The organism is Caballeronia sp. LZ003 (genome assembly GCF_031451465.1).
Classification (GTDB): Bacteria; Pseudomonadota; Gammaproteobacteria; order Burkholderiales; family Burkholderiaceae; genus Caballeronia.
In genome coordinates this window covers 1,863,098-1,919,788 of record NZ_JARUXJ010000001.1, presented here as the reverse complement: position 1 = coordinate 1,919,788, position 56,691 = coordinate 1,863,098, and the positions used below count along the sequence as shown (strand labels likewise).

General features: G+C 61.9%; 54 protein-coding genes and 5 tRNA genes (2 of these 59 only partly in view). 37 read left to right on the top strand and 22 right to left on the bottom strand.

Annotation, left to right across the window (positions count from 1 at the left end):
- On the bottom strand, positions 1-535 hold the 5' portion of the coding sequence (locus QCE79_RS08510; protein WP_250492496.1) for a patatin-like phospholipase family protein. Its footprint begins 416 nt before the window's first position; the window shows 535 of its 951 coding nt (coding positions 1-535); it begins with the start codon at positions 533-535; its stop codon lies off the left edge, out of view.
- A gap of 271 nt (positions 536-806) precedes the next feature.
- Here QCE79_RS08510 and gltX point away from each other — a divergent pair, with 271 nt between their 5' ends.
- The 7 genes from gltX (at position 807) to QCE79_RS08475 (ending at position 3,733) form a co-directional block, all read left to right on the top strand.
- Positions 807-2,216 carry a glutamate--tRNA ligase gene (gltX, locus tag QCE79_RS08505; protein WP_250492495.1) on the top strand — a complete coding sequence of 470 codons (1,410 nt, stop codon included), beginning with the start codon at positions 807-809 and terminating at the stop codon, positions 2,214-2,216.
- A gap of 148 nt (positions 2,217-2,364) precedes the next feature.
- Positions 2,365-2,440 (top strand) — tRNA-Ala (locus QCE79_RS08500).
- Between the two features lie 176 nt (positions 2,441-2,616).
- Positions 2,617-2,692: transfer RNA gene (locus QCE79_RS08495), tRNA-Glu, on the top strand.
- Between the two features lie 47 nt (positions 2,693-2,739).
- Positions 2,740-2,816, top strand: a tRNA-Asp gene (locus QCE79_RS08490).
- 86 nt (positions 2,817-2,902) lie between these two features.
- A tRNA-Glu gene (locus QCE79_RS08485) sits at positions 2,903-2,978 on the top strand.
- Between the two features lie 46 nt (positions 2,979-3,024).
- Positions 3,025-3,101: transfer RNA gene (locus QCE79_RS08480), tRNA-Asp, on the top strand.
- 149 nt (positions 3,102-3,250) lie between these two features.
- Positions 3,251-3,733 (top strand): GNAT family N-acetyltransferase, encoded by a 483-nt coding sequence (locus tag QCE79_RS08475; protein ID WP_244825416.1) that lies wholly within the window; start codon positions 3,251-3,253, stop codon positions 3,731-3,733.
- On the opposite strand, the gene QCE79_RS08470 is transcribed toward QCE79_RS08475, so the two are convergent.
- On the bottom strand, positions 3,730-4,572 hold the full coding sequence (locus QCE79_RS08470; protein WP_309843358.1) for a helix-turn-helix transcriptional regulator: 843 nt from the start codon (positions 4,570-4,572) through the stop codon (positions 3,730-3,732). The two genes, QCE79_RS08475 and QCE79_RS08470, sit on opposite strands and share 4 nt — an antisense overlap.
- Before the next feature lie 103 nt (positions 4,573-4,675).
- Here QCE79_RS08470 and QCE79_RS08465 point away from each other — a divergent pair, with 103 nt between their 5' ends.
- The gene (locus QCE79_RS08465) at positions 4,676-5,080 is read left to right on the top strand and encodes a gamma-glutamylcyclotransferase family protein (RefSeq protein ID WP_309843356.1); all 405 of its coding nucleotides are present in this window, start codon (positions 4,676-4,678) and stop codon (positions 5,078-5,080) included.
- Between the two features lie 72 nt (positions 5,081-5,152).
- On the opposite strand, the gene QCE79_RS08460 is transcribed toward QCE79_RS08465, so the two are convergent.
- Positions 5,153-5,401: a hypothetical protein gene (locus tag QCE79_RS08460; RefSeq protein ID WP_250465054.1), complete on the bottom strand. Its 249-nt coding sequence runs from the start codon at positions 5,399-5,401 to the stop codon at positions 5,153-5,155.
- A gap of 296 nt (positions 5,402-5,697) precedes the next feature.
- A complete protein-coding gene (locus QCE79_RS08455) occupies positions 5,698-6,285 on the bottom strand; it encodes a YdcF family protein (protein WP_250492491.1) in 588 nt (195 codons plus the stop codon).
- A 408-nt stretch (positions 6,286-6,693) separates the two neighbouring features.
- On the opposite strand from QCE79_RS08455, the gene QCE79_RS08450 reads away from it, so the two are divergent.
- Positions 6,694-7,005: a hypothetical protein gene (locus QCE79_RS08450; protein WP_244825411.1), complete on the top strand. Its 312-nt coding sequence runs from the start codon at positions 6,694-6,696 to the stop codon at positions 7,003-7,005.
- 182 nt (positions 7,006-7,187) lie between these two features.
- Here the strand turns inward: QCE79_RS08450 and QCE79_RS08445 are convergent, their stop codons facing one another.
- Positions 7,188-7,442 carry a hypothetical protein gene (locus tag QCE79_RS08445; protein WP_250465050.1) on the bottom strand — a complete coding sequence of 85 codons (255 nt, stop codon included), beginning with the start codon at positions 7,440-7,442 and terminating at the stop codon, positions 7,188-7,190.
- Positions 7,443-7,750: 308 nt separating this feature from the next.
- Entirely contained in the window at positions 7,751-8,152 is a 402-nt protein-coding gene (locus tag QCE79_RS08440; RefSeq protein WP_050454634.1) for a transposase, read from the bottom strand.
- Positions 8,153-8,549: 397 nt separating this feature from the next.
- Here QCE79_RS08440 and QCE79_RS08435 point away from each other — a divergent pair, with 397 nt between their 5' ends.
- From QCE79_RS08435 to rluB, 4 genes are all read left to right on the top strand, one after another.
- On the top strand, positions 8,550-9,467 hold the full coding sequence (locus QCE79_RS08435) for a LysR substrate-binding domain-containing protein (RefSeq protein WP_309843345.1): 918 nt from the start codon (positions 8,550-8,552) through the stop codon (positions 9,465-9,467).
- A 66-nt stretch (positions 9,468-9,533) separates the two neighbouring features.
- Positions 9,534-10,772 (top strand): pyridoxal phosphate-dependent aminotransferase, encoded by a 1,239-nt coding sequence (locus tag QCE79_RS08430; RefSeq protein ID WP_244825409.1) that lies wholly within the window; start codon positions 9,534-9,536, stop codon positions 10,770-10,772.
- Between the two features lie 372 nt (positions 10,773-11,144).
- On the top strand, positions 11,145-12,128 hold the full coding sequence (gene scpB / locus QCE79_RS08425) for an SMC-Scp complex subunit ScpB (RefSeq protein WP_309843343.1): 984 nt from the start codon (positions 11,145-11,147) through the stop codon (positions 12,126-12,128).
- Positions 12,129-12,257: 129 nt separating this feature from the next.
- Complete coding sequence (rluB, locus tag QCE79_RS08420) at positions 12,258-14,159, top strand: 23S rRNA pseudouridine(2605) synthase RluB (RefSeq protein WP_309843341.1); 1,902 nt, start codon at positions 12,258-12,260, stop codon at positions 14,157-14,159.
- Positions 14,160-14,176: 17 nt separating this feature from the next.
- Here rluB and QCE79_RS08415 read toward each other — a convergent pair whose 3' ends face one another.
- Positions 14,177-14,404 (bottom strand): hypothetical protein, encoded by a 228-nt coding sequence (locus QCE79_RS08415; protein ID WP_250492486.1) that lies wholly within the window; start codon positions 14,402-14,404, stop codon positions 14,177-14,179.
- A 111-nt stretch (positions 14,405-14,515) separates the two neighbouring features.
- Between QCE79_RS08415 and rimP the strand changes: the two genes are divergently transcribed.
- The 5 genes from rimP (at position 14,516) to truB (ending at position 20,960) form a co-directional block, all read left to right on the top strand.
- Positions 14,516-14,974, top strand: a complete 459-nt coding sequence (gene rimP, locus QCE79_RS08410) for a ribosome maturation factor RimP (RefSeq protein WP_309845257.1) — start codon at positions 14,516-14,518, stop codon at positions 14,972-14,974.
- Positions 14,971-16,446, top strand: a complete 1,476-nt coding sequence (nusA, locus tag QCE79_RS08405; RefSeq protein ID WP_244825405.1) for a transcription termination factor NusA — start codon at positions 14,971-14,973, stop codon at positions 16,444-16,446. Before rimP ends, nusA begins: the two co-directional genes overlap by 4 nt.
- Before the next feature lie 93 nt (positions 16,447-16,539).
- Positions 16,540-19,530, top strand: coding sequence for a translation initiation factor IF-2 (gene infB, locus QCE79_RS08400; protein ID WP_244825404.1), 2,991 nt, complete (start codon positions 16,540-16,542; stop codon positions 19,528-19,530).
- Between the two features lie 107 nt (positions 19,531-19,637).
- Positions 19,638-20,015, top strand: coding sequence for a 30S ribosome-binding factor RbfA (gene rbfA, locus QCE79_RS08395; RefSeq protein ID WP_244825403.1), 378 nt, complete (start codon positions 19,638-19,640; stop codon positions 20,013-20,015).
- A 3-nt stretch (positions 20,016-20,018) separates the two neighbouring features.
- On the top strand, positions 20,019-20,960 hold the full coding sequence (truB, locus tag QCE79_RS08390) for a tRNA pseudouridine(55) synthase TruB (RefSeq protein ID WP_250525930.1): 942 nt from the start codon (positions 20,019-20,021) through the stop codon (positions 20,958-20,960).
- A gap of 98 nt (positions 20,961-21,058) precedes the next feature.
- On the opposite strand, the gene QCE79_RS08385 is transcribed toward truB, so the two are convergent.
- The 4 genes from QCE79_RS08385 to QCE79_RS08370 form a co-directional block, all read right to left on the bottom strand.
- Positions 21,059-22,618: a DHA2 family efflux MFS transporter permease subunit gene (locus tag QCE79_RS08385; protein WP_244825401.1), complete on the bottom strand. Its 1,560-nt coding sequence runs from the start codon at positions 22,616-22,618 to the stop codon at positions 21,059-21,061.
- A gap of 19 nt (positions 22,619-22,637) precedes the next feature.
- Positions 22,638-23,900, bottom strand: coding sequence for an HlyD family secretion protein (locus QCE79_RS08380; protein WP_244825400.1), 1,263 nt, complete (start codon positions 23,898-23,900; stop codon positions 22,638-22,640).
- A gap of 58 nt (positions 23,901-23,958) precedes the next feature.
- Positions 23,959-25,494 carry an efflux transporter outer membrane subunit gene (locus QCE79_RS08375; RefSeq protein WP_309843332.1) on the bottom strand — a complete coding sequence of 512 codons (1,536 nt, stop codon included), beginning with the start codon at positions 25,492-25,494 and terminating at the stop codon, positions 23,959-23,961.
- Positions 25,495-25,569: 75 nt separating this feature from the next.
- On the bottom strand, positions 25,570-26,085 hold the full coding sequence (locus tag QCE79_RS08370) for a MarR family winged helix-turn-helix transcriptional regulator (protein ID WP_250509106.1): 516 nt from the start codon (positions 26,083-26,085) through the stop codon (positions 25,570-25,572).
- A 522-nt stretch (positions 26,086-26,607) separates the two neighbouring features.
- Between QCE79_RS08370 and typA the strand changes: the two genes are divergently transcribed.
- The 6 genes from typA (at position 26,608) to QCE79_RS08340 (ending at position 36,250) form a co-directional block, all read left to right on the top strand.
- Positions 26,608-28,434 carry a translational GTPase TypA gene (typA, locus tag QCE79_RS08365; protein WP_244825397.1) on the top strand — a complete coding sequence of 609 codons (1,827 nt, stop codon included), beginning with the start codon at positions 26,608-26,610 and terminating at the stop codon, positions 28,432-28,434.
- Positions 28,435-28,776: 342 nt separating this feature from the next.
- Positions 28,777-31,638, top strand: a complete 2,862-nt coding sequence (locus QCE79_RS08360; RefSeq protein ID WP_309843327.1) for a 2-oxoglutarate dehydrogenase E1 component — start codon at positions 28,777-28,779, stop codon at positions 31,636-31,638.
- Between the two features lie 130 nt (positions 31,639-31,768).
- Positions 31,769-33,094: a 2-oxoglutarate dehydrogenase complex dihydrolipoyllysine-residue succinyltransferase gene (odhB, locus tag QCE79_RS08355; protein ID WP_250492481.1), complete on the top strand. Its 1,326-nt coding sequence runs from the start codon at positions 31,769-31,771 to the stop codon at positions 33,092-33,094.
- A gap of 93 nt (positions 33,095-33,187) precedes the next feature.
- Entirely contained in the window at positions 33,188-34,618 is a 1,431-nt protein-coding gene (gene lpdA, locus QCE79_RS08350; RefSeq protein ID WP_244825394.1) for a dihydrolipoyl dehydrogenase, read from the top strand.
- A 124-nt stretch (positions 34,619-34,742) separates the two neighbouring features.
- The gene (gene zapE, locus QCE79_RS08345) at positions 34,743-35,840 is read left to right on the top strand and encodes a cell division protein ZapE (protein ID WP_244825393.1); all 1,098 of its coding nucleotides are present in this window, start codon (positions 34,743-34,745) and stop codon (positions 35,838-35,840) included.
- Between the two features lie 137 nt (positions 35,841-35,977).
- The gene (locus QCE79_RS08340; protein ID WP_309843321.1) at positions 35,978-36,250 is read left to right on the top strand and encodes a transposase; all 273 of its coding nucleotides are present in this window, start codon (positions 35,978-35,980) and stop codon (positions 36,248-36,250) included.
- Between the two features lie 72 nt (positions 36,251-36,322).
- Here the strand turns inward: QCE79_RS08340 and QCE79_RS08335 are convergent, their stop codons facing one another.
- On the bottom strand, positions 36,323-37,495 hold the full coding sequence (locus QCE79_RS08335) for a TIGR02391 family protein (protein WP_309843320.1): 1,173 nt from the start codon (positions 37,493-37,495) through the stop codon (positions 36,323-36,325).
- A 141-nt stretch (positions 37,496-37,636) separates the two neighbouring features.
- On the bottom strand, positions 37,637-38,275 hold the full coding sequence (locus QCE79_RS08330; protein ID WP_309843318.1) for a DUF4145 domain-containing protein: 639 nt from the start codon (positions 38,273-38,275) through the stop codon (positions 37,637-37,639).
- A gap of 333 nt (positions 38,276-38,608) precedes the next feature.
- Between QCE79_RS08330 and QCE79_RS08325 the strand changes: the two genes are divergently transcribed.
- The 11 genes from QCE79_RS08325 to QCE79_RS08275 all read left to right on the top strand — a co-directional run bounded on the left by QCE79_RS08325 (position 38,609) and on the right by QCE79_RS08275 (position 46,751).
- On the top strand, positions 38,609-39,199 hold the full coding sequence (locus QCE79_RS08325; protein WP_309843317.1) for a recombinase family protein: 591 nt from the start codon (positions 38,609-38,611) through the stop codon (positions 39,197-39,199).
- A 108-nt stretch (positions 39,200-39,307) separates the two neighbouring features.
- Entirely contained in the window at positions 39,308-39,898 is a 591-nt protein-coding gene (locus QCE79_RS08320) for a hypothetical protein (RefSeq protein WP_309843315.1), read from the top strand.
- Positions 39,899-40,531: 633 nt separating this feature from the next.
- A complete protein-coding gene (locus tag QCE79_RS08315) occupies positions 40,532-40,993 on the top strand; it encodes a hypothetical protein (RefSeq protein WP_309843313.1) in 462 nt (153 codons plus the stop codon).
- 188 nt (positions 40,994-41,181) lie between these two features.
- Positions 41,182-41,352 (top strand): hypothetical protein, encoded by a 171-nt coding sequence (locus QCE79_RS08310; protein WP_309843310.1) that lies wholly within the window; start codon positions 41,182-41,184, stop codon positions 41,350-41,352.
- An 18-nt stretch (positions 41,353-41,370) separates the two neighbouring features.
- Positions 41,371-41,571: a hypothetical protein gene (locus QCE79_RS08305; RefSeq protein WP_309843307.1), complete on the top strand. Its 201-nt coding sequence runs from the start codon at positions 41,371-41,373 to the stop codon at positions 41,569-41,571.
- A gap of 53 nt (positions 41,572-41,624) precedes the next feature.
- A complete protein-coding gene (locus QCE79_RS08300) occupies positions 41,625-42,047 on the top strand; it encodes a hypothetical protein (RefSeq protein WP_309843304.1) in 423 nt (140 codons plus the stop codon).
- Positions 42,048-42,064: 17 nt separating this feature from the next.
- On the top strand, positions 42,065-42,373 hold the full coding sequence (locus QCE79_RS08295) for a hypothetical protein (protein WP_309843301.1): 309 nt from the start codon (positions 42,065-42,067) through the stop codon (positions 42,371-42,373).
- Between the two features lie 235 nt (positions 42,374-42,608).
- A complete protein-coding gene (locus tag QCE79_RS08290) occupies positions 42,609-43,091 on the top strand; it encodes a hypothetical protein (protein ID WP_309843297.1) in 483 nt (160 codons plus the stop codon).
- Entirely contained in the window at positions 43,084-43,380 is a 297-nt protein-coding gene (locus QCE79_RS08285; protein ID WP_309843295.1) for a hypothetical protein, read from the top strand. Before QCE79_RS08290 ends, QCE79_RS08285 begins: the two co-directional genes overlap by 8 nt.
- Positions 43,380-43,595, top strand: coding sequence for a hypothetical protein (locus QCE79_RS08280; RefSeq protein ID WP_309843293.1), 216 nt, complete (start codon positions 43,380-43,382; stop codon positions 43,593-43,595). Before QCE79_RS08285 ends, QCE79_RS08280 begins: the two co-directional genes overlap by 1 nt.
- Positions 43,596-44,429: 834 nt before the next feature.
- Positions 44,430-46,751: a hypothetical protein gene (locus tag QCE79_RS08275; RefSeq protein ID WP_309843291.1), complete on the top strand. Its 2,322-nt coding sequence runs from the start codon at positions 44,430-44,432 to the stop codon at positions 46,749-46,751.
- Positions 46,752-46,804: 53 nt separating this feature from the next.
- Here QCE79_RS08275 and QCE79_RS08270 read toward each other — a convergent pair whose 3' ends face one another.
- A complete protein-coding gene (locus tag QCE79_RS08270) occupies positions 46,805-47,887 on the bottom strand; it encodes a site-specific integrase (protein WP_309843287.1) in 1,083 nt (360 codons plus the stop codon).
- A gap of 75 nt (positions 47,888-47,962) precedes the next feature.
- On the opposite strand from QCE79_RS08270, the gene QCE79_RS08265 reads away from it, so the two are divergent.
- Positions 47,963-48,424 carry a hypothetical protein gene (locus QCE79_RS08265; RefSeq protein WP_309843286.1) on the top strand — a complete coding sequence of 154 codons (462 nt, stop codon included), beginning with the start codon at positions 47,963-47,965 and terminating at the stop codon, positions 48,422-48,424.
- A gap of 248 nt (positions 48,425-48,672) precedes the next feature.
- Here the strand turns inward: QCE79_RS08265 and QCE79_RS08260 are convergent, their stop codons facing one another.
- Positions 48,673-49,695: a site-specific integrase gene (locus QCE79_RS08260; protein ID WP_309843284.1), complete on the bottom strand. Its 1,023-nt coding sequence runs from the start codon at positions 49,693-49,695 to the stop codon at positions 48,673-48,675.
- 49 nt (positions 49,696-49,744) lie between these two features.
- Between QCE79_RS08260 and QCE79_RS08255 the strand changes: the two genes are divergently transcribed.
- Complete coding sequence (locus QCE79_RS08255) at positions 49,745-49,948, top strand: hypothetical protein (RefSeq protein ID WP_309843281.1); 204 nt, start codon at positions 49,745-49,747, stop codon at positions 49,946-49,948.
- 90 nt (positions 49,949-50,038) lie between these two features.
- Here QCE79_RS08255 and QCE79_RS08250 read toward each other — a convergent pair whose 3' ends face one another.
- From QCE79_RS08250 to QCE79_RS08220, 7 genes are all read right to left on the bottom strand, one after another.
- On the bottom strand, positions 50,039-50,488 hold the full coding sequence (locus QCE79_RS08250) for a DUF2147 domain-containing protein (RefSeq protein ID WP_309843278.1): 450 nt from the start codon (positions 50,486-50,488) through the stop codon (positions 50,039-50,041).
- A 111-nt stretch (positions 50,489-50,599) separates the two neighbouring features.
- The gene (gene surE, locus QCE79_RS08245) at positions 50,600-51,388 is read right to left on the bottom strand and encodes a 5'/3'-nucleotidase SurE (protein ID WP_309843277.1); all 789 of its coding nucleotides are present in this window, start codon (positions 51,386-51,388) and stop codon (positions 50,600-50,602) included.
- Between the two features lie 108 nt (positions 51,389-51,496).
- Entirely contained in the window at positions 51,497-51,742 is a 246-nt protein-coding gene (locus tag QCE79_RS08240; protein WP_244825389.1) for a hypothetical protein, read from the bottom strand.
- 191 nt (positions 51,743-51,933) lie between these two features.
- Positions 51,934-52,842: a DUF1571 domain-containing protein gene (locus QCE79_RS08235; protein WP_309843276.1), complete on the bottom strand. Its 909-nt coding sequence runs from the start codon at positions 52,840-52,842 to the stop codon at positions 51,934-51,936.
- Between the two features lie 25 nt (positions 52,843-52,867).
- A complete protein-coding gene (locus QCE79_RS08230) occupies positions 52,868-54,613 on the bottom strand; it encodes an AMP-binding protein (RefSeq protein ID WP_309843274.1) in 1,746 nt (581 codons plus the stop codon).
- Positions 54,614-54,758: 145 nt separating this feature from the next.
- Positions 54,759-56,066: an acetyl-CoA C-acetyltransferase gene (locus tag QCE79_RS08225; RefSeq protein ID WP_309843273.1), complete on the bottom strand. Its 1,308-nt coding sequence runs from the start codon at positions 56,064-56,066 to the stop codon at positions 54,759-54,761.
- Positions 56,063-56,691, bottom strand: the 3' portion of a protein-coding gene (locus QCE79_RS08220; protein ID WP_309843272.1) for a MaoC/PaaZ C-terminal domain-containing protein. The gene runs 268 nt beyond the window's last position; only the last 629 of its 897 coding nucleotides appear in the window; its start codon lies beyond the right edge, outside the window; its stop codon occupies positions 56,063-56,065. Before QCE79_RS08220 ends, QCE79_RS08225 begins: the two co-directional genes overlap by 4 nt.

The following is a 56,691-nucleotide window of genomic DNA, read 5'->3' as shown; positions in this document are numbered from 1 at the left end:
CGCGCTGAAAGAGGATCGGCTGACCATTCCGAAGGTCGGTCGCGACGATGCCAAGCGGCTTCGCCATCTTCTCGATCGGACGATTGTCGAGCGTCTTGTTGAGGTAGTTCTGCAGCGCCACGCCTTGCAAGATGCCGCGCGTGCGAAAAGGCATGGCCCAGTCGCTGATCGAGGCTTCGTCCATGGTGAGCGCGAGCTTGTTGATGGCGATGCCGTTCATGCCCGACGCATACAGTGCCGCGATGACCGAGCCCGCGCTCGTGCCCGCCACGAGATCGACCGGCACGTTGCGCGCTTCGAGCGCCTTGATCACGCCGATATGCGCGAAGCCGCGCGCCGCGCCGCCACCGAGCGCAAGCCCGATGCGAACGGGCGCTTGCCGCTGGATATCCGTTTTGGGCGGCGGCGTGCTCGTGGTCGTGGTCGACGTGGCGTTGCCGCCCGTGGCGGTCGTGCACGCGGTCACGACGGATGACAGCGCCGCGAGCGAAAACGCGCGGCGCGAAAGCGAAAGACGGGATGACGATGGCTTCAAGTTGAACTCCGGGCGCGGCTTGCTGCTTTGAACGTGCCTTGGCCGGTATCGGCAAAAAGGCGCGGACATCATAAAACAAAGGCGCACGGACCGGCACAAAGCAGGCCGCGAGTATAATTCCGGTTCACTTTGACGAAGCGCCGGCCGCGTGATCCAGCCGCACGAACGCTTCCGAATCAGCCGTCATTGGACACTTCTCGTCTGCTTTGAGGCGCGTAGAGCGCGCATCGGCTTCGAGCGAGACAGACGCCATCCATCGAGTAAAACCGCAATGACCACCCAAGTCCGTACCCGCTTCGCACCGAGCCCGACCGGTTTCATCCATCTCGGCAACATCCGCTCCGCGCTCTATCCCTGGGCGTTCGCGCGCAAGATGAAGGGCACCTTCGTGCTGCGCATCGAGGACACCGATGTCGAGCGCTCCACCGAAGCCTCGGTCGATGCGATTCTCGAAGGCATGGCCTGGCTCGGCCTCGATTTCGACGAAGGTCCGTTCTATCAGATGCAGCGCATGGAGCGTTATCGCGAAGTGGTCGCGCAGATGCTGGAGAAGGGGCTCGCGTATCACTGCTATATGTCGACCGAGGAGCTCGATGCCCTGCGCGAGCGTCAGCGCGCTGCGGGCGAAAAGCCGCGTTACGACGGCACGTGGCGTCCCGAGCCGGGCAAGGAGTTGCCGCCGGTTCCCGAAGGCGTGGAGCCGGTGGTGCGCTTTCGCAATCCGCTGACGGGCGTGGTCGCGTGGGACGACGCCGTGAAGGGCACGGTCGAGATCTCGAACGAAGAACTCGACGATCTCGTCATCGCGCGTCCCGACGGTACGCCGACCTACAACTTCTGCGTGGTCGTCGACGACCTCGACATGCAGATCACGCACGTCATTCGCGGCGACGATCACGTGAACAACACGCCGCGTCAGATCAACATCCTGCGCGCGCTCGGCGGTGAAGTGCCGGTTTACGCGCATTTGCCGACGGTGCTGAACGAGCAGGGCGAGAAGATGAGCAAGCGTCATGGCGCCATGGCCGTGACCGGTTATCGCGACAACGGGTATCTGCCCGAGGCGGTCGTGAACTATCTCGCACGCCTCGGCTGGTCGCATGGCGATGCGGAAATCTTCTCGCGCGAACAGTTCGTCGAATGGTTCGACCTAGAGCATCTGGGCAAGTCGCCGGCGCAATACGACCACGACAAGCTCAACTGGCTCAACGCGCATTACATCAAGGAAGCGGACAACGGTCGCCTCGCGGAACTCACGCGGCCGTTCTTGCGCGAGGCGGGTATCGAAGCGAGCGCGATCGAGAACGGCGCGCCGCTGGAGCTGGCAATCGGGCTTTTGAAGGACCGCGCATCGACGGTGAAGGAAATCGCCGATAACGCCGTGATGTTCTATCGCGAGCCCACGATCGATCCCGAAGCGCGCAAGCAGCACGTCACCGATGCAGTGCGGCCGGCCATCGCCGATTTGCGCGCGGCGCTCGCCGAAGCGGAGTGGAGCAAGGAAGCGATCGCCGCGGCCGTGAAGGCTACGCTTGCCGCGCACAAGCTCAAGATGCCGCAACTCGCGATGCCGGTTCGCTTGCTGGTTGCAGGCACGACGCACACGCCGTCCCTCGACGCCGTACTCGCGCTCTTCGGCCGCGAAGCCGTTTTGCGTCGGCTGGAACTGGCCGCAAGCTGACTGAAGACGCAAGGCCGCGCGCGATGAATGCCAGCGATGCATGCATTGCGCGCAAATGCATGAAGAGAGGTAAAAAATTTCGCTACGAGCGTCAAAGGGTATTTACAACTTCAAAAATGGCCTATAGAATCTCGTTTCTGTTCTGCAAGGGGGTATAGCTCAGCTGGGAGAGCGCTTGCATGGCATGCAAGAGGTCAGCGGTTCGATCCCGCTTACCTCCACCAAGAATGGTTTTGCAGGGCAGGTGGTATTGTTTGTATGGTTTCCAGCGTTTCGGAAGTCGCAAAAAATACTTCACAAGTAACATCAGGTTGTATAGAATTTCGGTCTTCGCTGCTTGCGGCAAGTTGTTAAGCCCAGAGCGAATGATTAAGTAGCAAAGACAGATACACAAGTTTCTGTCCCCTTCGTCTAGAGGCCTAGGACATCACCCTTTCACGGTGAGTACAGGGGTTCGAATCCCCTAGGGGACGCCAGCACATCGGCGGCTGCTAGTAAGAAGCGCTGCCTGGAAGTAAGCGCTGGAGCGGTAGTTCAGTTGGTTAGAATACCGGCCTGTCACGCCGGGGGTCGCGGGTTCGAGTCCCGTCCGCTCCGCCAACGCATTGCAAGCAGGAAGACTCCGGCTGATAAGCCGGATTTTTTTTCGCTGCGCTGTGTCGATAGTTTAGTTTTAGTAGGTTGAAGTCCCCTTCGTCTAGAGGCCTAGGACATCACCCTTTCACGGTGAGTACAGGGGTTCGAATCCCCTAGGGGACGCCAGAACATCGGCGGCTGCTGTAAAAGCGCTGCAATCGGTGAACGAGTTGGAGCGGTAGTTCAGTTGGTTAGAATACCGGCCTGTCACGCCGGGGGTCGCGGGTTCGAGTCCCGTCCGCTCCGCCAGCTAGTTGAGAAAATCCAGCCTTCGGGCTGGATTTTTTTTGGGCTCGTTTTTTCGCTTGCGTCAGGTCCCGCGCACCGAATCCTGCGCAAACATCGATTTGTCGATTGCCAGCAGGCGCGCACTGTCATAGTGTTTAGGGCACCTCCTCGTGCCCGTCCCGCGTGCGATGCTCGACCCGACCGAAGACCTCTCTCTGTTCCAGTTGCGCCAGGCGTCGATGGCGGATTTCGCTTTCGCCGAAGCGCTCACGCACGACAACATGGTCGGCTACTATCGTCGTCACAATCTCGTGTGGCGGGGCGACCTGTTTCTGTCGAGCTGGCGCGAGTCGGAGAACTTCATCCTGCAGGCGGACGGCGTGCCTATTGGTGTCATGCGCGTGACGGAGGAAGACGACTCGCTGCATATTCGTGACGTGCAGATCGCGCAGGGCTTTCGCGGACGCGGCGCAGGCACCTTCCTGCTGAACACGGCGCATCGCTGGGCGCGTGCGCGAGGGCTCGCCGAGTGCCAGTTGCGCGTATTCGTCGACAACCCCGCCGCGCGCCTGTACGTGCGTCTGGGCTATCGTCCGGCGGGACCGCGACTCGCCTTGCTCGGTTCGATCCGGCACATGGTGCGCCGCGTTTAGGCGTCGTCCATCGGGCGTTCGTCGTGGCCCGTTCCCGCATCACGCGAAAAAAACGCGCGAGGACTTTGCCCGAAAGCGCGGCGAAACATCGCCGAAAACGCGCTCTGACTTTGATAACCCAATTCCCGTGCGACTTGCGCTAGCGGTCGTCCCTGGCTCAGAAGCGGAATGGCGCGTGCGAGCACGGCCTGCTGGCGCCATTGCGAAAAGCTCACGCCGAGCTCGCGCCTGAAGAGCCGCGCGATGGTGCGCGTGCTCGCCCCGGCTTCCGACGACCATCGTTCGAGATCCGAATGCGACGGGTCGCTCAGCACGGCGTCGCAGAGCGCGCGCAGGCGCTTGTCATTGGGCATCGGCACGGAAAGCGGAAGTGGCTGCGAGCGGATGATTTCATCGAGCGCAAGCGTGCCGAGCAGCCGCTCACGCTGGCGGGAAATCGCGTCTTCGTCGAGTGCGGCGATCACCTCGCGCAGCAGCGGCGACACTTCCACCACGCGGCACGCGCCGAGGCCAGGCGGCACGACGCTGGCGTCGACGTAAAGGGTGCGTAGATACGCGTCCTCGACGATCACGACTTCATGCGTCACGTTCGGCGGCACCCAGATCGCACGGGAAGGCGGCACCATCCACGTCGAATCGGCGGTTGCCACGCGCAGCACGCCGCGTGACGTGTACGCAACCTGCGCCCACGGATGTGTATGCAGCGCGATTCGCACGCCATACGGCACGGGCCGCGAGCGCACGCGGATCGGATGATCGCGGGTCGGCGAATGTTCGACCGGAATGTCGAGGTGCTCGACATTCTCGCTGGATGGATTCGTGTCGACGAACGTAGTCATGGATCGCCTTTCGGGCGGAAGCTTGGACGGCCCGCCGGCAGCGCATTTTCGCGGGGCATAATGCGCGGATCGTTCAACGCCACGAATGGAGCGGCATTCTCCGATGCAATACGTCTTTGTGTACGGCACCCTGCGCGCGGGCGAAGCCAATGATATCAATCGCGCCACAGAGCGCCATGATCTGGCGACACCGGAGTATCTGGGCGCGGCGCACGTGCGCGGTCATCTTTTCGATTTCGGCGCTTATCCCGGACTAGTGCTCGATGGCGATACCGGTGCGCCGATTCGTGGCGATATCTATCGAATCGAAGAATCGCTTGTGCCTGTGCTCGATGAAATCGAAGAGGTGTATCCCGGTGTGGAAGGACTGTTTCGCTCGCACCGGATGCATGTCGAAGTGGAACTGGATGGCACGAGAACGCGCATCGATTGCCTGATGTACCCCGTCTCGGCGCAATCAGTTGCAGGACTACCGAAGATATCAAGCGGCGATTGGCTCGTTCGCTGATTACGCTGCGCCCGAGGTGCTCACGCACCAGAGCGCAGCGCGACAGAACTAGCCGTGCGGCCGGAAGCGAACTTACTGGCTCGAACCGGTCGTCGACTTGCCGTGCGACTTCTTGTGATGACTACCCGACTTATGCATGGGCTGCGAATGCATGCCTTGCATACTGTCTTGCTGCGACGATTGCAGAGCTTGTGCGCGCGATTCGACGTCCGCGATCTTCGCGGGATCGGTGCTCATCGTCACGCCTTGCTCGCTTTGAGCATAGGCCACCGATGCAATCGCGCTCAACGACAACAGAACAGCCACGGACACTTTCTTCATTTTTAACCTCCTGGTGACAGTTGAATCCGGGAATCGCCTGTCCGATCCGGGTATTGCCGCATAGTTCGGAGCAAAATCCAGTCCCGCATCGCACTGAGGTGCTTCGCTACCCGAACGTCTTCGGCAATGCGCTTCGGACCGTACCCATCGTAGACCCCGATTCGGGCAACGACGTGTCGAACCACGATTCCTGGCCGGCCCTCGAAAAGCCGGTGCGCGATCTTACAGGTGCGGCTCGTTGCTAGCTAGTCCTGACTAAACCTCGCGCAATCGATTCACGCATTCGGCCAGCGCCTTTAATAAAGACGCAGCCAGCGATACACCTCGAAGCGCGCCATGCCCACGAGTTCGTGCGCCGCAAGCTCGCTGTTCTCGAAGCTGCGGAAGCGGGGCAGAAGTGTGACGGAGTTATGTCGCACATCTGAAACGTAGGCCTGCGGACGATAACCGAATGCGTCGAACGCGGCCAGCGAGCGTCGCATGTGGTACGCCGACGTAATGACGATCAAATCGCTGTCATGTGCATCACCCAGAATGGCGGCGACATTACGCGCGTTCTGATAAGTGTTGAGGCTTTGATTTTCGCGGATTAGATCGCCGGGCGCGACGCCCTGCGCAAGCACGTAAGGCGCGTAATTGTCCGCTTCGGCCTGACCGTGGTTTTGCGGGTCGCCGCCGCTCAGGATCAATCGACACGACGCACCGGACGCACGGCACTCCCGGTACAACTTCGCCGCCGCCGCAATGCGCGGGATCGAATCCGCTTTCGGGATGAGCCCCGTGCCTTCCCTGTCCGTTCCGCCGCCCATCAGAACGATGTCGGTCTTGGGTGCGAAGTCCGGCGTGATCGTCTGATCAAAGCCCTGTTGCGCCAGATTGAGCAAAGGCCCGGCGAACCATCCGCTACCGCACGCCCACGCCAAAATGACGGTGAGAACGGCAATCTGGACGCGGCGGCGTCGCCAAAGCGCAAATAATGCAAAAAAAAGCAGCAATAAAGTAAATAGAACCAATTTGATTGGGGTAACGTATTGGTTTGAGGACAATTCGTTCCGTCATCGCGGACTTCGGGAACGCATCGGCGGGTGTCGCAGTAAAGCGCGTGATTAGCGCGCTCTCAACGGGGGCTTGTAATAGAAAGCAGCACCTAACGCAAGCGGCGGCCAAACATTCGCCAGCAAGCTGATCATGCTTGGCAACGCGAAATTCGGCGCGCCGCGTTTAGTCGACGTCGCGGACCGTCTTGCGACCGTCACGAGCGTCGTCATGGCTGCACAGGAAGACAGAACGAGATGACCACGTATTCTAACGAAGCCGTACTCGAAGCACTTCGCCGAGCGCAGTATCGTCAGGTTCCCTGGGCAAAACGTCCCAAAGGTTTCGACCTTCTGCGCGCCCTCGGGCTGCTCGAACTCACGAGACAGCGCACCGTTGCGCCAGCGCCGGGCTTTCATGCACCCGTGGATATCGCTGTTGTAACCGAGCGCGGGAAAAACGAATTCAACCGGCTTTGCCGCGACGAACGTTCGATCGACTGGGACTTGAGACGCAGCGAACCTTATTCGTTCGGCGGCCAGGAAGTCGTAGTCGAGGCGAGAGCCTGAACGGCGAGTGCTTGGAGCTGAGACTGATCGGCTGACGAGCCGAGGGATCGTCGTCGTCAGTCTTGTCCGCCGGGCATCTTCTCGGGCGTCCGGTCTTTCCGTGGCTTCACACCGGCGCGGACGAAAAAAATCCCGTTTCGCACGGCAATGGTCCAGCACTTTGTTACGCAAACGCGCGTCCGTCAATGATGCCGTCCCTGGCTCTCCCTTTCGGAATCGGGACGCGCGCGCACATTGCTCGCGATATCGCCGCGCAGATCGCCACGCGGAGCGGGCGGCGTCACATCGCGCGTCCGGGCAATATCCTGCGGTGCACTCATGGCCGCTCTCGTATTCAGATGCAAATCCGACCCCGGCGGCGGCCGGGCTTGCCCAGATGCCGCTGCGCTCGTCAGCGCGCCGAGCGCACCGCAAGCGAGCAGTATCGATACCTTCATGGCGAGTCCCCTCAAACCCGAACAGGGCCTGTTAGTCCACTCACCAAACTATGCTTTGCGCAGCCAACACGCTGTAAGCAATGGTAAAGAGTTGTTTCTCCGCCGTTTGAACTGAGCCTCGCCAGTTTTTTTGGCGAGCCATACTATGACCGGCGAGAAAGGCCGGCACGCAAAGAAGGGCGTGCGCGGCAAACATTGGCGGAAGGTGATGCCTCGCGGGCCGAACGCCCGCGTGCAGGGAATGAAGCGAAACTGAGCCGAAACAGGGAATGTATGGAAATCAGCCTGCTTCGAGCGGAACAGATAGATCAGGCCATCTTGGCCGGGGCGCGCCACGATTCCGGGTTGGTCCAGAATGCACCGCGCAGGCGATCGCGGCTCGGCGGCGCGGGCGGCTTGGCTGCGCTCGAACCAATGCGTCCGCGCAGCGAGACTTCGCGGCCATTGCTCGACAAACGCTTCACGATTTCGGCAAGCGTGCCGTCCGCCTGCCATTCGTCGAAACGGCGGCGGCAAGTAGGGGGCGAAGGATAACGCCCGGGCAGCTTCGACCAGCCTTCACCCGTCGAGAGCACCCACAGCACGGCGTTGACCACCGAACGCGCTTCGACGCGCGGACGGCCGCGCCGCTCACTACGCGCCGGCTCGGAACAGAACAAAGCCTCAACCAGCGCCCACTCGTTATCTCTCAAATCGTCGAACAGCACCATATCTCACCTCAGCGAAGCTAACCCCGGTGCGCTGCCCCGCGCCGCGCACTCTGGTCGGAATCCGATGAACGAATTACCAGGAGAGAGTCGGAACGGTGCGGCAGACGATTGTTTCTGAATGCCACGTCGCCCGACCTCTGTGCGCAATGAAATGCGAGAACCGTGCCATGCGCGTCGCAAAATCCGGGAAACCCGCATGGCAGTAGGCTGACGCAACGCCAGCATGGCCCGTATCAGACCCGAAACGAGCCGGATAAGAAATCGGGACAATCACCAATCCTGTGCAGAGAGCCCATCCAGCGTGCGTTTTCGCAATTATGCTGCACCGCAGCGAAACTACGTTCGGAGGAATTGTCGTGGTTGCCGCCGCTATAATCCGTATGAAACGGGCTTATTGATGAATGGCGGGAATGAACGGATCGCTGAACGTGACGCTGCGCCAGTTATCGAGGTGTCGCGGTTGCGTAGTTTCAGCCGCGCAGGCGATGAAATCGGCCTGACGCAGTCGGCGGTCAGCCGATGCGTGCGCGAGCTAGAAGGGGAAATCGGGCTGAAGCTCATCGACCGGACGACACGCGAAGTGCAGTTGACGGATGTTGGCGTCAATCTTGTCGGCACGGTGTCCCGCCTGATTGCCGACCTCGACTCCGCGCTCCACGAAGTGCGCGAATTGGGGCAACAAAAGCGCGGCCGGGTGATCGTTGCGGCGAGCCCGACAGTCGCGTGCCGGCTGATGCCGCGCGTGATTGCGTCGTGTCTGCGAGAATTTCCGCTCGTCACATTGATTCTGCGAGACGATGTCCAATCCGACGTGCTCCGCCAGGTCAAGTCGGGCGAAGCGGATTTCGGCGTCGTGATCGGGCCTTTGGCCGACGACGCCCTTCACGGCCAGCCCGTGATGACCGATTCGTTTTGTCTTGTCGCACGCCGCGATCACCCGCTCGCGCACGAGTCTGCGGCGCCATGGGAAGCGCTCGCGGGAGAGCGGCTCGTGATGCTCGATCAGGCTTCGGGAAGCCGGCCAATCATCGATGCCGTCATGCAGCGGCACGGCGTTCAGGCGCAGGTGGTGCAGGAGCTCGGCCATCCGGCGACGGTGTTCGGACTGGTCGAGGCGGGTGTCGGCGTGAGCGTGTTGCCCTGGCTCGCGCTGCCTTTGCCCGCGAATTCCTCGCTGATCGCGCTGCCGCTGGAACCGCGCGCCGAGCGCACCGTGGAACTCGTACGACGGCGCGACCGCTCGCTGTCTCCGGCGGCGGAGTCGGTCTGGTCGCTGATCGCCGCGCTGCCTCCGCGCGCCGAGCAACTGACCTGACGGGCCGTTTGTCTCGAAAATGTGCCGGGAGCGTTAGACTGCGTTCTTTATTCGACGAGGCGTGCAATGAGTGAATCGGAAGGCGCGGTGAGCGCAGAACTGAGCGAATTGACGGGCGCGCGCGAAAGCGGTGCGCCTCATGCGCCCAACGCACGCGATGCCGTGCGGGCGTTGCGTCCGTCGCAAATTCGCGAAGTGGCGAATGCCGGCTTCGGCGTGCCGGACGTGCTGCCGTTCTGGTTCGGCGAATCGGATCGCGTGACGCCGCCGTTCATTCGCGATGCCGCGAGTCGCGCACTCGCCGATGGCGCAACGTTCTACACCCATAACCTCGGCGTCGCATCTTTGCGCGAGGCGCTTGCGCGCTACGTCACGGCCTTGCATGGCGATACGTCGGCCGCGCACGTCGCGGTGACGAGCGCCGGCGTGAACGCGCTGATGCTGGCGGCGCAACTCGTCGTCGGCGCGGGCGATCGCGTGGTCGCGGTGACGCCGTTGTGGCCGAATCTCGTCGAGATTCCGAAGATTCTCGGCGCGAGCGTCGAAACGGTTTCGCTCGGTTACGGCGAAAACGGCTGGACGCTCGATCTCGACCGGCTGCTCGCCGCGCTCACGCCGTCGACGCGCATGCTGATGATCAACTCGCCGAACAACCCGACCGGCTGGACGATGACGCGCGATCAGCAGCGCACCGTTCTCGAGCATTGCCGCCGCCACGGCATCTGGATCGTCGCGGATGAAGTCTACGAGCGCCTGTATTACGGCGGAAACGGCAAGGTTGCGCCGTCGTTCCTCGACCTCGCATCGCGCGATGAACGCGTGATCGCCGTGAATTCGTTTTCGAAGGCCTGGCTCATGACGGGCTGGCGGCTCGGCTGGATCGTCGCGCCCGAGCGTCTCATGGACGACCTCGGCAAGCTCGTGGAATACAACACGTCGTGTGCGCCGTCGTTCGTGCAGCAGGCGGGCATCGTCGCAGTCGAGGAGGGCGAGCGTTTCACGCAATCGCTCGTCGCGGACCTGCACGCGAGTCGCGATCATCTGGTCAAGGCGCTGCAGACCATCGACGGCGTCGACGTGCGCGCGCCGGACGGTGCGATGTACCTGTTCTTCTCGCTGCCCGGCGCGTCGCGCAGTCTCGAGCTTTGCAAGTCGCTGGTGCGCGACGCCGGTCTCGGGCTTGCGCCCGGCAGCGCGTTTGGTGAAGAGGGCGAAGGCTTCGTGCGCTGGTGCTACGCGTGCGATCCCGCGCGGCTCGACAAGGGCGTCGAGCGTTTGCGCGTCTTTCTTTCGACGCGCGTCTGAGGTCGAGGATCTCGGCGGCGCGCGAAGTAAGGAGCGCGCCGATTGCGTGTTCGCCCGTATTCATCTTTACGCACCGGTTCTTTTTGCGTAATATGGCGCTCAGTCATGCGCTTTCATCCAGGAAAGCGCCACCTCGTCCGGCTGGATGGCCCGGCGCTTCGCTCGATCGAACGCCCGATATCGCCTCTCCCCGGTGCGTGCTCCCAGTCAATATGACCGACCAAAATCGGGCGAGCGCGTCTTGAAACTCAGCGTCCAGCTTTATCGTCCGCACCGTTTCGGTGGCGTTCGAACCTGCGCAAGTCCGGTTTGAATCGAATCATTGGCCGTTCATTGACCACTCATTGACCATTTAGGGTTGACCCAAGCTGCATGAATACTCAAGAGGCGAAGATCGTCCTCGAGACTGCATTGATTTGCGCGCAGGAACCGCTGCGACTGAGTGAATTGCGCAAGCTGTTCGCCGACGACGTATCGGCGGATACCCTTCGCACGCTGCTCGAAGGCCTTCAGGCCGACTGGTCGGGCCGCGGCGTCGAATTGGTCGCGCTCGCAACGGGCTGGCGCTTTCAAAGCAAGCCGGCGATGCGGACTTATCTCGACCGCTTGCATCCGGAAAAGCCGCCGAAGTATTCGCGCGCCGTGCTTGAAACGCTTGCGATCATTGCTTACCGGCAGCCAGTAACGCGTGGCGATATCGAAGAGATTCGCGGCGTGACCGTCAACACGCAAGTGGTAAAGCAGCTTGAGGATCGGAGCTGGATCGAAGTGATCGGCCATCGCGACGTGCCCGGCCGTCCGGCGCTCTACGCCACGACGAAGCAGTTTCTGGATGACCTCGGGCTGACCGCGCTCGATGAATTGCCCGCGCTGGATAATCCGTCGGCGCAACTGGAAGCGTCGTTGTTGTCGCAGCATTCGATCGACTTTCCAGATCGCGTTGCCGGCGATACACCGCCCACAGCCAGCATTGCGGATGAATCGACTGCCGCCGGGGAACATCCCGCAAGTGCGCCAGTCAACCCGAATGAAGTGTCCGAGTCCGTCATCGCGCTCACCGGGCCGGTGCAGCCCGCGGACGTAACCGCGGCACAGCCTGAAGCAACACCCGAAAGCGCCGACGCGAGTGACTCCCGCGATGCCGGTCCGGGCGCCCCAATTCACGCGCAGCCACTGAGAGCCGCGCCTGAACTGCACGCGCATCCCGACGGCACGCAAGCGCACGAAGTCGACGATTCAGCCGTTCCCGCTCCGCCCGATGGCGCGCAAGACGGCCATGAACGGGACACGCGTGCATTGAACGACTTCGCTTCGGATGACGACGACTCCGAAGAACCTACGGCGCGCCGCGCCTGACGCAATTTTGCATGGCCCCTGATCCGCTTCGGCTCGCCAAAATGATCATTTCGAGACGACCGGCCGAACCGATCAGCGGAAATTTTTGACGCGCCTCACGAGACGCGCGATTCGACATTTGAGGTTGTTTTGACACATTCCCACGACAGCGATTCGCCTGATTCCGCGCGCCCCGTGCACGCCGCGGACGCCCATGAACCGGCCGACGCCGGCGAACGCACGCGCAGCGACGAGAATGGCGAAGGCGACGATCGTCCGCGCCGCGGCCTGCGCCGCGGGCCACGTAGTCTGATCGCGCGGCGCCGCGCTGTCGCCAAGACCAAGGGCGCCGAAGGCGCGTCGGGTTCACCCGACACCGCGACCGAGGCAACGCCGGATGGCGTCGTCGCGGAACCGGTCGCAAAGCCGCGCAAGGAAGCGGGCAACCGCGCGCCGCGCGCCAACGCGGCAAAGGGCGGCCGCAGGAATCCGCGCCGTGAATTGGCGGAAGCCGGTGCAAGCGAACCGGTCGATGCAACCGAGGCGCCCGTCGCCGCCGATGCCGCGCCTCAAGCCGCGCCGCGCGAAGGCGGCCGGCGCAAGAATCCGCAGCAAGCGCGCGGCAAGCGTGCCGAGGCCGCACCGGCAACGGGCGAACGCGCCGCAGCCGCCAATGTCGACGACGTTTTCGCCTACGTCACGTCCCCCGCCTTCGACGCCGACAACGGCGTGAGCGGCGTGCGCGCGCCGATGCTCCGCCGTGGCCGCAACGCGCCCCAGCAAAAGCGCGTGCTCGAACCGGACGACGACGCGCCCAAGCTGCACAAGGTTCTTGCAGATGCCGGCATGGGTTCGCGGCGCGACATGGAAGAATTGATCATCGCGGGCCGTGTATCGGTGAACGGCGAGCCGGCGCATATCGGCCAGCGCATCATGCCGACCGATCAGGTGCGTATCAACGGCAAGCCGCTCAAGCGCAAGCTGGCGAGCAAACCGCCGCGCGTCTTGCTCTATCACAAGCCGACAGGCGAAATCGTCAGTCACGCCGACCCGGAAGGCCGCGCGTCCGTGTTCGACAAGCTGCCGTCGATGAAAACCGCCAAGTGGCTCGCGGTCGGCCGCCTCGACTTCAATACCGAAGGCTTGCTGCTGCTTACCACCTCGGGCGATCTGGCGAACCGCTTCATGCATCCGCGCTATAGCGTCGAGCGCGAATACGCGGTGCGCGTGGTCGGCCAGTTGTCGGAAGGGATGAAGCAGAAGCTTTTAAAGGGCGTCGAACTCGACGACGGTCCCGCGAACTTCCTGCGCATTCAAGATGGTGGCGGCGAAGGCACGAATCACTGGTATCACGTCGCGCTGGCCGAAGGCCGCAATCGCGAAGTGCGCCGCATGTTCGAAGCCGCGGGCTTGATGGTCAGCCGCCTGATCCGCACGCGTCACGGTCCGATCGCGTTGCCGCGCGGTCTCAAGCGTGGCCGCTGGGAAGAGCTCGAAGATAACCAGGTGCGCAGCCTGCTCGCGGCGGTGGGTCTCAAGCTGCCGACCGAAGAAAAGGGTGGCCGTAGTTCCGCACCGCGCGTGCAGCCCGATCCGATGCAGACGTCGATGGGCATCATCACGCGTGAGCCGGTGCTGATGTCGCACGCGCGCATCGCGCAGTCGCAAACACCGGGACGCAACGGCGGCGGTCGGCGCGGCGCGGCGGGCGGCATGTCGGGCGGCTTTGGCATGGGCGGCGCGGGTGCTGGTTTTGGCGGCGGCCCGGGCAACCGGAGCGGCAATGGCACAGGCCGACGCAACGGCGCCGAGGCTAACGGCAACCGCGCGGGCGGCGGCGAGGCTAACGGCAATCGCGCACCGGGCGGCCGTGGCGGTCCTCGCGGCGCGCGTCCTCAAAGTGGTGCGCCGGGCGCGGCGGGTCCGGCCAAGCGAGCCGCGAATGGCAACGGTCCGCGCGGCAATCGTCCGGGCGGCCAGCAAAACGCGGGACAAGGCAAGCCGGGCGGTCTGGCACGCGGCGGTCCGCGAAATCGGACGCGCGGGCGCTAGCCGTCATTGAATCCGCGTCATTGCGGGATTCGCAAGTAACGGTCGACAGGCTTCTTCATGGCGTCGACCGTTTTTTGCAAATGCAAGCCAAAAAGTCTGTCTTCCGGCACGAAACGAGCCTGAACGGGCCGTCTACGTTTGCGTTTATCCCGAAAAATGGCTAAAATCACAAAGTCGCTGGGCACGTAGTTTTTCTCTCTGCCCTGAGTGCGATCTCGGTTGAAGAAGATGGGCGTTGCGCCCATTTTTTTTTGGCTTTTCGGTTCGGCATCTCGGGGAAGAAGGGTGCGCGCCCGCTTATGGCGCATGCCCGCAGGTGTTGTCGGCGTGGAGCGCGCGAACACCTTGGAGTGACTGTGCAACTGACGGAACTGATTGAAACCACGGTCTCGGGCTTAGGCTACGAGCTTGTCGATCTCGAGCGTTCGGGAGGCGGCATGCTGCGTTTATATATCGACCATCCGGGCGGTATCGCCATCGAGGACTGCGAGAAAGTCACACGCCAGCTCCAGTATGTGCTCGAAGTCGAGAATATCGATTACGACCGGCTCGAAGTCTCGTCGCCGGGTCTCGACCGTCCGCTCAAGAAGCTGGCGGATTTCGAACGCTTCGCGGGGAGCGAAGTCGTCATCACATTGAAAAAGCCGTTGGACGGGCGCAAGTCGTACCGTGGCATTTTGCATGCCCCCGACGGCGACACGATCGGTTTGGAATTTGAAGGGAAGGACGGCGCCGCGATGCTCGATTTCACGCTCGCGGACCTCGACAAAGCACGTCTCGTCCCCAAAGTTGACTTTAGGAGCCGCAAACAATGAGTCGCGAAGTTTTGATGCTGGCGGATGCGCTGGCGCGCGAAAAGAACGTCAACAAGGACGTGGTGTATGCAGCCCTGGAGGCTGCGCTTGCATCGGCAACGAAAAAGCTGTTCGAGGAAGACGTCGACATTCGCGTGGCGATCGACCGTGAAAGCGGCGAGCACGAAACCTTCCGCCGCTGGCGCGTGGTGCCGGACGAGGCCGGCCTGCAAGAGCCGGATCAAGAAATTCTGCTGTTCGAAGCGAAGGAGCAACAGCCCGACGCGCAGGTGGACGACTTCATCGAAGAACCGATTCCGTCCATCGAATTCGGCCGTATCGGCGCCCAGGCAGCGAAGCAAGTCATCCTGCAGAAAGTGCGCGACGCCGAGCGCGAGCAAATCTTGAACGACTTCCTCGAGCGCGGCGAAAAGATCATGACCGGCTCGGTCAAGCGTTTGGACAAGGGAAATTTCATCGTCGAATCCGGTCGCGTGGAAGCGCTGCTGCGCCGTGACCAGTTGATCCCGAAGGAAAACTTGCGGGTGGGCGACCGTGTGCGCGCGTACATCGCCAAGGTCGACCGCACGGCGCGCGGCCCGCAAATCGAGCTTTCGCGCACTGCGCCAGAGTTTCTGATGAAACTGTTCGAGCTGGAAGTGCCGGAAATCGAGCAAGGCCTGCTGGAGATCAAGGCGGCCGCGCGCGATCCTGGCGTGCGTGCGAAAATCGGGGTGATCGCCTATGACAAGCGTATCGACCCGATCGGCACTTGCGTCGGCATCCGCGGTTCGCGCGTGCAGGCCGTACGCAACGAGCTTGGTGGCGAGAACGTGGACATCGTGCTATGGTCGGAAGACCCCGCCCAGTTCGTGATCGGCGCTCTCGCGCCGGCAGCCGTCCAGTCGATTGTCGTGGATGAAGAAAAGCATTCGATGGACGTCGTCGTAGACGAAAACGAACTCGCGGTTGCCATCGGCCGAAGCGGCCAGAACGTTCGACTCGCCAGCGAGCTCACCGGCTGGCAGATCAACATCATGACGCCGGACGAATCGGCGCTGAAGCAGAACGAAGAACGTGGCAAGTTGCGCGATCTGTTCATGGCGCGTCTGGATGTGGACGAGGAAGTCGCCGACATCCTGATCGACGAAGGCTTTACGAGCCTCGAAGAAATCGCGTACGTGCCGCTCAACGAAATGCTCGAGATCGAAGCCTTCGACGAAGACACGGTGCACGAACTGCGTAACCGTTCGCGCGACGCGTTGCTGACCATGGCGATCGCCAACGAAGAGAAGGTCGAAGGCGTCGCGCTCGATCTGAAGAGTCTCGAAGGAATGGACAACGAGCTTCTCGCGAAGCTCGCTGAACACCAGATCCAGACCCGCGACGAACTTGCGGAGCTGGCTGTGGATGAACTGGTCGAAATGACCGGTGTGGAAGAGGATGCCGCTAAGGCGTTGATCATGAAAGCACGTGAACACTGGTTCCAGTGAGAAATGACCATGGCGCACTGATATTTGGCGGCCGGTTTGGCCGCGTGACCCCGATCTAACCGCAAGGATATGTCCTTGCATCAAGAGGAATGAATGGCGAGTAACAACGTAGCCCAATTTGCCGCGGAACTCAAAATGCCTGCGGGCGTCCTGCTCGAGCAGTTGCAGGCGGCTGGCGTCCAGAAAGCAAGCGCGAACGACGACCTGTCCGAGACGGACAAGGCGCGTCTGCTCGATCATTTGCGCAAGTCGCACGGTTCCGCCGACGCCGACAAGCGCAAGATCACTTTGACCCGCCGGCATACGTCGGAGATCAAGCAATCTGACGCAACGGGTAAAGCTCGCACCATTCAGGTCGAGGTGCGCAAGAAGCGTGTATTCATGAAGCGCGACGAGGCCGGCGTGGAACAAGCCGCCGAGGCGCCCGCTCCGGTCGAGGAAGAAGTCGACGAAGCCGAATTGCAGCGCCGCGAGGAAGAAGCGCGTCGCGCCGCCGAGCAGCTCGAGCGCGAAGAGCGCGAGCTGAAGGAGCGTCAGGCTCAGCTCGAACGCGAGGAAAGCGAGCGTCGTCAGCGTGAGGAAGCGGCTGAAGCCGAGCGTCGTCGTCAGGAAGACGAAGCGGCGCGCCGTGCGGCTGCTGCCGCGCAGGCAGCGGAAATCTCGCGCGCGGCATCGGCTGCGCGTCAGGAAGCGCGCACGCCGCCGACGGTCGATGCAAAGGCTGAAGTGAAGCCCGAGCCGAAGGTCGACGACACCGCGCAACGCGAAGCCGCCGAAAAGGCTGCGGAAGAGAAGGCTGCCAGCGAGCGCGCCGCGCAACGCGAAGCCGCCAAGAAGGCGGAGGACGCCGCGCGCGCCGCTGCTGAAAAAACGCGTGTCGAACAGGAACAGATCGCGAAGCGTCGCGCGGCAGCGGAAGCCGAGGCACGCGCCATCCGCGAGATGATGAACACGCCGCGCAAGGCGCAGGTAAAGGCGCCGGAGCCGGCGCCCGTGGTCGCCAAGCCGGCCGAAGCAGCCAAGGCTGCGGAAGCGAAAGGCACGCTGCACAAGCCCGCGCGTCCGGAAGGCGCGACGGCGGCACGTCCTGCCGTGGCGAAGAAGCCGGCAGCGGGCGGCACGGCGGCACCCGCCACGACCGCACCCGCGGGCGACAAGAAGAAGGCCGGCGGCAAAGGCGGCTGGCAGGACGACGCGTCCAAGCGCCGTGGCATCAAGACGCGCGGCGACACGAGCGGCGGCGTAGATCGCGGCTGGCGCGGTGGCCCGAAAGGTCGCGGCAAGCATCAGGAACAGACCACGTTCCAGGCGCCGACCGAGCCGATCATCCGTGAAGTGCACGTGCCGGAAACCATCTCGGTGGCCGATCTCGCGCACAAGATGGCGGTGAAGGCGTCCGAAGTCATCAAGATCATGATGAAGCTCGGCCAGATGGTCACGATCAACCAAGTGCTGGATCAGGAAACGGCGATGATCATCGTCGAGGAACTGGGCCATCGCGCGGTCGCGGCGAAGCTGGACGATCCGGAAGCGCTGCTGGTCGAAGGCGAAACCACGGAAGAAACGGCAGAGCGTCTGCCGCGTCCGCCGGTCGTCACCGTCATGGGTCACGTCGACCACGGCAAGACCTCGCTCCTGGACTACATCCGTCGCGCCAAGGTGGCGGCGGGCGAAGCGGGCGGCATCACGCAGCATATCGGCGCATATCACGTCGAAACGCCGCGTGGCGTCATCACCTTCCTCGACACGCCGGGTCACGAGGCCTTCACGGCCATGCGTGCGCGCGGTGCGAAGGCAACCGACATCGTCATTCTGGTCGTCGCGGCCGACGACGGGGTGATGCCGCAAACGAAGGAAGCCATCGCCCACGCGAAGGCGGGTGGCGTGCCTATCGTCGTGGCGATCAACAAGATCGACAAGCCGGAAGCCAATTCCGACCGCGTGAAGCAGGAACTCGTCGCGGAAGGCGTGGTGCCGGAAGAGTACGGCGGCGATTCCCCGTTCATCGAAGTGTCGGCGAAAACCGGCAAGGGTATCGACGACCTTCTGGAAAACGTGTCGCTGCAGGCTGAAGTGCTGGAACTGAAGGCACCGATCGACGCACCGGCCAAGGGTCTCGTGATCGAAGCCAAGCTCGACAAGGGCAAGGGTCCGGTCGCAACCATCCTGGTGCAGTCGGGCACGTTGAATCGCGGCGACGTGGTTCTGGCGGGCAGCGCGTACGGTCGCGTTCGCGCCATGCTGGACGAAACCGGCAAGCCGACCAAGACGGCGGGTCCGTCGATCCCGGTGGAAATCCAGGGTCTGTCGGAAGTGCCGGCTGCGGGCGAAGAAGTCATCGTGCTGCCGGACGAGCGCAAGGCGCGCGAAATCGCGCTGTTCCGTCAAGGCAAGTTCCGCGACGTCAAGCTCGCCAAGCAACAGGCCGCGAAGCTCGAGAACATGCTGGAGCAAATGGGCGAAGGCGAAGTGCAGAATCTGCCGCTCATCGTCAAGGCCGACGTGCAGGGTTCGCAGGAAGCGCTGGTGCAATCGCTGCAAAAGCTTTCGACCAACGAAGTGCGCGTGCAAATCGTGCACAGCGCGGTCGGCGCGATCAGCGAGTCGGACGTCAATTTGGCGACGGCTTCGAAGGCGGTCATCATCGGCTTCAACACGCGTGCGGATGCGCAAGCCCGCAAGCTGGCGGAATCCAACGGCATCGACATTCGCTACTACAACATCATCTATGACGCTGTGGATGAAGTGAAGGCGGCAATGTCCGGCATGCTCTCGCCGGAGAAGCGCGAAACGGTTACGGGTATGGTCGAGGTGCGCCAGGTCATCCGCGTGCCGAAGATCGGCCTTATCGCAGGTTGTATGGTCACGGACGGCGTGGTCAAGCGTTCCTCTTCGGTGCGCGTGATTCGCAACAACGTCGTGATCCACACCGGCGAACTCGACTCGCTCAAGCGTTTCAAGGACGACGTCAAGGAAGTGCGTCAGGGCTTCGAGTGCGGTATCTCGATGAAGAACTTCAACGACATCGTCGAAGGCGACCAACTGGAAGTCTTCGAAGTGACCGAAGTGGCTCGTACGCTGTAAAGCGGTAACTTGCAGCGAGCCGCCAAGGCGAGAGGGCGGAGCGGGCCGCGCGGCTCGCTCCGCCCTTTTTCTTTTGTGCGGCGCGCGACGAATATACGGAAAACATCATGGCTAAAAAACGTACTTCCCCGAATCGCAACGTGCAGATCGCCGATCAGATTCAGCGCGATCTCTCCGAGCTGATGCGCGAGGTGAAAGATCCGCGCATCGGCATGGTGACGATGCAGAGCGTCGAACTCACGCCCGATTACGCGCACGCGAAGGTCTATTTCACGACGCTCACCGGCGACCCGAAGGAAACCGAGGAAGCGTTGAACCACGCGGCCGGGCATCTTCATAACCAATTGTTCAAGCGCCTGCACATTCATACGGTGCCGACGCTGCACTTTCACTACGACCAGACGATCGAGAAAGCCGTGGAGATGTCGCGTCTGATCGACGAAGCGAACGCCTCGCGCGCCAAAGACGACGAAGAAGGCGCCTGAGCGATGAGCGGTGCAACGAAGGACTCGCCGCGCCCGAAGATTGCCCGGCGCGCGTTAGATGGCGTGTTGCTGCTGGACAAGCCGCTCGGTTTGTCCAGCAACGACGCGCTCATCAAGGCGAAGCGGCTTTTTCTCGCGAAGAAGGCGGGACACACGGGTACGCTCGATCCCCTCGCGACGGGTTTGCTGCCGCTTTGTTTCGGTGAAGCAACCAAGTTTTCGCAGGATTTGCTCGAAGCCGACAAGACCTACGAAGCGACGATGCGCCTCGGTATGCGCACGACGACGGGCGACGCGGAAGGCGAAGCCATCGACGAGCGCGCGGTGACGTGCGACGAAGCGGCTGTGCGAGATGCCATGACGCGCTTTCTCGGCGAGATCGTGCAAATTCCACCGATGTATTCCGCGCTCAAACGTGACGGCAAGCCGCTCTACGAATACGCGCGCGCGGGACAGACCGTGGAGCGCGAAGGGCGCAACGTCACCATCCACGCGTTGGAGATGATCGCGTGTGCGTTGCCGCTCGTCACGTTTCGCGTGACCTGCAGCAAGGGCACGTATGTACGCACCCTGGCTGAGGATATCGGCGAGACATTGGAATGCGGCGCGCATCTGACGGCGTTGCGGCGGACGGGCGTGGGCGCGTTGACGCTCGACCATGCGGTGACGCTCGATGCATTGGCGAACATCGACGAAATCGCGCGCGATGCGTGGCTTCAGCCGGTGGATGCGCTGCTGTCGACGTTCCCGGAAGTGCGTCTGGACGACGATGCCACCCGGCGTTTTTTGCATGGCCAGCGCCTCAAGCTGTCGGATGTATCGACGGACATGCTCGAAGCGGGCCGCGTGCGCGTGTACACGCAAGAAGGCGGACGGCTGCTTGGCGTGGCGAAAGCGGGCGAGGGCGTGCTTGCGCCGGAACGGTTGATCGTCACGGCGGGCTGAGCGAGTCAGCGACGCCAGACTTACAACCTGCGCAACGAAAAAAAGCCCAGACGAGAAGTCTGGGCTTTTTTACGTCCGTGCCAAACGAACCGCAACGATCAATGCGCCGCCGATGCCGCCGCCGCTGAATCTCCGCCGCCCGAGCGTTCGGGCTTCGTGATCCAGATCAATGCGATCAGCGCGACGAAAATCCCCGCCGAGATATAGAACATGTCGTTCACGCCGAGTTGTGCGGCCTGCTGCGTCGCCATGCTGTTGAAGAGACCGTAAGTCTGATCGTGCGAATAGCCGATTGCGCCCATCTGCTGCATCGAATTGGTGAAGTTCGGATTGAACGAATTCGCCTGCTCCACCAGTTGCACGTGATGAACGATCGACCGATGCTCCCAGGCCGTCGAAAAAATCGACGTGCCGATACCGCCGCACATGATCCGCACGAAGTTCGACAAGCCCGACGCCGCCGGAATGCGATGCCCCGGCAAACCCGACAGCGTGATCGACACCAGCGGAATGAAGAAGCCCGCCATCGCGATACCCTGAATCAGCGTGGGCAGCGTGAGCGACCAGGTATCGACGCCCGTGGTGTAGCGCGAACGCATCCAGAAGCACAGCGCGAACACGAGAAACGCGGCAGTTGCAATCCGGCGCGGGTCGGTGCGTGGCAGGAATTTGCCCGTGATCGGCGAGAGCAGTACCGCGAACAATCCGACGGGCGCCATCACGAGCCCGGCGTCGGTGGCCGTGTAGCCGATCACCGTTTGCAGCCACAGCGGCAACAACACGAGATTGCCGAAGTAGAGCCCATAGCCGACCGAGAGCGCAATGGTCCCGCCCGAGAAGTTGCGCAGCGCGAACAACGACAGATCGACGACCGGATGCTCCGCCGTCAGCTCCCAAACGATGAAGAACGCGAACGCGATCACCGCGACCAGCGCGAGCACGACGATGGTCGTCGAATTGAACCAGTCGAGATCCTTGCCCTTGTCCAGCATGATCTGCAGCGAGCCGACCCAGACTACGAGCAAGCCGAGCCCGACCGAATCGATGGGCGCTTTACGGATGGCGGAATCGCGGTCGCGGAAAATCATGAACGTCGCGATGGCCGCAATGAAGCCGACCGGAATGTTCACGTAGAAGATCCACGGCCATGAGATGTTGTCCGAGATCCAGCCGCCGAGAATCGGCCCGGCGACAGGCGCAATGAGCGTGGTCATCGACCACATGGATAACGCAATGGGCGCTTTCTCGCGCGGGTAGCTCGCGAGCAGGAGCGTTTGCGACAGCGGGATCATCGGGCCGGCGACCGCGCCTTGCAGCACGCGCGCGGCGAGCAGGAAGGGCAGCGTCGGCGCGAGTCCGCACAGCCATGAAGCGATCACGAAGAGAATGATCGAGCCGAGAAACAGCTTCACTTGCCCGATGCGCTGCGTGAGCCAGCCGGTGAGCGGCACCGAGATGGCGTTGGCGACCGCGAACGACGTGATGACCCACGTGCCCTGATCGGACGAGACACCGAGATCGCCCGAGATCGACGGAATCGAGACGTTCGCGATCGACGTGTCGAGCACGTTCATGAACACGGCGAGCGACACGGCGATCGTCCCGATGACGAGCTTTCCGCCCGTCAGCGGCGGATGAACGACGTTGGCTTGAGACATCGATGAGGTCCGTGTCCGCTTACATCAGCTTGGCGGCCGAGGCGGACTTCGCCGCCGCGCCGTTGCCGCGCGAGGACGAAGCGCCCGACGAAGCCTGCGGACCATTGCCCGCGTTCTGCTGGATGATGCGCGCGATCTCCTGATCGGCCTGATCGCCGTACTTGTCGAACACGTTGGTCTGATAAACCGTGTTCGGCGCCTGGCCGAGCTGGCCGCCTTGTTCATCCTTGATGGTCACGTCGACATCCATCGACAGGCCGATACGCAACGGATGCTGCTCCAGTTCCTTCGGATCGAGCGCGATACGCACCGGTAGACGTTGCACCACCTTGATCCAGTTACCGGTCGCGTTCTGGGCGGGCAAAAGCGAGAAGGCCGAACCCGTGCCGGCCGAGAATCCGACGACCTTGCCGTGATAGACCACGCTCGAACCGTACAGGTCGGCCGTCAGATCGACCGGCTGGCCAATGCGCATGTGCTTGAGCTGCACTTCCTTGAAGTTGGCATCGACCCACACGCCGTTGAGCGGCACGATGGCCATCAGCGGATTGCCCGGCGCCACGCGCTGGCCGACCTGCACCGAACGTTTCGCGACATAACCCGTCACCGGCGCGGGCAGCGTGTTGCGCGCGTAGTTGATGTACGCGTCGCGCACCTTGGCGGCGGCGGCAAGCACGTTCGGGTGATCCGCGATCGTCGTGTTCGAGGTCAGCGAACGGTTCGACGCGAGTTCCTGCTGGGCCGAGTCGAGCGCCGCCTGCGCGCCGCGCACGGCGTCGCGAGCGTGCGAGATTTCTTCCAGCGATACCGCGCCCGTTTGCGCGACCGTCATGCGGCGGCGCAAATCGTCCTGGGCACGCGAGAGGTCGGAGCGACGCAGCGCGATCTGCGCTTCGTACTGGTTGTTGTTGACGAAGAAGGTGCGTACCTGACGCACGGTCTGCGCGAGATTCGCTTCCGCCTGATCGAGCGCGACCTTCGAGTCGGCGGGATCGAGCGCGACGAGCGGGTCGCCGACCTTCACCGTCTGGGTATCGTCCGCGTTCACCGAAATGACCGTGCCGACCACTTGCGGCGTGATTTGCACGACGTTGCCGTTCACGTAGGCGTCGTCGGTGGACTCGTGAAAGCGCGCGACGAGGAAGTAGTACAGGCCGTAAGCCACGGCGGCGATGATGACGACGAGCACGATCAGCGTCATGAGCACGCGGCGTTTGCCGTTGCGCTGCTTGGGCGCGGGAGCGGCGGCGGCTGCGGCGGCGTTTTGTTGAGGGTCGCTCATTGAAGGCTCCGAATGTTTCGTATTTATCTTGATGCGTGTTCTTGTACTTGGGCGCGGCTCAGTTCGACTGCGCCGGTTGGCTTGCCGTCTGTTGCGTGCCCTTGGGCTGTCCGCTGCCGTCGATCGCGAGATTCGAATCGGTCGCGTCGAATCCGCCGCCGAGCGATTTGATCAGCGCGATCTGCAGGTCGCTGCGCCTCAAGCGCAGATTGGTCACGGTCTGCTCGTTGGCGAGGCGGTTCTGGTCGGCCGTCAGCACTTGCAGTTGCGGCGACAGCCCGGCCTTGTAGCGGATCACCGCGAGCTCGTAGGCGTTCGACGCCGCCGCGAGCGCGCGTTGGGCGTCGCCCATCTGATGGTCGAGCGAGCGGATAGCCGAGATATTGGTCGCCACGTCGTTCATCGCGTTGATGAGCGTCTGATTGTAGTTGGCGACGTCGCCTTCGAAGTCGGCATAACGGCCCTTCAATTGGGCGCGCAGCGCGCCGGCATCGAAGATGGGCAGATGGATGGCCGGACCGGCCTGGACCTGACGGCTGCTCGAAGTGAGGAAGCGGCCCCAGCCGAATGCGTCGAAACCGAAGCCCGCGGCGAGGTTGATGTCCGGGAAGAACTCGGCCTTCGCTTCCTTGATGTTGTGCGTTGCCGACTCGACCTGCCAGCGTGCCGCGACGATGTCCGGACGGCGCGCGACGAGGTCGGCGGGCACGTTGTCGGGCAGCGCGACGGTGACGTTCGAATTGATCACCGGATTGGCGATCTGCAGGCCGCGGTCCGGACCCTTGCCCAGCAGCGCCGCGAGCTGATAGCGCACCGACTCGATTTGGCCGTCGAGTTCGCTGAGGTTGGTCTGGCTCGTCGCGGTGTTGCCTTCGGCGGTGCGGCGTTCCACGTTGGTATCGAGACCGGCGGTTACGCGTCCGTTGGTGATGCGGCCGACGTTCTCGCGATTCGAAATCTCGCGCTGGGTGACATCGCGCAGTGCGTAAAGCAACGCAAGCTGGTTATATGTGCGCGCCACCGACGCCGCGAGCGTCACGCGCGCCTGCTGCATGTCAGCCTCGGCCGCCTTTTCCAGCGAGACCGCTTGATTCAGACGCGCGCGATTCTTGCCCCAGAGGTCGAGATCCCACGACGCGCTGGCAAGCACGTTGTTCTCGCTGAACCACGTTCCACCGTAGGGCGGCGGGAACAGCGCGTTGGCGGAGTAGAGCTCGCGAGTCCACGAATACGAACCGTTGACCTTAGGCGACAGCGCCGAACGCGAGGTTTCGATATACGACGATGCCTTTGCAATTCGCGATTGGGCCTGCGCAATGCTCGGATTGTCCGCGAGCGCTTCGTCGATGAGTTGCGGCAATTGCGGGTCGCCGAACTGCTTTGCCCAGTCGAGCGACGGCCACTGGCCGCCTTGTCCCGGCACGCTTTGCGTGGCGCTGTAGTCGTCGGGCGTGGCGATTGTCTTGTCGCTCGAAATGCCCGAATAGTTCGCGCATCCGGCGATTGCCAGCGCGGCAGCGGCGGCCGCCAACGCGGTCTTCGCGCTTCCCGGCAGCCCGATGCCTCGGAGCGCTGGCAAGGATAGGTGTTTCATCGCTCGTCTCTTGAGATGAGAATTAAAGATGGACGTTGCAATCATTTTTTTGCGCCGTAGCGGCGGATTTGCTTGTCATCGCAATGACGTCGCGGGCTTGTCGTTCGCGTTCAGCGCGAGGGCCGCGGCGGAGTCGCACGAGTTTGCCAGTACGCGTCGCAGCATGCTCTTGAGAAATCCGACTTCCTCGGGCGTGAAGCCTGCAAGAAGATTGTCCAGGACGCTTGTAAAGATGGCGGGCACTTGTTCGGCCATCACGCGGCCGTCTTCGGTGAGCGCCAGTCGAACCACGCGCCGGTCCGCCTCGCTGCGCACGCGCGACAGCAGGCCGCGCTTCTCCAGCCGGTCGATCAGACGCGTGACCGCGCTTGCGTCGATACCGTACTCACGTGCAATATCCGCCGCCGTCGCGCATTTGCCCACCGCCAGCATGAACATAATGCTCGCCTGCGTTCCGGTAATGCCGAGCTCGGAGGAGGTGTGCTGCGTCACCATGTTCCACATGGTGGAGCGCACCCGGCTGATGAGGTAGCCCACGCTTTCGCTCAGGACGTAATCGCCGATGCCAGCGGGTTTTGGAGCCTCACTCATTGTAAATTCTTGTGCGGTCGCAATAATTGACTAGGCAGTATTATAGGTAGGGCAAGATGTCGCTGCAAGAATCTTTTCCAAGAACGCTTAATAATCGGCCGGGGCGGCCCGTCGCACTAAGCCAAGCCCGTTTTTCACATAGATGACGCGGCGGCGGCGCAACATTGCAATTACGGGTCGCGGCCTATTGTCAGAAAGTGACTTCCGTGCGTGCTATAATTTACGGTTCTCACCGCGCCGGGACCGTGATTCACATGCAACTGCGCCGACTGACGAGCCGTCCGAGGTAACGAGTCAAGTACCCGCGAAGTACAAGACGAAGTACCCGCGAAGTACAAGAACTACGTCCGAAAGACATAAGCCGGACGGAATGCAGCGCACAAGCAAATCACGCGCTGCCGGACAAGCTCAGTCGGAACAGCATTGCGTCAAAGACGGCCTGCCGAGCCACGACGCCTCCTTATCCAGAATGTTCTGGATGGACTCAGGCCTGCTTCGACGGCGCATAACCAAGATACCTCTATGACTCGCGCCCTACGCAATATCGCAATCATCGCCCACGTCGACCACGGCAAGACCACGCTCGTCGACCAGTTGCTCCGTCAATCGGGCACGTTCCGGGAAAACCAACAGGTCGCCGAACGGGTCATGGACTCGAACGACATCGAAAAAGAACGTGGCATCACGATCCTGGCGAAGAATTGCGCGGTCGAATACGAAGGCACGCACATCAATATCGTCGACACGCCGGGACACGCCGACTTCGGCGGCGAGGTGGAGCGTGTGCTCTCCATGGTCGATTCCGTGCTGTTGCTCGTCGACGCCGTCGAAGGCCCGATGCCGCAAACGCGCTTCGTGACCAAGAAGGCGCTCGCGCTTGGTCTCAAGCCCATCGTTGTCATCAACAAGGTGGACCGTCCGGGCGCGCGTATCGACTGGGTGATCAACCAGACGTTCGATCTGTTCGACAAGCTGGGCGCGACCGAAGAGCAGCTCGACTTCCCGATCGTCTACGCGTCGGGCCTGAACGGCTATGCCGGTCTCGACCCCGAAGTGCGCGAAGGCACCATGCGTCCGCTCTTCGAAGCCATTCTGGAACACGTGCCGGTGCGCCCGTCGGACCCCGATGGTCCCCTGCAACTGCAGATCACTTCGCTCGACTACAACTCGTATGTCGGCCGTATCGGCGTGGGTCGCGTGGCGCGCGGCCGTATTCGCCCGGGCATGCAAGTGGCCGTGCGTTCGGGTCCGGACGGCGCGATCATCAATCGCAAGATCAATCAGGTGCTGTCGTTCCACGGCCTCGAGCGCGTGCAGGTCGAAGAAGCGCAAGCAGGCGACATCGTGCTGATCAACGGTATCGAGGAAATCGGTATTGGCGTGACCATCTGCGCGCCGGAAAATCCCGAAGCGCTGCCCATGATCACCGTCGACGAACCCACGCTCACGATGAACTTTCTCGTGAACTCGTCGCCGCTCGCGGGCAAGGAAGGCAAGTTCGTGACGAGCCGCCAGATTCGCGACCGTCTCACGAAGGAACTGAACCACAACGTGGCGCTGCGCGTGAAAGACACGGGCGACGAAACCACGTTCGAAGTGTCGGGTCGCGGCGAACTGCATCTGACCATTCTGGTCGAGAACATGCGCCGTGAAGGTTATGAGCTCGCCGTGTCGCGCCCGCGCGTGGTGCTGCAAGAAATCGACGGCGTGAAGCACGAGCCGTATGAAAACCTGACGGTCGATATCGAAGACCAGCATCAGGGCGGCGTGATGGAAGAACTCGGCCGTCGCAAGGGCGAAATGCTCGACATGACGTCCGACGGCCGTGGCCGTACGCGTCTCGAATACAAGATCTCGGCGCGCGGTCTGATCGGTTTTCAGAGCGAATTCCTGACGCTTACGCGCGGCACGGGTCTGATGAGCCATACGTTCGACTCGTACTCGCCGGTGAAGGAAGGTTCGGTCGGCGAACGTCGCAACGGCGTGCTGATCTCGCAAGACGATGGCGCCGCTGTCGCCTATGCACTGTGGAAGCTGCAAGATCGCGGCCGCATGTTCGTGACGCCGGGCGACGCGCTGTACGAAGGCATGATCATCGGTATCCATAGCCGCGACAACGACCTGGTCGTGAACCCGATCAAGGGTAAGCAGCTAACCAACGTGCGCGCATCGGGTACGGACGAAGCCGTGCGTCTCGTGCCGCCGGTTCAGCTGTCGCTGGAATACGCGGTGGAGTTCATCGACGACGACGAACTCGTCGAGGTGACGCCGCAGTCCATCCGCCTGCGCAAGCGTCATCTGAAGGAACACGAGCGTCGTCGCGCGAGCCGTGAAGGCGCAACCGACTAATGCGTTCGTTCGCATGCAAGTGACAAAGCCGCCTTCGGGCGGCTTTTTTTATCTCATCGCTAAAGCTTCCGAAAGTGCTGCCGACGCGCGCGCAATAACATCGCTTGCTTATCGCGCGAATGCCCGCACATCTGCGTTGCAGAAGGGCGAAGCCGAGGCTCCAAGGTGCGACCACCTGTCATATGACGATTGGTTCTGTGCTATGCTAATCGGATTAGCTGTCGCTTTTTAGGTCCTTCCAAGCAGACTTGATTCGCGCAATCCGCTAAACGGTCAGGCCGTGGCGCGGAAGGTTTCTTAACCCGCACTTCCTCGAGAAACTCGAAGAAAGGTGAGCGTAAAATGATGAAGCAATTCCAGTCGAACTCCTATTTGTTCGGCGGTAACGCTCCGTACGTTGAAGAACTGTACGAGCAATATCTAGACAACCCGGCGTCGGTCCCCGAGACTTGGCGTACCTATTTCGACGCGCTTCAGAACGTGCCAGCATCCGACGGCACGGCTCAGAGCGACGTGGCCCACGGCCCTATCGTCGAATCCTTTGCGCAGCGTGCGAAGTCCAACGCCTTCGTTCCTCGTGAAGGCGGCGGCGAAGATCTCGCCACCGCGCGCAAGCAGGTCTACGTCCAGTCACTGATCGGCGCATATCGCTTCCTCGGCTCGCAACTGGCCGACCTCGATCCGCTCAAGCGCCGCGAGCGTCCGCATATTCCTGAACTCGAACCTGCGTTCTACGACTTCACCGAAGCCGACATGGACCAGACGTTCAGCGCCACGAACCTGTATTTCGGTTTCGAGCGCGCGAGCCTGCGCGAGATCGTCAAGGCATTGCGTGACACGTATTGCGGCAAGATCGGCGCCGAATACATGTACATCAGCGACCCCGAACAAAAGCGCTGGTGGAAAGAGAAGCTCGAGTCGACGCGCTCGACGCCCAACTTCTCGAACGACAAGAAGAAGCACATCCTGAATCGCCTGACGGCCGCCGAAGGCCTCGAGCGTTTCCTGCACACCAAGTACGTCGGTCAGAAGCGCTTCTCGCTGGAAGGCGGCGAGAGCTTCATCGCGTCGATGGACGAAGTCGTCCGTCACGCAGGCGCGAACGGCGTGCAGGAAATCGTCATCGGCATGGCGCACCGCGGGCGTCTGAACGTGCTGGTCAATACGCTCGGCAAGATGCCCGCCGACCTCTTCGCCGAATTCGAAGGCAAGCACGTCGATGACCTGCCGGCTGGCGACGTCAAGTATCACAAGGGTTTCTCGTCGGACGTCTCGACCGATGGCGGCCCGGTTCACCTGTCGCTCGCGTTCAACCCGTCGCATCTGGAAATCGTGAACCCGGTGGTCGAAGGGTCGGCCAAGGCGCGGATGGATCGCCGTGGCGACGAAGAAGGCCTGCAAGTGCTGCCGGTGCAGATTCACGGCGACGCCGCTTTCGCGGGCCAGGGCGTCGTGATGGAAACGCTGAACCTCGCGCAGACGCGCGGCTACGGCACGCACGGCACGCTGCATATCGTCATCAACAATCAGATCGGCTTCACGACCTCGGACCCGCGCGACTCGCGCTCGACGCTGTACTGCTCGGACGTCGTCAAGATGATCGAAGCGCCGGTGCTGCACGTGAACGGCGACGATCCCGAAGCCGTGGTGCTCGCCACGCAGCTCGCCATCGACTTCCGCACGAAGTTCCATAAGGACGTGGTCGTCGATATCGTCTGCTTCCGCAAGCTCGGCCACAACGAGCAGGACACGCCGGCGGTCACGCAGCCGCTGATGTACAAGACCATTGCCAAGCATCCGGGCACGCGCGCGCTGTATGCCGAAAAGCTCGTGCAGCAAGGCGTCATCACGCCCGAAGTCGCGGGCGAATACGTCAAGGCATACCGCACGGCAATGGACGAAGGTCACCACACCATCGACCCGGTGCTCTCGAACTACAAGAGCAAGTACGCGGTCGACTGGGTGCCGTTCCTGAATCGCAAGTGGACCGACGCGGCCGACACCGCCGTGCCGCTCGCCGAACTCAAGCGGCTGGCCGAGCGCATCACGACGATCCCGGAAAACTTCAAGGTGCATCCGCTCGTCGAGCGCGTGATCAACGATCGCCGCGCCATGGGCCGTGGCGAAGCCAAGCTCGACTGGGGCATGGGCGAGCATCTCGCGTTCGCGTCGCTGGTCGCTTCGGGTTATGCGGTGCGTCTGACGGGTCAGGATTCGGGCCGCGGCACGTTCACGCACCGTCACGCGGTGCTGCACGATCAGAACCGCGAGCGCTGGAACGACGGCACGTACATTCCGCTGCAGAACATTGCCGAAGGTCAGGCCAAGTTCTCGGTGATCGACTCCGTGTTGTCCGAAGAAGCCGTGCTCGGTTTCGAATACGGTTATTCGACCGCCGAGCCGAACACGTTCGTCGCGTGGGAAGCGCAGTTCGGCGACTTCGTGAACGGCGCGCAAGTCGTGATCGACCAGTTCATCTCGTCGGGCGAAGTGAAATGGGGCCGCGTCTCGGGTCTCACCATGCTGCTGCCGCACGGCTACGAAGGTCAAGGTCCGGAGCACTCGTCGGCACGTATCGAACGTTTCCTGCAGTTGTGCGCGGATCACAACATGCAAGTGGTGCAGCCCACCACGCCGGCGCAAATCTTCCATCTGTTGCGCCGCCAGATGATCCGCTTGTTCAGAAAGCCGCTGATCATCGCCACGCCGAAGTCGCTTCTGCGTCACAAGGAAGCCGTGTCGGACCTGTCGGAACTGGCGAAGGGTTCGTTCCAGCCGGTCATTGGCGAAGTGGACGAGGCCATCGACGCGAAGAAGGTCAAGCGCGTGGTTGTCTGCTCGGGCCGCGTGTATTACGACATCGTCGCGCATCGCCGCGAAGCGAAGAGCAACGACGTCGCCATCGTGCGTATCGAGCAGCTCTATCCGTTCGCGCACAAGCAGTTCGACGCGGAACTCAAGAAATACGAGAACGCGACCGAAGTGGTCTGGGTGCAGGACGAGCCGCAGAACCAGGGCGCCTGGTTCTACATCGAGCACCATCTGCGTGAAGGCATGAAGGACGGTATGAAGCTCGCATATAGCGGCCGTCCGGCTTCGGCTTCGCCCGCGGTCGGTTATTACGCGAAGCACTACGAGCAACAGAAGGCGCTCGTGGAAGGCGCGTTCGGCCGCCTCAAGGGCGCGCAGGTGATCGCGAAGTAACACGGCTTGACGGGACCGCGCGGGCGAGGCTCGCCGGTCCCGTACGCGAAACGCGCATCGAATGCGGCGTCAGGTCGCCGTGCATCGCGTCGCTCGCATTCATACAGACACGTATCAGGACAAAACAGAAATGGCTATCGTAGAAGTCAAGGTTCCCCAGCTTTCGGAGTCGGTTTCAGAAGCGACCATGCTGCAGTGGAAGAAGAAGCCGGGCGAGGCTGTCGCCCAGGACGAAATCCTCATCGAAATCGAGACCGACAAGGTCGTGCTCGAAGTGCCTGCACCGTCCGCCGGCGTGCTGGCGCAAGTCATCAAGCATGACGGCGATATCGTCGCCGCCGATGAAATCATCGCGAAGATCGACACCGAAGCCAAGGCCGGTGAAGCACCGGCCGCCGCCGCCGCTGGCGACGCGGAAGTGAAACCGGCGCCCGAAGCCGAGCCTGCCGCCGCATCGGCTGCTGCTCCGGCGGCCGCGCAAGGTTCGGCGCAAGCCACGGGCGGTGCAGCATCGCCTTCGGCCACGAAGATTCTGGCCGAGAAGGGCGTTTCCGCGGACCAGGTTGCAGGCTCCGGCCGCGACGGCCGCATCACGAAGGGCGATGCACTCAGCGCTTCGGCATCCGCCGCTGCCGCGCCCGCCAAGGCTGCTGCTCCGGCGCCCGCCGCCGCACCGGCTCCGGCTGCCGCACGCGCCGCGAAGCCGTCGCTGCCGGACGTGAAGGCGCCCGCATCGGCGGATCAGTGGCTCAAGGATCGCCCGGAACAACGCGTGCCGATGTCGCGTCTGCGTGCGCGTATCGCCGAGCGTCTGCTCGAATCGCAGCAGACCAACGCCATCCTGACGACGTTCAACGAAGTCAACATGGCGCCGGTCATGGATCTGCGCAACAAGTACAAGGACCGCTTCGAGAAGGAACATGGCGTGAAGCTCGGCTTCATGTCGTTCTTCGTGAAGGCCGCCGTGCACGCGCTGAAGAAGTTCCCGCTCGTGAACGCGTCGATAGACGGTAACGATATCGTCTATCACGGTTACTTCGACATCGGTATCGCGGTCGGTTCGCCGCGTGGTCTCGTCGTGCCCATTCTGCGTAATGCAGATCAGATGAGCCTTGCCGACATCGAAAAGAAGATCGCCGAATTCGGTCAGAAGGCGAAGGACGGCAAGCTGTCCATCGACGAAATGACGGGCGGCACGTTCTCCATCTCGAATGGCGGCGTGTTCGGCTCCATGCTGTCGACGCCTATCATCAACCCGCCGCAGTCCGCGATTCTTGGCGTGCACGCCACGAAGGAACGCGCCGTGGTGGAAAACGGCCAGATCGTGATCCGCCCGATGAACTATCTGGCGCTGTCTTACGATCACCGCATCATCGACGGCCGCGAGGCCGTGCTGTCGCTCGTCGCCATGAAGGACGCGCTGGAAGATCCGGCTCGTCTGCTGCTCGACCTGTAAGCGTAGAACGCATGTTGCCCTGGTGCGCGCGATAGGCTCGCGCGCACCGTGAAGGGCGTCTCCGCATGAGCGGAGTCATATCAAGGGAAAGTCATGTCCAAGGAATTTGATGTCGTCGTGATCGGCGCGGGCCCCGGTGGCTATATCGCGGCCATTCGCGCAGCGCAGCTCGGCAAGTCGGTTGCGTGTATCGAGAAGTGGAAGAATCCGGCGGGCACGCTCAAGCTCGGCGGTACGTGTCTGAACGTGGGCTGCATTCCGTCGAAGGCGCTGCTCGCGTCGTCGGAAGAGTTCGAGAACACGGCGAAGCATCTGGGCGATCACGGCATCAGCGTGTCGGACGTGAAGCTCGATGTCTCGAAGATGCTCGCGCGCAAGGACGGCATCGTCGAGAAGATGACGAAGGGCATCGAGTTCCTGTTCCGCAAGAACAAGATCACGTGGCTCAAGGGTCACGGCAAGTTCGCCGGCAAGACCGAGGCCGGCGTGCAGATCGAAGTGTCGGGCGAAGGCGAAACGGAAACGGTCACGGCGAAGAACGTGATCATCGCCACGGGTTCGAAGGCGCGTCATCTGCCGAATATCCCGGTCGACAACAAGATCGTCGCCGACAACGAAGGCGCGTTGTCCTTCGACGCCGTGCCGAAGAAGCTCGCCGTGATCGGCGCGGGCGTGATCGGTCTGGAACTGGGTTCGGTGTGGCGCCGTCTCGGCGCGGACGTGACCGTGCTCGAAGCGCTGCCGCAGTTCCTCGGCGCAGCGGACGAAGCGCTCGCGCGTGAAGCCGCGAAGCAATTCAAGAAGCAGGGCCTCGACATTCACCTCGGTGTGAAGATCGGCGAAGTGAAGACCACGGAGAGCGGCGTTTCCATCGCGTACACGGACAGCACGGGTAATGCAAAGACGCTGGAAGCGGACCGCCTGATCGTGTCCATCGGCCGCGTGCCGAACACGGACAATCTCGGTCTGGAAGCAATCGGCCTGAAGGCCAACGAGCGCGGTTTCATCGACGTGGACGAACACTGCGCGACCGCCGTGCCGAACGTGTACGCAATCGGCGACGTGGTGCGCGGCCCGATGCTCGCGCACAAGGCGGAAGACGAAGGCGTGGCGGTGGCCGAGATCATCGACGGTCAGAAGCCGCATATCGACTACAACTGCATTCCGTGGGTCATCTACACGGAACCGGAAATCGCGTGGGTCGGCAAGACCGAGCAGCAACTCAAGGCGGAAGGGCGCGAGTTCAAGTCCGGCCAGTTCCCGATGATGGCCAATGGCCGCGCATTGGGTATCGGCCGTGCGGATGGCTTCGTCAAGATGATCGCGGACGCGAAGACCGACGAGATTCTCGGCGTGCATATCATCGCGGCCGACGCGTCGGACCTGATCGCGGAAGCCGTGGTGGCGATGGAGTTCAAGGCGGCCGCCGAAGATATCGGCCGCATTTGCCATCCGCATCCGTCGCTTTCCGAAGTCATGCGCGAAGCGGCGCTCGCAGTCGATAAACGCGCGCTGAACATGTAAGTTCGCCGGGTCTGGAAGGACCCGGCCGGACTCGGCCCGGCTCGGCCGGCATCGCAACGAAGGCGAGCGGATCAAACCGTTCGCCTTCGTCACATTCAACGGCATCAGCGCTACAAGCCGCATCATGAACGTCACCGAATACTACGAAAACGAGCTGCGCACGCGGGGCTATCGATCGGACGAGGCGCAGCTCGCGGCGGTCGCGCGGCTGCAGCGCTGTTACGACGAATGGATCTCTTATAAGTCGCGCCGCTCGAACGCGATCATGAAGTTTCTCGTGCATCCGGAGCTGCCGCGCGGCGTGTATCTGTGGGGCGGCGTCGGGCGCGGCAAGAGCTTTCTGATGGACAGCTTCTATGCGGTCGTGCCGGTGCAGCGCAAGACGCGTTTGCATTTTCACGAGTTCATGCGCGAGGTGCATCGCGAACTGGAAGACCTCAAGGGCCAGGCCGATCCGCTCGACGAACTCGCGCGGCGCATCGCGAAGCGTTACCGGCTGATCTGCTTCGACGAATTCCACGTCTCCGATATCGCCGACGCGATGATTCTTTATCGCCTGCTCGATCGCCTCTTCACCAACGGCGTGCAGTTCGTGATGACGTCCAATTACGAGCCGGACACGTTGTACCCGGAAGGCCTGCATCGCGACAGGCTGCTGCCGGCTATCGAGCTCATCAAGAAGCATCTCGACGTCCTGAATGTCGATGCCGGCACCGACTATCGCAGACTGACGCTTTCGACCGTGCAGGCGTATCACACGCCGCTCGGCGCGGCCGCGGATAAAGCCTTGCGCGACGACTTCGCAAAGCTCGCCGCCGTGCCGGACGAAAGCCCGCTGCTGCATATCGAGAAGCGCGAGCTCAAGGCACTGCGTCGCGCGGACGGCGTCGTCTGGTTCGATTTCGCGACCTTGTGCGGCGGACCGCGTTCGCAGAACGATTACCTCGAACTCGCGAGCCGCTTTCACGCCGTGATTCTGTCGGATGTGCCGCAGATGTCGCCGCGCATGGCATCGGAAGCGCGTCGCTTTACGTGGCTCATCGACGTGTTCTACGACCACAAGGTCAAGCTGCTGATGTCGGCGGCGGTGCCCGCCGAAGACCTGTATGTGGAAGGACCGATGGCCAATGAATTCGCGCGCACGGTATCGCGCATCGTGGAAATGCAGTCGAAGGAATATCTGGAGTCGCCGCGCCGTCTATCGGATATCTCACTGACCTAATACCGAGAAACCAAAAATAGCCGTTCAGCCAATTGGCGTAAGGCTTGTCGGGCTTTTTCAAGATTAGGAGGACTCTTATTTCCCCGCTTTGGTGCGCTCGGTATCGTTGCCGGGTACAGTAAATTGGAGAAATTAACGTGAAGCCCTACCGCGACATGTCCGACGAAGAATGGCAAATGGTGGCGCCATTGCTCCCCGAGCTGAGGCCGCGTTCCGAACTGCGCGGTCGGCCGCTCGCCAACACTCGCGCCGTGCTAAATGGCGTGCTCTGGGTCATGTATAGCGGCGCGTCGTGGTCCACCATGCCGCGCAAATACCCGTCGTATCAGACGTGTCACCGGCGCTTCAAGGCGTGGCACGAATCGGGCGTGCTGCTTCGGAAGCCTTGTAGCGTGGGGTTCCGGCAATAGCGGGCGTAGCGTCTGGCCGAGTTCTGCGGGCTGATTGTCCCAGCGTTGTCCCAGCGCTGCAACCTCCGGTCGCTAGAAAGGAATGTCGTCTGCATCGTTCGCGGGGGACGAAAGGAACGGCGTACCATCGTCTAGGAGCACTGCCGGGTTCTCGGGATCAGTTTCATTTTCTAGCGCCTCCGCAAAACGTTTCTGCCAATCCGCGTTCAAACTATTAATTGAGCCGATGACGATGTTTCTGACGTGTTCTTCGTCATTCTTTACCGCGTTGGCGATTGCACGAACAGCGCGGGTGACATGGTGCGGCTCGATCATGATTTGATCGAGATACGAGAAGAAGAACTTGACAGCATAATGCCGTGCGTCTGGATCAAAATCCTCCAAACGCGAAAGTAATGTCCTTGCCGCCTCTGTCCGCAGAGTGAAGTGGGGCAAGAATTTGTTGGCCCACGTCGACAGTGGGGAAGACGCCTTCCCGGAGCGCAAGACCTCGCCCGTCTCAATACCGGCGATTAGCTTGTTCTCAATCCGTAGGCGCGGAAGCTCTTGCAGGTTTTGCCACAATTCGGGCTTCAGCATTTGCAATGCACTTCTGATCGACGCGTCGTCCGTGACCGTGCGGAGTTCGTCGGAGACCGCAGACAAATAGTTGTTCGCTTGTGTTGGCGATAGAGCGTCGAGGAGCGTTCGGACTAGGAAGCGGAGCTTCTTCAGGTCCAATGCTCTGCGCGTGGCAAACAAAACTGTAATTGCCTCGGTTAAGCGCAGCGCGGGAATTTCTGCAACAAGCAGCTCCGCATAACGTTGCGACTCCACGAATTCGGAGTCGCGGACTTTGTCCATGAACGACTCGACCGTGAAAACGTCCTTCGATGCGCTTAAGACAGTGACAATGTGTCCAAGGAAGCAAATTATTGAATCTGCGGTTGCCTTGCTATCCTGCGTCGGTTCGTGACTCCGTGGATTGCGGATGCCTAGGTAGATTCCGCGCAATATCTGCTCGTAGCCTTTTTGGACGTTCCGGTCAGACTCCGTCTGGAGGGCGTTAAGCCGCAGCTTTGGATTCTCGCCACCGAGCGCTTGTCCAATCAATGATGAACCATCGCCATCGACGCCAGCACGCTCGCGCAGCAAGCTGCTTATGAAATAAGTCGCTTCCAAGACGGCATGCGAATAATTCTCAGCTTCGTACGCTACGCGAATCGCGTCCCATAACGCGTCAGGGATATTTGTTTGGAGGTTCATAATGAATGTTGTTGAACGGCAGTTCGACGCATGCCGCCGAAATGATACCAGTGGCCGTTACCTCCTCGACGTACTGGCGGCGTCTGGGCGGGCGCTCGTCCACCCAACGAAATCCAAAATCGCTCAATCTATTCGCGGCCCTCACTTTGTTGCGTCGCGCTTGTCGATCCAGTTCCGAGCACCCTCTGGCAGCGTCCCAAAAAGTTCGGCGATCTTCTTCGGCTGCGTGATCTGTTGCTCCACGATGATGTTGACTAGACCGAATAGTTGATTCGCAGTCGCCACGACGTCGGCCTGATCCATCTTTCCGGGATGTAGAGCGTTATTCCCAATCACGCGTACGCTGTCGAGCGCCTGCTGGACTTGGACGAATAATCCTCTCTTCACGAGATCACCAATCATCGCGTTGATGTTGTCACCTTTGGCACCTAGTTCGATCACAAGCTTCTCGATGACAAGCCGCAGCAGGGCAGCAGCGCTACGAGGTGATGCCTTTGAGATGGAGCGAGCTTCTTCATAGTCGGCTTGAAGATCAGGGAATAGATCGGGATGGGCAGGTGGCGCGGTCACGCTAGTGGGCCACATCATTTGGGCCGCACCCTCTTCGAGGCCGGATCGTAGCCACCAGCTAGCGAAGTTGCAGGCTTGGCACACTGCTCGATAGATGGGAGCATAGGTGCCCCCTATAGCGGCTTGGCTCCAAACCATCCCGGCGTAGGCTCCGCATGTCGGGCATGTGAATGCTTTGGCCTGCAATGCAGGTACGACCATCTCTTTCATACTGCTCTCCGGTTCATCACAAGCTGAAGTTTAGCGTTCGCCCCAATTTTGCTCCACCTAGGCGCGGGCACTTACGCCGCCCACGCGCCTGCCTGCGCCCCCGTACGCCCGCCTGCGCGCTTTCTTGACGCGGACGCACGCGCACGAATGCTCCTCTGAGAAGTCGCGCCACGGCATGTGACGGCTGCGCTCGATCATAGCCTCCTCTTTGTTCAACAAACGACCGAATGATGCACGCACGCAACGGCACCTTGACGGTGTGCAAAAAGACCGTTGACAGGGTTGTTGCACAAAGGCAGTATGTGAACACCTTTGTTGAACGGGATGCTAACTATGACTCGCACTTTCCTCTATGCCCGAGTTTCGACGGGCGAGCAGACAACGACCAACCAGCTTCACGAGGCAAAGACTAAGGGCTTTACGGTGGATGCGAAGCGCACGGTCGAGGAGACGATCACCGGCAGCGTCGCCGCGATGGAGCGCCCAAAGTTCCGGGCATTGGTCGAGCATAAGCTGGACGAGGGCGACACGCTGATCGTCACGAAGCTGGACCGTCTGGGTCGCAACACGAGCGACGTGCTAGCTACTGTAGAGCGGCTGGCGTCGATGGGCGTGCGACTGCATTGCTTGGCGCTGGAAGGTGTCGATCTCACCAGCGCAGCCGGGAAGCTACACATGACTGTCCTTGCCGCTGTGGCGCAGTTCGAGCGTGATCTGTTGATCGAGCGCACGCATGCGGGGCTAGCGAGGGCGCGTGCAGAGGGGCGCAAGGGCGGCAGACCGGACGCGCTGACGGACAAACAAAAGGGTGAGATTAGGGCGGCGCTGGCTGTGGGAGATACGAGCGCACGAGCGCTGGCGAAACACTACGGCGTCGCGCCTAACACGATTCTGAAGGTAAGCAAGGAGGGCGCGGCTGGATAGGGCGCTGGCACCGCACACCGTAGCAACCCGGTTGACTCTTGGCAGGGAAAGACCGGGCAACCCTTGAACACGCGGGCCAGCGCGCTCGCACGATACCGTAAACAGATCATGAACCATAACAACGCATCGAACGTCCTTCCGTCCATCGCGCATTGCGCGCCGCATGACGCTTATAGTGAGGGCGCGTTCTTCGCTGAAGTCGATTGGAGTTGGCTGATGTCGATTGGCGAGGAGCCGACCGCCGAGGACGCTGAGATGATGGGCGTCCGTCCGTCTAGCATGGCAGAGCATGTCTCAATGGCATGGGCGTTCGTCTCGCAGATCGTCTATCCGGCATGGCGCGGCGACCGTGAGGCACAAACGGATTTCTACGTCGGCTATGAGGACAGGGCGACAGAGCTTGCCGACGCTGGGGAGTCCGGATACGAGGCGCTTGCCGAGGCTGGGACGGTCGCAGATACGGCGGGCTGGCAGCTTCAGGGTGCGTCGTGGGCGGCAGATGCCAGCGACAGCGAGAAGGCGCTGCGGGCGCTACGGGCAGCGTGGGCTGGCGCGGCAGCTTGGCAGGTCGTAGCCGAGGTCACCGGTGAGAGGCACGCCGAGCTTCGGGCTATCGAGGCGCTGATCCGGGCGGAAGCCGCTGGCGAGTGCGTGCTGGCCGCCCGGTACGTAGCCGGGGGCATCGAGCACGCACATTGAGCGTCAGCGGCGCAGGCCGTGACTAGTTGCAAACGAGGCCCGCCGAGCGCGGGCTTTGTCGTTTTAGGCCAGTGATTCCATTTTGGACAAGTCAGAGCGGGAAGAAACCCTCGCTCGGAGACGACTCGGCTTGTTGCCCCGCAGTTTAAGGAATCCAAATACGGGCGACTTGAGAGACAAGCGGCGGCGACATGTTGCTACGGCTTCCAACTCCGACGTAAGAGCGCGCTCAGGCTCGCCACCCTCGGAGGGCGTTGAAAACGCTTGACGTGCCCTGAACCGTCTGACAGAATCCATCCCGCAGTGCTGATTGGCGAGATTAAGTTCTCCCGAACCGCATCAGTGCTGTGACCGGGCGAGACAGCTATCTCTCGCATCGGTGAGAAGGCGGGTTCTATGACGTGTCGAGATTGCCAGTACGGAGTTTCGGCGGGTCGCAGAACCCGCCTTTTTTGCGTTTACGGCTCTGCATTGGCGGGGTGCGGTGGAAGTACCGGGACAGGCTGAATGAGGCCGACCGAAGGCAGCAGTGGGGAGTGCAGGCCGCAGTATGGGCTACCGCTTCGATCCACATGGCGATCAACCTTTTTACAGGGCATCCAGCCGGGTGTCCTGCAACAAGGAAGGAGGATTATGGCGACACGTAGGAGGCCGGGACAGCGAGCGGTACTTAAGCCGACCGGGTATGACTTAGATGCCGACCGCTCTATCCGGGCTGCACGGCGGTTCAAGGGCGTCAGCTTAGGCGAGGCGGTCGGGCAGGCGAAGCCGCCGAGACTGCCCGAGCCGATGGGGGAGTCGTTCATCGCCAAGGACAGGATTCATTTGGTCCCGAACGAGGAGCGTAGCGACGTTGAGCTTCTGTTGGCCCTTGACATGGAGGACGTTGAGCTATTCGACAATCCGCAGTTGGAGAAGCGAATGAAAATGGCGATCAAATCCGAGGCTGTAGACGTAGTGCGTGAGCAAATGCAGCGAGCGAAGCGAGCTAGGCACACTGCGAACGTTGTGGCGTACGCAAGGCAGTTAGCAAGCGCACCAACTATGACTCGCCTCGACGTGGCTACCTTGGAGTCGTCGCGCTTGCCGTTCTGAGGGCTTCTCGAAGGCTACTAGTGTGTGTGGGAGCCCTATAGGAAATCACGGTGGGCCAGGGGTTAGCGATCCGGCCCCGTCATTTTCCGCAACGATGGCATAAGGGTTTGCGGGCCATCCCAAGAGCTTCGTTGCCTATTTTATAAGCAACGAGCAATCCATCATCCATCAATCGAGCGAGGCATCGAATGGACGTCAGACATCGTCTTAATTCGCAGGTAGGTTTTCGTCGTGATCCGAGCGACGCGAAGCCGGTTCTCACGCCGAAACAGCTTGCAGATCAAGCTCACACGGAGCGCATCCGCGAAACCCGCGAAGCGGAAATCAACTTCGCGGTACCTTTTAACCTCAAGAAGTAGTTTAGAAAGGAGCATGACATGAGCAAACAGATTGCTCACCCTTTGGAGCACAACGCCGAGGCCCGCGCCTACTACGAAGCCCTGACGCGACGGGCGAGCAAGAGCGGCGTCTGCACATGGCGTGAAGTGGTGGAGCAGCTTACTGGCTCGCTCCCAACGTACGCGGCCCGCAAACACAAGGCCCGCGAGAAGGCGGCAGTAAAGGCAATTCAGCACTAAGCACAGGCAAGCTCGTGGCCTTTCTCACGAGCATTAACTAAGGAGTACATATTATGGCAGGTGGAGCATCAATCGTCCGCAGGGACGCTCAAGGTAACGAAATCCAGCAATTCGGCGGCAATCTTCCGTCTCGTGGACATGGCACTGCCGACCGCCCACGTCTCGGCGGCGGTGTGGTGTCAGCCGTTACGCACGACGATCAATTGGAACGTGTGCTGACGACGATGTACGGCGTGAACCTGTACGACGACCCGATCCGCTTCGCGGAACTCAATGGCCTGACAGTCACCGATCAAGCCAGCATCGCCGCAGTTCACGAGTCGCCTGACATCGTGCGCGCCGCGATTGTGGATATGGGAAAACAGATGAGCATGGCTCGTGCAAGCGGCGGTCGCGTACGGGCAACGACCGCAACAGGTAGCGACTATCGCGGACGTAAAGCGATGTTCGCAATCGCATCACATTTGCTCGGCTAATCACACAGGAGAAAACAATGAGCATTTCAACCGTAAGCAGCATCACGACGACCATCGAAGGCGAGACGCACCTGCTGCGCTCGCGCACCGTCTCGTACACCGATAGCGAGGGCGTTGCACGCACCATGCGGCTCGAACACATCGACCCGCGAGACACGGTAAGCGTCGCGCTCGTCGCGGCGAAGCTGCCCGCTGACATCGTTGCCGCAGCAAGCGGCCTCGGCTGGTCAACTGCCGCAACTCAAGCGGCTGCATGGATCGCAGGCGCACGGCGCGGCGGTATGCACGGTGCGCAGTCGGCCTCTTACACCAACATCGACTGGTGATGGAACACGTTCCGACCCACCTCGACGGTGAGGCGATTCCCGCCGAATTGCGCGTCCGCATGTACGAGGATGCTTCGGCACGTCATGCAGCGGCGTTCCGAGCACGCGTAGGCGAGGGCCAGTCCTCGGCTGCTGAGAGAGCAGCAGATCGCAGCGCAGGCGAAAAGGCGGCATCAGTTTGACCGCACGCCCGGAGCACCATCCGGGCTTCCACCAACAGACTAAGGAGTAACGCATGGCAAAGAAGACCGAAAACCAATTCACGCTTCCTACTACGGAAGCGGAGGCACGCGACCGTTTGAGCCACCTCGGCGGGATCATCCGCGACGCTGAACCGCTGGTGGCGCAGTTGAAGCGTCTGCAAGCGGCGGGCGAGATTCTGCAAGCAGCCGCTGCCGAAGCCGCATTTATCAATGAACACCTCGATGGTATTCGCGCTGCGGATGATGATCGCGCTGTCCGCGAGTACGAGATCACCGACATTACGCTGGTAGGCGACGCTCGCAACGGCGGAATGCCGTCTTTTACCGTGCATGGCACCCATCGGGGATGTCCGATCCAACAGCCGCTGCACAGTCAGAACCGCATCTTCCTGACGGCAGTTTCACGGCATGCCGAGTTGATCCCCGCAGCGGTTCTCCGACGCGACCCTGAGAACCCCTTCAACGCTTTGATGAAGCACTACGCGGACCATGCACGAGGCTACTGCAATGGCTAAGTTCACACCCGCGCAGATTCGCCTTTCCCGTATTGGCTTCAATGGCGAACGCTTCAACGCTACGGCGGCGCGCATTGGTGTCCAGCCCTACGACGTACACCGCGCCATGACCTACGAAAGCCTGACGTCCGAGGAGCGCTCCACAATCCTCGACCGCTTCCTCTCCGGTGATCGCATCAGCGACATCGCGGACGACATCGGTAGCACGCAGACCGCCGTGCTGAAGACCGTACGCGGCGCGCTGATCCATGCCCGTACCGCTGCCGTAATGCACGGGGCCGCGCTGTGATGTCGCCGCTGTACGACGCCGCGTTAAAGGCTGAAATGACAGCCGAGAAACGCATGCTGCAACAGACGCAGCGCGGCCTCCTCGCCGTCCTCGACCGCTGCCAGCGTGTTGCCATTCGTCGGACCATGACCGGCGAGGAGGCGCTTGCTCTCACGAAGCGGCAGGTGCGCGACTACTTCGCCGCCGAGATTGCGGCGCGCAAGGTGTCTGTATGAGGCTGATTCTCCGTCGGGTAGACCTCGCGGCAGAATCGGCCCGGATGCGCGTGGACCCGACGTACGCACTGAGGATGCGGCATAAGTGCAGTGCGAACCGTTGGCGAGCTTTTGTAGCCGGTGAACCCAGCTTCGAGCATGTCAATCCGTGCAGTAAGGACGGGACGACTCGTCGCCGCGTGCTGGACGGCAAGTGCGCCGCCTGCAATCAGCGCACGCGGCAAGCGCGCAAGATCGGGCGCTGACATGGCGCGGCCCAAAGGAGCGCGGCGGCACCGCGAACGCGGCCTCTGGCAGATTGCTCCGTACGCCGCCAAGCTGACGCGTCGGCACAGAGACGCGGCCCGCGCCGACCATGCCTTCGAGATGGCGTTGCGCGAGCAGACCCGATACCCGGCTCGTATTGACGCACTGATCGCAGGCCGTACATGGTTCGACGGAAAGCCATGCGAGCGGTGTAATACGACGCGGCGAAGGGTTTACGACTCATCTTGCTGGACGTGCCAGCGGAAGCGTACGCAATTCGAAACGGATGGCCGTGGTAGATGCACCACGCGCTGGACGGCGCACCAGTCCCGCGCTGGCTTTCTGGCGCGACAGGCAGAGCGACGCCGCGAGAACTCCGGCGAATACACCGAACACAGCAGCGGGGGATGGACTGCGCGGCGGTATCCGACCGGACGGCTCGCAGTGCGCTGCCCGTCACTCCACATCGACAACGCGGACTTCGCCAGCGTTCAACGTGAGCGCATTTTCGCATTGTGTGGACAACACCCTGACTTGATCGCCTTGCTTAGATGGGCGGGCTGGTCTATCTAACAGACAAGGAAACGAATGAGCATCAATTTTAGTCTCGGCAATGACGGCGGTGTCGTCGTCCAGCAGTCCAGCGGCACGAGCGGAAGCTCCACCACCTTCGGCGGAGGGTCGGCAGGAGGCTCGCAGTCCAGTGGGCAGGTGGCACAAGGTGGCACGGACATCGCCTCGTTTGCCAATGCAGAACGGCGTCAGGGTGTCTTCGGATCGGGCCTCGACATCGACAGCTTCAACAAGCTGACGCAGGGCATGATCCAGCCGTACATCGACCGCGCTAAGAAGGAGCAGTACGCGGACGGTATGGCGCAGGCAGCACAGGGCAGGTCGCTCATCGAGATCGAGAACGATCAGCCGTGGTACACGAAGCTGTACGGTCCTGATGCGACAGTGCAGGGCGCACAGATTTTCAACGTCAACGCGGCGATGAACGATGCGCAGACTCAATTCATGCAGGCCATGCCACTGCTGCGCGAGAAGTCACCGGATCAGGTGCGCTCGTACGTGGTGGACAAGATGTCAAAGGTGCAGCCGACAGGCGATGCTTGGACGGATGCGATGGTGCAGCAGAAGCTCGCGGAGCAGATGCCGCAGATGCTGTCGCAGCACATGGCGCAGTACGTCCAGTTCACGCAGGAGCAGAACTACAACGGCTTCACGAACATGGCGACGACTGCGGCTAAGGCCATGCAGTCCACGCTCGGGCAGAATCCGAACCTCACGGACGACGACGTGAACGCGGCGCACGAGAACTTCCTCGGCCAGATCGCACGACCGCCGAACATGGACCTCAACTCGTACCAGCGCGCACTGCGCGACGTTACGGTGTCGAACGCCATGACCGGTAATTGGCAAGCAGTCCAAGCGATCAAGAAGTCGTCGGACTATCAGTCGCTCGATGCAGGCATGAAGGCCGAACTCGAAGACAAGATTCCGCGCCTCGAAGCGCAGTGGGCGATGAAGAACCCCGACAACACCAAGGGACTGGAGGATGTCCACACGCTAGAGTTCCGGATGACGCAAGGCGTTAGCCCGTACGCTACGTCAGCCGAAGGTCACGCTGCGGCGACCGCGCAGATGGAGTCGGTCAACGCTGCATGGAGGCTAAGGAACGGAGACGCGATTGTCCCGTTCACGCCAGAGAAGATTGCGGAGACGTTGCAAAAGATGGATGCCAACAATCTTCGCCAGCAGCGGGTTTTGCAGCGGGCGCAACTACGGCAACTCAACTTCGAGCAAGGTCAGACAGTGGTGGCGAACGCGTGGGCCTCGGATCACCCGGAGGCATTGAAGGGTATCCCGATCCCCGAAGGCGCGCAGGTGCAGGTGCTGAACGGCGCATGGCAGGACGCACTGAAGGCCAAGCTGGCGAACGGCGAGAGCGACCCGACGTGGAACACCTTCTGGCAACACGCCAGCGCGAACGCTCGGGAGAGCGACATGCAACCGCCACTGCTGAAGGGCTACATCGGCAGCACGATGGGCACACTGTTCGACGGCACTGGTCCCGCTACGGCGCAGCAGCGCGATGTCATCGGCCTCGCACAGAAGCTGCGCGAAGGACCGGGCGGCGCAGGCGCGGTCAAGTCCTACTTCGGAGACAACGCGGAGTCGGTGCTCGCCATCCTAGACAGCGGCGCGGACCTCACGGACCGGCAGCAGTTCGACATGCTCCGCACGCAGCGCAATCGCGGCAAGCTCGCGCAGGCCAACGCAGCGGACAAGAAGGAGGCGCTGTCCTATGTGCAGAACCAGTCAGGGCCGTGGTGGAATCCGTTCCGTCAGGGCACGCTGTCGGCGTGGGACATCAGCGACGGGAACAAGCAACTGCTCGCGGGCAAGATCGCGGATCGCATGGCGACAAAGAAGGCAGCGTTCGGTCTGTCGGACGACGATGCAGCGCGCATGGCGTATCAAGAAGTCGTCGGCTCTGCCACGGCTGTACCCGGCGCGCTGATCCCTGAAGACAAGGGCCGCTTCGGTCCCGGTCAGACCTTCAAGGACTTCGTGGCGAAGGTTCCCGGCGCGACGGCTTCGCAGGACTCCAAGCTGTACCAAGACTCGATGCGCGAGGAGATCAACGATCTCGCACGCAACGCGGTCAAGGGCAAGGGCGCTGACATGGCGAACTTCAATCCGGACGACTATCACGTCCAGTGGGGCACGTACATCGGCGGTGGGAACCTCAATCTCAACCTGATGCGCAAGGGCGATCATGCGCCTTTGAACATCACAGTCGATGCAGCGAGCTTCGGCAAGCGTATGGCGAAGAAAGCGCTGGACTCGTCATACGGCAACAAACCCGGCGATGTAATCGGCGACCCAATCGCGGGCGTCCTCTAACAGCGCGACGCGGTAGCGCTTCTCACGAGGCTGCTGCCGCGTCAGCGTTCCGACTAGTCTAGCTTTCGGGCGAGATCGCGCACTTGCAAATGTGTGTAACGGCGAAGCATGCGCACATCCTGATGGCCGGTGATGCTCGCTACCTCCATGACGGCCAGCCTCTTTTCGAATAGCCGCGACGTAGCCTCATGCCGCAGATCGTGGAAACGTAAGTCCTTAATGTACGCACGCTCGACAGCACGCCGGAATGCCAGCTTCAAGGCGTTGGCGGTGAGGCCCGGAAAGACACTTCCTCTCGACTTTGCGCCTTCCGGCGATTGCGTCTGTAGTTTTTGCAGCACACCAACTGCCCGCCGCGACAGCGGAATGCCGCGAGGTTTGCCCGTCTTCGTGTGTACCAGTTGAACAGACGGCTCCGACATGAACACGCGCTCCCAAGTCAGCCCGATGATCTCACTTCGCCGCATCGCTGTTTCCAGCGCAAGGATGACGATGGGTCGGATGAAGGGACTCCACGTTTCGCCGCACGCGGCCAGTAGCGCGGCCTCCTCTACGGGTGATAGGCGACGCTCGCGAGGCAGTCCTTCTCGCGGCATCCGAACGCGTTTAAACGGATTGGGATCGATGGACACCTCCCACTCGTTCCGGGCGATCTCGACCACATGGGAAAGCAGGTTCTTGTCCCGCCTCACGGTCGATCCACTGACGCGCTTCAACCGTTCGTCCCGCCATTCCGCGACACGTGCGCCATTGATTGCGGCGACCGGGCACGCGGCGATGCTGTGTTTCAGCAACCCGCGCATACGGATAGCCTCCTCGCCAGAAGCGTCTTTATGCGGTGACACCTCCTCTGAATAACGGCGCATGAGATCACCGAACAGCAAGTAGCGAGAGTCGCCTTCGACCGCAATGCACTTGTTGTGTTCGGCGGTGCGCACGGCTGCGATGCGTTTTTCTAACGCGGCTTCCTGTTCTTCGAGCCAAGCCACGGCCTCGAAGCGATGTCGGAAAGTCTGCGATAGATCGGGAAAACCATTGCGGCGAATCCTGCCCGTCCAGCTACCACTCGGACGTTTCTGAAGAGTGCCCATACCTGTCTCGGTTAAGTGATCGGGTGCAGGTACTGAGGCGGTCATGCCGCCGTTCCTCGGCGGAGACAGTTTGACACGACGTGCGGGAATACATCAACACCAATCATTGATGGAGGACATATGACGTTAAGTGATATCAAAAGCCGGAGCGTCGAGAATGAGCGTGGCTGCTGGATTTGGCAAGGCCCGCGTAAAGACAACGGATACGGGCGGGCGTATCACAGAGGACGATGGGTTACTGCGCACCGGCTTTCGCTGATGCTGGCGCGTGGTTGGGCGGAGGATGGTGAATTCAGGGAAGCCGCGCACGGTCCCTGTCATAACCGGCTATGCTGCAATCCTGCACACCTGAATTGGAAGACGCGGAAAGCGAACGCGGGAGACCGACGGCGCGACGGGACTGAACTGATTGGTGCACGGAACGGAAATTCAAAGCTTACCGATGTGCAGGTGCTCGCTATTCGCGCAGATTACGTACGTGGAAGCAAGGAATTTGGTGGCGCGGCGTTGGCGCGCAAGTACGGCGTGAGCGAAGCGCTAGTATCGTTGATCGTGCGGCGGAAGCACCGGACGTTCATCTAGCGAAAGGTCTACCGATTGATCTTGCACTGGTGGGGTATGGCATGGACATAGACAAAGTGCGTGCAAACATCGCAATGTTGCAAGCAGAAACCCAAAGGCTATCTGAACAAGCGAGCGCAGCACGCCGTATGGAACGTTGGACGACCCCGTTCCTTGTGGCTGGGGCAATTTGCGCGGTTGGAAGCGGGGTAGGCGCGGTCGGCGGGCTTCTGTGGGAATACATCACCCGCTGATTTTCGAGGCTGCCGTCAATCGAGCTTCGATAGCAGATGATCCATCGAGAGGTGACTGTACCGGCGCAGCATCGAGAGTGTCTTGTGACCCGAGATTGAGCCGACCTCCATAACGTTCAGCCCGCGCTCGAATAGCCGCGAGACAGCCTCATGCCGCAGATCGTGGAATCGCAGGTCGTGCATCCCTGCCTTGTCTCTAGCGCGCATAAATGCGTGGCGCACGACAGTCGCAGAGACGTGCAGGAACGGCCCGCCAGCAGGCTCGCGGGACCACTGGTAAACGCGGGCATTCCGCATTGATTCGAGCGCCTGTACGGCCCGTCTAGTGAGTGGCACGCCTCGCGGCTGACCGTTCTTCGTTGTCGGCAGGTACACGACCCGGCGCGCAGTGTCGATGCGCTCCCATGTAAGCCCGAGCATTTCCGACTGTCGCATACCCGTCTCGATGGCGATCACGACGAGCGGTAGCAGATACGGTGCACGAGCCGCCTGACACTCCACGAGAAGTCGTTCCTCTTCGCCCGGAAGAAGCCGCCTGTCCCGCGCTTCGTTTTCATCTGGCAACCTAATCCAATCGAGCGGATTCTCAGCCAAGTACAGCCCTAGCTCCTTTCGCCCGAACTCAATGGCGCGGCGCATAACCAGAAGTTCCTTTCGGACGGTCGAGCCACTGACGGTGCGAAGCCGATTGTCTCGATACGCGACCAGCGCAGAGCGCGTCAAGTTAGTGAGCGAGAACGCCGTGACTGGCTGACGCATAAGAAATCTGACTCGGTGGCCTTCAGGCTCGAAGCCTCTCTGGCGTGGCACCACCTCCGAGAGGTACTGCCGGAGCAGCCCGCGCAAGATGGTGTCTCTCGCGTCACTGTGATCGACGGTATGGCCCTTGTCGTATTCGGTTTCAATGCTTCTAGCCCATACCTCCGCTTCAGCGCGGGACGCAAATGCCTTGCTTTGGGCGGGGAAGCCTTTCCTTCGGACCTTTGCCTGCCATTTGCGTGCAGGTACGTTGTCCGGCCTGTGTATGATCGTTGCCATGTTGGTGTCCCAGTGATGTCCCAGTGGAACCCGGTCAGAGGCTACATCGTTGCTGGACGCGGCTCGCAGCGCCTTCACGTACCGGCGCTTCAAGGCGTGGCACGAATCGGGCGTGCTGCTGCGCGTGATGACGCAGTTGTTCGGCCCGGCAGGCGAGTCCCTTTACGCGTTGATGACTTCTCGCATGCGCGTTCCGGCGGAGCTTCCATCGCTCATGGAAGAAAGCGTCGAAGCGGAACGCCGCGCTGCGTGACATCGGCCACGTGCGAAGCGTCTGCAAAGCGTCTGCAAAGAGGATGCAAAACGAAAACCGGCCTTGGCCGGTTTTTTCATTTGAGCGAGATCACTGACGCAACCATGTCTGCGAGCGCCCCAGGAGCGACACGCCGATATACCCGCGCACCACGAGTTTCTGTCCGCCGTCCTCGAGCTTCATCTTGCACTTGTAGAGCTTGCCGTTTTCAGGGTCGAGAATCTGCCCGTCTTCCCAGGTGTCGCCGTTCTGCCTGAGACCGGTGATGATGGTCATGCCTTTCACCAGTTGATCGCGCCGCTCGTCGGTGCAGGCCGTGCAGCGCCGCTCCGGATGATCGAATTCGCCGATGCCGCGCACCACGCGGCCCGACAACTGGCCGCTGCCGTCGTCGACGATCTGAATGATCGCCTTCGGCTTGCCCGTGGCATCGTCGATAGTCTGCCATGTGCCAACGGGCGTAGGCGCTTGCGCAAACGCGCTTGCCGCCGACAGCGCCAAGAGCGCAGCGGCGCATGCGCGGCTGATCGCACGCTTCATAGGGTGTCTCCTTTTTCTAATCGTCATCCCGCGCGCTGGTACGGCGGGTCGCGTCAGCATACGAGAAAGCCGTATCTGCGTCTGAGAGGAAACGTTCTAGCCAACAACGCGCTACCGTGCGCCGCGCAAGCCGGCTTCGAGCGTGGCGAAGGTGCGGGCGTCGGTGCGATCGAAATTGAGCGGCGTCACCGCAATGCGTCGGGCCGCCACGTTCGCCGTCTCGGTGTCGGGCGCATTCTCACGTGCGCCGCGTTGAAAGCGTAGCCAGTAGTAATCGAGACCGCGCGGGTCGACTTCCGCGATGACGTCGATACCTTCCACGAGCCCGGCGCCTTGCCGCGTCACGGTAAGCGGACCGGCGGCTTCTGCATCGCAATCGGGGAAATTGACGTTGAGACACGTCGGCGCGTCGTGCGAGATGGCGAGCAACTGACGGATCACGCCGGGCGCGAGCGCGCTCGCCGTGTCCCAGCGCACGTTGTCGCGATCTGAAAATGTCTGGCTCAACGCGATGGACGGCAAGCCGAGCAGCAAGCCTGTCATGGCTGCGCCGACCGTGCCGGAAAACATGGTCTCGACGCCAAGATTCGCACCGCGATTGATGCCGGAAAGCACGAGATCGGGCGGTGCGTCTTTCATGAGATGGCGCGCGGCCATCACGACGCAATCGCCGGGTGTGCCTTGCACGCCGAAGCGCCGTTCGCCCTGACGCGACACGCGCAACGGCGAATGAAGACTGATGGAGTGCGACGTGCCGCTCTGATCGTGCTCGGGTGCGATCACCCAGACTTCGTGCGCGATTTCGCGGGCGACGGCTTCGAGCACGGCAAGGCCGGGGGCGTCGATGCCGTCGTCGTTGGTGAGCAACACACGTTGAACGATGGGTTCAGTAGCGGACATCGCGAATCACTCCTTGGTCGGTTGTGAATGGGATCAACCGATTATTACAGAGATCGCGACGCCGAATGAGTGTCGAGCGCGTGCCAAGCGCGTGCCAAGCGCGCGTCTTTAGCGGACGCCCAACCCGCGCAATACGGCATTGCCGTCTTCGGTCAGCCGGACTTTCGGTGCGCCCGCTTCGGGAGACACGATTTCGACGTAGCCATATTCCTGCAACGAAGCGACATCCGGCGTCGCGGCCATGGCGTCGATCGGCGCGTGCAAAAGCAAAAGCAGCGTGGCGATTTCGTGATGGCTGAGCAGCCGTTTGATGGCCCGCACGGGCGCCGAAGCGGAAGCTAAACGGAGGTTCATGGACCGAACTCCTTGGTTGTTACATGACGATTCTGGGCGCCGGTGACATCCGGCAGCCGACGTTGATGTCGATGAAGTCCGGCAAGGTTAGAAGCCGATTCTTAGGCGAAACTTAAAATTAACCGATGCCGGGAAATCGCGCTTGTTACAGCGTGTGTCGTCAAGTCAGCGAGCACTTCAGAGCGCCGCCATCAGAAGCGATAGTCGGGATTTTTCGGGTCGAACGTCAGGTCGTCGAAGGGCTTGGGATCGATGCGTTCGAGCACGATGCTTTCGAACTGCTCGCCGTCGTTATCGAACGATTCGATGCTGCGCAAAAGCGGACGCGTCAGATCGAGACCGAGCACTTCGCGCTTGGCGTAGAAGTCGGGCTGGCCGCTCGGCGTATCGTAGGTGAGGGCGACGACGCGCACACCGTCGATAGTCCGCACATCGACGCTGGCCGGCCGCGTGATGCCCGCTTCGATGAAGCGGCGGCTTTCGTCGATGAAACGCTGCGTAATGGCGTCGATGCTGAGTTCGCGGATCGAATGATTCGACTGCGCGCGCGCAAAGGCGCCGTCGATCTTCGTCCACATCGGCACCACGCCGAACAGCCCGCCCAGATGCCCGTATAGCTCACGGGGACGCGTCGAATCGTCGTAGATGATCTCCTGGCCCGCATGCGCGCCGTCGGGCAACCATTTGGCGTAGATGCGCAGCGGTTCGCGCGTCACGCGCACGAGCATGTGGTCGGCGCGCTTCGGCCATTTTCCCTTCACGCGTTCGCGCCGCCACATGGTGAATTCGCACGATGCAAAGCGGTGCGTGCCCGCGCTCAAGTAACGCGGCAGCGTGTGAGGATCGAGCGACTGGAAGAGTGCGACGAGTTGCTCGTCGTCGAGCGCCGCAAGCTCGCCGCTCGCCGCCGCGCTGGTCAGCCACGCAACCTGCTGATCGGCATCGAGCGTGGCGACGCGGTCCGCGCCAACCTGTGCGTACGCGTGCGATTCGAACAGCGCGAACATCGCGAGCAGCAGAAAACACAGGCTCGCATAGGCGAGCCGCCAGTTCGTGATGCGGCGCAATTGCACTGACGGCACTGGCGGCACTGGCGGCATGAGTTCTCCGATTGGACCAGTGATGCTACTCCTTAAGCTTCGCGCGTTCAGCATCGCGTAATTCGCGTCGCAAAACCTTGCCGATGGTCGAAAGCGGCAGCGAATCCCGAAACTCCACGAACGCCGGCATCTTGTAGCCCGTCAGATGTAAACGGGCGAAGGCGAGGACTTCTTCCACGGTGAGCGTGGCGTCGCGCCGCACGACGAACACCTTCACGCGTTCGCCCGTCACCGCGTCGGGCACGCCGATAGCCGCCGCCGAGTGCACTTTCGGATGCGCCGCGAGCACGTCCTCGATCTCGTTCGGATACACGTTGAACCCGGACACGATCATCATGTCCTTCTTGCGATCGACGATACGAACGAACCCGCGCGCGTCCATTACGCCGATGTCGCCGGTGGCGAGCCAGCCGTCCGCGCCGATAATCCGCGCGGTCTCGATAGGCCGATTCCAGTAGCCTTTCATCACTTGCGGGCCCCACACGCAAAGCTCGCCGCGTTCGCCGATGTCGGCCCATACGCCGTCTTCGCGGCGCATGCGCACGAGCGTGGAAGGCACGGGCAGACCGATGCTGCCATCGAAAGCCATGTTGTCTTCGACACCGATGGGACTCGCGCACACAAGCGGCGAGCATTCGGTGAGCCCGTAACCCTCGGTGATCGACAAGCCCGTGAGCTTCGCGAAGCGTTCGGCGACGCCGCGTTGCGTGGCCATGCCGCCCGACATCGCAAGCTTGAGCGCGGAGAAGTCGCGCGCGCGGAATTCGTCGTTGTCGAGCAGCGCGTTGTAGAGCGTGTTGAGCGCGCTGATCGCGGTGAAGTTCTCACGGCGCAGCGCGCGCATGAACGTGCTGAGATCGCGTGGATTGGCGATCAGCACATTGCGCGCGCCGATGCCGAGGAACACGAGCGCATTCATCGTCAGCGAATAGATGTGATAGAGCGGCAGCGGCGTGACCACCGTTTCGGCGCCATCGACGAGCCTCGCGCGCGCCCACGCAAGCGCCTGCATCACGTTGGCGATGACATTGCGGTGCGTGAGCATCGCGCCCTTCGCCACGCCCGTGGTCCCGCCGGTATATTGGATGAAGGCGATATCGCCGTGCCCGATGCGCACCGGTTCGAACTTGCGCCTGGCGCCGCGCGCGAGTGCCTGCCGCAAGCCGACCGCCTCGGGCAGCGAGTACGCGGGCACGCTCTTCTTGACGTGACGCAGAAAGAAATCGATTGCCTGACCCTTGAGGTTGAGGCCGTCGCCGAGCAAGTCGCCGAGCGTGCTCACGATCACATGGCGGATGCGCGTGCCGCGCTGCGCGCCCTGCAATGTCTTCGCGAAAGGCTCCGCGACGACGATGGTCTGCGCGCCGCAATCCTTCAACTGATACGCGAGTTCGCGCGCCGTATAGAGCGGATTCACGTTGACGACGATCGCGCCCGCCGCAAGCGCGCCGAAGAGCGTCACGGGATAGGGCAGCGAATTGGGCATCATGAGCGCGACCCGATCGCCGGGTTTGACGCCGAGTTCTTGCAAATACGAAGCGAACGCCAGCGCCTTATCGCGCAGCGCGCCGAACGTGAGTTCGGAGCCGAGGCTCACATAAGCGACGCGATCGCGAAAGCGCTCGACGGCTTGATCGAAGAAATGCGTGAGCGAACGGTAACGCGACGGATCGATATCGCGCGGCACGCCCGCCGGATACGAGGCATGCCAAATGCCATCCGTGCAATGCGGCTCGACAGCCCCGCGCGGCGATGCCGGTGCCGGACTCATGGTTTGTCTCCGTTGGCGCGGGTTGTATGCGCCTTATGTTTGTCATGCTGCTTTGTGTTCTGCTGTGCTTCGTGCTTCGTGCTTCGTGCTTCGTGCTCGCGTTGCGTCGGCTACGTGCGTTGAGGGCCGCGAGCGTCTCGCGGCTTCAGCGTTCCAGTATCGCGACGATGCCTTGTCCGCCCGCCGCGCAAATCGAGATCAGCCCGCGCGTGGGACGGCCATCGCCGCGAGCGGGCGCATGGCTCAACATCTTCGCGAGCGTGCCGACGATGCGTCCGCCTGTCGCCGCGAACGGATGCCCGGTCGCGAGCGAACTGCCGTTCACGTTCAGACGCGCGCGGTCGATGCTGCCTGGCGCCTGCCCGAGTCCGAGCACGGTTTCGCAATACTCTTGGTCTTCCCATGCGGCGAGCGTGCATAGCACCTGTGCGGCGAAGGCTTCGTGAATCTCGTAAAAGTCGAAGTCCTGCAAGGCGAGGCCGGCGCGCGAAAGCAGCGGCGGGACGGCGTGGACGGGCGCCATCAAGAGACCTTCGCGCTTGTCGAAGAAATCGACTGCCGCCGATGCCGACAAACTCAAGTACGCCTGCACCGGCAAGCCGCGTTCGGCGGCCCATTGTTCCGATGCGAGCAGCACGGCCGACGCGCCATCGGTGAGCGGCGTCGAGTTGCCGGCGGTGAGCGTGCCCGCATCGCGATCGAAGACAGGCTTCAGTTGCGCGAGCTGATCGAGCGAAAGCTCGGGCCGCAGCGTGTTGTCGCGCGTCTGGCCTTTGTACGGCGTCATCAGGTCGTTGAAGAAGCCGCGCTCGTACGCCGCCGCGAGCTTGAGATGACTTTCCCGCGCGAGCGCGTCCTGCGCTTCGCGCGAAACCTTCCAGCGCTTGGCCATCAGTTCGCAATGCTCGCCCATCGAAAGACCGGTGCGCGGCTCGGCGTTACGCGGCAGCGTCGGCCTGAAGAACATGCCGGGCCGCAGTTTCGCGAGCGCGCCCACGCGCTGGCCCGCCGTCCGGCTGCGATTGGCTTCGAGCAAAATCTTGCGCATGCGCTCGTTCACGCCGATGGGCGCGTCCGACGCCGTATCCACGCCGCCTGCAATACCCACGTCGATCTGTCCGAGCGCAATCTTGTTGGCGACTAGAATCACCGTTTCGAGGCCGGTGGCGCAGGCCTGCTGAACATCGTAGGCGGGCGTTTCCTTCGCCAGCGTGGTCGAGAGCGCGGCTTCGCGCGTGAGATTGAAATCGCGCGAATGCTTGACGACCGCGCCCGCCGCGATCTCGCCGAGACGCAGGCCGTGCAGATCGTAGCGATCGACGAGACCTTGCAGTGCGAAGGCCAGCATGTCCTGATTCGATGCCGTCGCGTAAGCCGTATTCGAACGCGCGAACGGAATCCGGTTGCTGCCAATGATCGCGACTCTGCGCCCGAGGTTCGAAGACGTGCTCATGGCAGCTCCCATTCGAACTCGCCGCGCAAATGCGGCCGGTCGCCGGCGAGATCGCGCACTTCGAAGGCGCGCGCGGTGGACGAGGGCGCCGCGCTCCACAGCGTCGCGTCGCCTGGAAGAAAGAGCGGCAGCTTGAAGTCGCCGTGCGCGTGACCGGATGCGAGCGTCTTCACCGGATGCAGCGCCGCGAGCGTGCGCGCAAGCGTCCACATGCCGTGCGCGATGGCGCGCTGAAAGCCGAACGCCTTCGCGCTCAACGCATGCAGGTGAATGGGATTGAAGTCGCCGGAAGCCTTCGCGTAGTCGCGGCCCAGTTGCGCGGGAAGCTGCCAGCGCGCTTCGCGTACGAGGAGCGGCGTACTGGTCTCGATGGCATCGGCGACGGGCGCGGTGGCTGCGGTCTTCACGCCGCGTTTCAGATAGACGCTGTCGCCATCCCACACGGCCTCGCCGCGCCGGTAGATGCGCGTATGCAGCGTGAACGCCTGGCCTTTCGGATGCGGCACGAGCGGTCCGCATTCCACTTCGATCCGCAAGCCCTGACCCGCGAGCAGCGGCCGGCGCAAATGCACGCTGTTCGACAGATGCACGACGCCGAGCGCCGACCAGGGAAACGACGGATCGG

Excerpts from the sequence above, each read along its gene's own strand:
- gltX (WP_250492495.1), top strand. The coding sequence starts at position 807 with ATGACCACCCAAGTCCGTACCCGCTTCGCACCGAGCCCGACCGGTTTC.
- QCE79_RS08470 (WP_309843358.1), bottom strand. The coding sequence starts at position 4,572 with ATGACTACGTTCGTCGACACGAATCCATCCAGCGAGAATGTCGAGCAC.
- QCE79_RS08465 (WP_309843356.1), top strand. The coding sequence starts at position 4,676 with ATGCAATACGTCTTTGTGTACGGCACCCTGCGCGCGGGCGAAGCCAAT.
- QCE79_RS08460 (WP_250465054.1), bottom strand. The coding sequence starts at position 5,401 with ATGAAGAAAGTGTCCGTGGCTGTTCTGTTGTCGTTGAGCGCGATTGCA.
- QCE79_RS08450 (WP_244825411.1), top strand. The coding sequence starts at position 6,694 with ATGACCACGTATTCTAACGAAGCCGTACTCGAAGCACTTCGCCGAGCG.
- QCE79_RS08445 (WP_250465050.1), bottom strand. The coding sequence starts at position 7,442 with ATGAAGGTATCGATACTGCTCGCTTGCGGTGCGCTCGGCGCGCTGACG.
- QCE79_RS08440 (WP_050454634.1), bottom strand. The coding sequence starts at position 8,152 with ATGGTGCTGTTCGACGATTTGAGAGATAACGAGTGGGCGCTGGTTGAG.
- QCE79_RS08435 (WP_309843345.1), top strand. The coding sequence starts at position 8,550 with ATGAATGGCGGGAATGAACGGATCGCTGAACGTGACGCTGCGCCAGTT.
- QCE79_RS08430 (WP_244825409.1), top strand. The coding sequence starts at position 9,534 with ATGAGTGAATCGGAAGGCGCGGTGAGCGCAGAACTGAGCGAATTGACG.
- scpB (WP_309843343.1), top strand. The coding sequence starts at position 11,145 with ATGAATACTCAAGAGGCGAAGATCGTCCTCGAGACTGCATTGATTTGC.
- QCE79_RS08415 (WP_250492486.1), bottom strand. The coding sequence starts at position 14,404 with ATGGGCGCAACGCCCATCTTCTTCAACCGAGATCGCACTCAGGGCAGA.
- nusA (WP_244825405.1), top strand. The coding sequence starts at position 14,971 with ATGAGTCGCGAAGTTTTGATGCTGGCGGATGCGCTGGCGCGCGAAAAG.
- infB (WP_244825404.1), top strand. The coding sequence starts at position 16,540 with ATGGCGAGTAACAACGTAGCCCAATTTGCCGCGGAACTCAAAATGCCT.
- rbfA (WP_244825403.1), top strand. The coding sequence starts at position 19,638 with ATGGCTAAAAAACGTACTTCCCCGAATCGCAACGTGCAGATCGCCGAT.
- truB (WP_250525930.1), top strand. The coding sequence starts at position 20,019 with ATGAGCGGTGCAACGAAGGACTCGCCGCGCCCGAAGATTGCCCGGCGC.
- QCE79_RS08385 (WP_244825401.1), bottom strand. The coding sequence starts at position 22,618 with ATGTCTCAAGCCAACGTCGTTCATCCGCCGCTGACGGGCGGAAAGCTC.
- QCE79_RS08380 (WP_244825400.1), bottom strand. The coding sequence starts at position 23,900 with ATGAGCGACCCTCAACAAAACGCCGCCGCAGCCGCCGCCGCTCCCGCG.
- QCE79_RS08375 (WP_309843332.1), bottom strand. The coding sequence starts at position 25,494 with ATGAAACACCTATCCTTGCCAGCGCTCCGAGGCATCGGGCTGCCGGGA.
- QCE79_RS08370 (WP_250509106.1), bottom strand. The coding sequence starts at position 26,085 with ATGAGTGAGGCTCCAAAACCCGCTGGCATCGGCGATTACGTCCTGAGC.
- typA (WP_244825397.1), top strand. The coding sequence starts at position 26,608 with ATGACTCGCGCCCTACGCAATATCGCAATCATCGCCCACGTCGACCAC.
- QCE79_RS08360 (WP_309843327.1), top strand. The coding sequence starts at position 28,777 with ATGATGAAGCAATTCCAGTCGAACTCCTATTTGTTCGGCGGTAACGCT.
- odhB (WP_250492481.1), top strand. The coding sequence starts at position 31,769 with ATGGCTATCGTAGAAGTCAAGGTTCCCCAGCTTTCGGAGTCGGTTTCA.
- lpdA (WP_244825394.1), top strand. The coding sequence starts at position 33,188 with ATGTCCAAGGAATTTGATGTCGTCGTGATCGGCGCGGGCCCCGGTGGC.
- zapE (WP_244825393.1), top strand. The coding sequence starts at position 34,743 with ATGAACGTCACCGAATACTACGAAAACGAGCTGCGCACGCGGGGCTAT.
- QCE79_RS08335 (WP_309843320.1), bottom strand. The coding sequence starts at position 37,495 with ATGAACCTCCAAACAAATATCCCTGACGCGTTATGGGACGCGATTCGC.
- QCE79_RS08330 (WP_309843318.1), bottom strand. The coding sequence starts at position 38,275 with ATGAAAGAGATGGTCGTACCTGCATTGCAGGCCAAAGCATTCACATGC.
- QCE79_RS08325 (WP_309843317.1), top strand. The coding sequence starts at position 38,609 with ATGACTCGCACTTTCCTCTATGCCCGAGTTTCGACGGGCGAGCAGACA.
- QCE79_RS08320 (WP_309843315.1), top strand. The coding sequence starts at position 39,308 with ATGAACCATAACAACGCATCGAACGTCCTTCCGTCCATCGCGCATTGC.
- QCE79_RS08315 (WP_309843313.1), top strand. The coding sequence starts at position 40,532 with ATGGCGACACGTAGGAGGCCGGGACAGCGAGCGGTACTTAAGCCGACC.
- QCE79_RS08310 (WP_309843310.1), top strand. The coding sequence starts at position 41,182 with ATGGACGTCAGACATCGTCTTAATTCGCAGGTAGGTTTTCGTCGTGAT.
- QCE79_RS08305 (WP_309843307.1), top strand. The coding sequence starts at position 41,371 with ATGAGCAAACAGATTGCTCACCCTTTGGAGCACAACGCCGAGGCCCGC.
- QCE79_RS08300 (WP_309843304.1), top strand. The coding sequence starts at position 41,625 with ATGGCAGGTGGAGCATCAATCGTCCGCAGGGACGCTCAAGGTAACGAA.
- QCE79_RS08295 (WP_309843301.1), top strand. The coding sequence starts at position 42,065 with ATGAGCATTTCAACCGTAAGCAGCATCACGACGACCATCGAAGGCGAG.
- QCE79_RS08290 (WP_309843297.1), top strand. The coding sequence starts at position 42,609 with ATGGCAAAGAAGACCGAAAACCAATTCACGCTTCCTACTACGGAAGCG.
- QCE79_RS08285 (WP_309843295.1), top strand. The coding sequence starts at position 43,084 with ATGGCTAAGTTCACACCCGCGCAGATTCGCCTTTCCCGTATTGGCTTC.
- QCE79_RS08280 (WP_309843293.1), top strand. The coding sequence starts at position 43,380 with ATGTCGCCGCTGTACGACGCCGCGTTAAAGGCTGAAATGACAGCCGAG.
- QCE79_RS08275 (WP_309843291.1), top strand. The coding sequence starts at position 44,430 with ATGAGCATCAATTTTAGTCTCGGCAATGACGGCGGTGTCGTCGTCCAG.
- QCE79_RS08270 (WP_309843287.1), bottom strand. The coding sequence starts at position 47,887 with ATGACCGCCTCAGTACCTGCACCCGATCACTTAACCGAGACAGGTATG.
- QCE79_RS08265 (WP_309843286.1), top strand. The coding sequence starts at position 47,963 with ATGACGTTAAGTGATATCAAAAGCCGGAGCGTCGAGAATGAGCGTGGC.
- QCE79_RS08260 (WP_309843284.1), bottom strand. The coding sequence starts at position 49,695 with ATGGCAACGATCATACACAGGCCGGACAACGTACCTGCACGCAAATGG.
- QCE79_RS08250 (WP_309843278.1), bottom strand. The coding sequence starts at position 50,488 with ATGAAGCGTGCGATCAGCCGCGCATGCGCCGCTGCGCTCTTGGCGCTG.
- surE (WP_309843277.1), bottom strand. The coding sequence starts at position 51,388 with ATGTCCGCTACTGAACCCATCGTTCAACGTGTGTTGCTCACCAACGAC.
- QCE79_RS08240 (WP_244825389.1), bottom strand. The coding sequence starts at position 51,742 with ATGAACCTCCGTTTAGCTTCCGCTTCGGCGCCCGTGCGGGCCATCAAA.
- QCE79_RS08235 (WP_309843276.1), bottom strand. The coding sequence starts at position 52,842 with ATGCCGCCAGTGCCGCCAGTGCCGTCAGTGCAATTGCGCCGCATCACG.
- QCE79_RS08230 (WP_309843274.1), bottom strand. The coding sequence starts at position 54,613 with ATGAGTCCGGCACCGGCATCGCCGCGCGGGGCTGTCGAGCCGCATTGC.
- QCE79_RS08225 (WP_309843273.1), bottom strand. The coding sequence starts at position 56,066 with ATGAGCACGTCTTCGAACCTCGGGCGCAGAGTCGCGATCATTGGCAGC.